The 52,342-nt window shown below is 69.9% G+C and carries 44 protein-coding genes, 1 tRNA gene and 8 pseudogenes; 16 read left to right on the plus strand and 37 right to left on the minus strand.

Features of this window, described 5'->3' with window-relative positions:
• Positions 1 to 104 precede the first annotated feature (104 nt).
• Positions 105 to 425, plus strand: a pseudogene (locus AB0Q90_RS40540) (IS110 family transposase); the annotation flags it as partial.
• On the opposite strand, the gene AB0Q90_RS40545 reads toward AB0Q90_RS40540, so the two are convergent.
• The 14 genes and pseudogenes from AB0Q90_RS40545 to AB0Q90_RS40610 all read right to left on the minus strand — a co-directional run bounded on the left by AB0Q90_RS40545 (position 418) and on the right by AB0Q90_RS40610 (position 10,699).
• Positions 418 to 903, minus strand: coding sequence for a hypothetical protein (locus AB0Q90_RS40545; protein ID WP_363165600.1), 486 nt, complete (start codon positions 901 to 903; stop codon positions 418 to 420). The pseudogene AB0Q90_RS40540 and the gene AB0Q90_RS40545 sit on opposite strands and share 8 nt — an antisense overlap.
• Before the next feature lie 196 nt (positions 904 to 1,099).
• Positions 1,100 to 1,765, minus strand: coding sequence for a hypothetical protein (locus tag AB0Q90_RS40550; RefSeq protein ID WP_363165599.1), 666 nt, complete (start codon positions 1,763 to 1,765; stop codon positions 1,100 to 1,102).
• A 747-nt stretch (positions 1,766 to 2,512) separates the two neighbouring features.
• Positions 2,513 to 3,643, minus strand: coding sequence for an ISL3 family transposase (locus AB0Q90_RS40555; protein WP_363165598.1), 1,131 nt, complete (start codon positions 3,641 to 3,643; stop codon positions 2,513 to 2,515).
• A complete protein-coding gene (locus AB0Q90_RS40560; protein ID WP_363165597.1) occupies positions 3,640 to 3,906 on the minus strand; it encodes a hypothetical protein in 267 nt (88 codons plus the stop codon). The genes AB0Q90_RS40555 and AB0Q90_RS40560 overlap by 4 nt, the downstream gene beginning before the upstream one ends.
• Entirely contained in the window at positions 3,872 to 4,060 is a 189-nt protein-coding gene (locus AB0Q90_RS40565) for a hypothetical protein (protein WP_363165596.1), read from the minus strand. The genes AB0Q90_RS40560 and AB0Q90_RS40565 overlap by 35 nt, the downstream gene beginning before the upstream one ends.
• Before the next feature lie 875 nt (positions 4,061 to 4,935).
• Complete coding sequence (locus tag AB0Q90_RS40570; protein ID WP_363165595.1) at positions 4,936 to 5,166, minus strand: hypothetical protein; 231 nt, start codon at positions 5,164 to 5,166, stop codon at positions 4,936 to 4,938.
• 53 nt (positions 5,167 to 5,219) lie between these two features.
• Entirely contained in the window at positions 5,220 to 5,765 is a 546-nt protein-coding gene (locus AB0Q90_RS40575) for a hypothetical protein (protein WP_363165594.1), read from the minus strand.
• The gene (locus AB0Q90_RS40580; protein ID WP_363165593.1) at positions 5,750 to 6,118 is read right to left on the minus strand and encodes a hypothetical protein; all 369 of its coding nucleotides are present in this window, start codon (positions 6,116 to 6,118) and stop codon (positions 5,750 to 5,752) included. The genes AB0Q90_RS40575 and AB0Q90_RS40580 overlap by 16 nt, the downstream gene beginning before the upstream one ends.
• A 51-nt stretch (positions 6,119 to 6,169) precedes the next feature.
• A complete protein-coding gene (locus tag AB0Q90_RS40585; protein ID WP_363165592.1) occupies positions 6,170 to 6,679 on the minus strand; it encodes a nucleoside 2-deoxyribosyltransferase in 510 nt (169 codons plus the stop codon).
• Positions 6,680 to 6,700: 21 nt separating this feature from the next.
• A complete protein-coding gene (locus AB0Q90_RS40590; RefSeq protein WP_363165591.1) occupies positions 6,701 to 7,531 on the minus strand; it encodes a PfkB family carbohydrate kinase in 831 nt (276 codons plus the stop codon).
• A 17-nt stretch (positions 7,532 to 7,548) separates the two neighbouring features.
• Positions 7,549 to 7,926: a hypothetical protein gene (locus tag AB0Q90_RS40595; RefSeq protein WP_363165590.1), complete on the minus strand. Its 378-nt coding sequence runs from the start codon at positions 7,924 to 7,926 to the stop codon at positions 7,549 to 7,551.
• A 193-nt stretch (positions 7,927 to 8,119) separates the two neighbouring features.
• A pseudogene (locus tag AB0Q90_RS40600) lies at positions 8,120 to 8,569 on the minus strand (transposase); the annotation flags it as partial.
• A 145-nt stretch (positions 8,570 to 8,714) separates the two neighbouring features.
• Positions 8,715 to 9,497: an aminoglycoside phosphotransferase family protein gene (locus tag AB0Q90_RS40605; RefSeq protein ID WP_363165589.1), complete on the minus strand. Its 783-nt coding sequence runs from the start codon at positions 9,495 to 9,497 to the stop codon at positions 8,715 to 8,717.
• Between the two features lie 497 nt (positions 9,498 to 9,994).
• Positions 9,995 to 10,699, minus strand: a complete 705-nt coding sequence (locus AB0Q90_RS40610; protein ID WP_363165588.1) for a GntR family transcriptional regulator — start codon at positions 10,697 to 10,699, stop codon at positions 9,995 to 9,997.
• Positions 10,700 to 10,860: 161 nt separating this feature from the next.
• Between AB0Q90_RS40610 and AB0Q90_RS40615 the strand changes: the two genes are divergently transcribed.
• Positions 10,861 to 11,400, plus strand: coding sequence for a YbhB/YbcL family Raf kinase inhibitor-like protein (locus AB0Q90_RS40615; RefSeq protein ID WP_363165587.1), 540 nt, complete (start codon positions 10,861 to 10,863; stop codon positions 11,398 to 11,400).
• Between the two features lie 8 nt (positions 11,401 to 11,408).
• Positions 11,409 to 11,549 (plus strand): annotated as a pseudogene (locus tag AB0Q90_RS40620) (dihydrofolate reductase); the annotation flags it as partial.
• A gap of 43 nt (positions 11,550 to 11,592) precedes the next feature.
• On the opposite strand, the gene AB0Q90_RS40625 reads toward AB0Q90_RS40620, so the two are convergent.
• Positions 11,593 to 12,066 carry an NUDIX domain-containing protein gene (locus tag AB0Q90_RS40625; RefSeq protein ID WP_363165586.1) on the minus strand — a complete coding sequence of 158 codons (474 nt, stop codon included), beginning with the start codon at positions 12,064 to 12,066 and terminating at the stop codon, positions 11,593 to 11,595.
• Between the two features lie 457 nt (positions 12,067 to 12,523).
• Between AB0Q90_RS40625 and AB0Q90_RS40630 the strand changes: the two are divergent.
• Positions 12,524 to 12,802, plus strand: a pseudogene (locus AB0Q90_RS40630) (VOC family protein); the annotation flags it as partial.
• Here the strand turns inward: AB0Q90_RS40630 and AB0Q90_RS40635 are convergent.
• The gene (locus AB0Q90_RS40635) at positions 12,754 to 13,701 is read right to left on the minus strand and encodes an SDR family NAD(P)-dependent oxidoreductase (RefSeq protein ID WP_363165585.1); all 948 of its coding nucleotides are present in this window, start codon (positions 13,699 to 13,701) and stop codon (positions 12,754 to 12,756) included. The pseudogene AB0Q90_RS40630 and the gene AB0Q90_RS40635 overlap by 49 nt on opposite strands.
• 109 nt (positions 13,702 to 13,810) lie before the next feature.
• On the opposite strand from AB0Q90_RS40635, the gene AB0Q90_RS40640 reads away from it, so the two are divergent.
• A complete protein-coding gene (locus AB0Q90_RS40640; RefSeq protein ID WP_363165584.1) occupies positions 13,811 to 14,476 on the plus strand; it encodes a TetR family transcriptional regulator in 666 nt (221 codons plus the stop codon).
• Between the two features lie 356 nt (positions 14,477 to 14,832).
• Here the strand turns inward: AB0Q90_RS40640 and AB0Q90_RS40645 are convergent.
• A protein-coding gene (locus AB0Q90_RS40645; RefSeq protein ID WP_363165603.1) for an IS5 family transposase occupies positions 14,833 to 15,632 on the minus strand; the annotation gives its coding sequence in 2 pieces (ribosomal slippage) (positions 14,833 to 15,293 and positions 15,293 to 15,632; 801 coding nt in all).
• Positions 15,633 to 16,228: 596 nt separating this feature from the next.
• Between AB0Q90_RS40645 and AB0Q90_RS40650 the strand changes: the two genes are divergently transcribed.
• Entirely contained in the window at positions 16,229 to 16,936 is a 708-nt protein-coding gene (locus tag AB0Q90_RS40650; protein WP_363165583.1) for an SMI1/KNR4 family protein, read from the plus strand.
• A 40-nt stretch (positions 16,937 to 16,976) separates the two neighbouring features.
• Here AB0Q90_RS40650 and AB0Q90_RS40655 read toward each other — a convergent pair whose 3' ends face one another.
• Positions 16,977 to 17,693: an SMI1/KNR4 family protein gene (locus AB0Q90_RS40655; RefSeq protein ID WP_363165582.1), complete on the minus strand. Its 717-nt coding sequence runs from the start codon at positions 17,691 to 17,693 to the stop codon at positions 16,977 to 16,979.
• Between the two features lie 65 nt (positions 17,694 to 17,758).
• Positions 17,759 to 18,554: pseudogene (gene istA, locus AB0Q90_RS40660) on the minus strand (IS21 family transposase); the annotation flags it as partial.
• Positions 18,555 to 19,066: 512 nt separating this feature from the next.
• Between istA and AB0Q90_RS40665 the strand changes: the two are divergent.
• On the plus strand, positions 19,067 to 19,543 hold the full coding sequence (locus AB0Q90_RS40665; protein WP_363165581.1) for a hypothetical protein: 477 nt from the start codon (positions 19,067 to 19,069) through the stop codon (positions 19,541 to 19,543).
• Positions 19,544 to 19,575: 32 nt separating this feature from the next.
• On the opposite strand, the gene AB0Q90_RS40670 is transcribed toward AB0Q90_RS40665, so the two are convergent.
• Positions 19,576 to 19,884 carry a hypothetical protein gene (locus AB0Q90_RS40670; RefSeq protein ID WP_363165580.1) on the minus strand — a complete coding sequence of 103 codons (309 nt, stop codon included), beginning with the start codon at positions 19,882 to 19,884 and terminating at the stop codon, positions 19,576 to 19,578.
• Positions 19,885 to 20,131: 247 nt separating this feature from the next.
• Between AB0Q90_RS40670 and AB0Q90_RS40675 the strand changes: the two genes are divergently transcribed.
• Both AB0Q90_RS40675 and AB0Q90_RS40680 read left to right on the plus strand, forming a co-directional pair.
• Positions 20,132 to 20,934, plus strand: a protein-coding gene (locus tag AB0Q90_RS40675) for an IS5 family transposase (protein ID WP_363165579.1) whose coding sequence is annotated in 2 segments (ribosomal slippage) — positions 20,132 to 20,449 and positions 20,452 to 20,934 — 801 coding nt in all. Because the reading frame shifts where the segments join, the coding sequence is not laid out codon by codon here.
• A 502-nt stretch (positions 20,935 to 21,436) separates the two neighbouring features.
• A pseudogene (locus AB0Q90_RS40680) lies at positions 21,437 to 21,646 on the plus strand (transposase); the annotation flags it as partial.
• Positions 21,647 to 21,827: 181 nt separating this feature from the next.
• On the opposite strand, the gene AB0Q90_RS40685 reads toward AB0Q90_RS40680, so the two are convergent.
• Complete coding sequence (locus AB0Q90_RS40685) at positions 21,828 to 22,373, minus strand: AAA family ATPase (RefSeq protein ID WP_363165602.1); 546 nt, start codon at positions 22,371 to 22,373, stop codon at positions 21,828 to 21,830.
• A gap of 624 nt (positions 22,374 to 22,997) precedes the next feature.
• On the opposite strand from AB0Q90_RS40685, the gene AB0Q90_RS40690 reads away from it, so the two are divergent.
• Complete coding sequence (locus tag AB0Q90_RS40690) at positions 22,998 to 23,552, plus strand: suppressor of fused domain protein (RefSeq protein ID WP_363165578.1); 555 nt, start codon at positions 22,998 to 23,000, stop codon at positions 23,550 to 23,552.
• Between the two features lie 382 nt (positions 23,553 to 23,934).
• On the opposite strand, the gene AB0Q90_RS40695 is transcribed toward AB0Q90_RS40690, so the two are convergent.
• The 5 genes and pseudogenes from AB0Q90_RS40695 to AB0Q90_RS40715 all read right to left on the minus strand — a co-directional run.
• Positions 23,935 to 24,087, minus strand: a complete 153-nt coding sequence (locus tag AB0Q90_RS40695; protein ID WP_365734420.1) for a LuxR C-terminal-related transcriptional regulator — start codon at positions 24,085 to 24,087, stop codon at positions 23,935 to 23,937.
• 218 nt (positions 24,088 to 24,305) lie between these two features.
• Positions 24,306 to 24,602 (minus strand): annotated as a pseudogene (locus AB0Q90_RS40700) (response regulator transcription factor); the annotation flags it as partial.
• A gap of 174 nt (positions 24,603 to 24,776) precedes the next feature.
• Positions 24,777 to 25,445 carry a response regulator transcription factor gene (locus AB0Q90_RS40705; RefSeq protein ID WP_363165577.1) on the minus strand — a complete coding sequence of 223 codons (669 nt, stop codon included), beginning with the start codon at positions 25,443 to 25,445 and terminating at the stop codon, positions 24,777 to 24,779.
• 345 nt (positions 25,446 to 25,790) lie between these two features.
• Complete coding sequence (locus AB0Q90_RS40710) at positions 25,791 to 25,991, minus strand: hypothetical protein (RefSeq protein ID WP_363165604.1); 201 nt, start codon at positions 25,989 to 25,991, stop codon at positions 25,791 to 25,793.
• 275 nt (positions 25,992 to 26,266) lie between these two features.
• Positions 26,267 to 26,437: pseudogene (locus AB0Q90_RS40715) on the minus strand (helix-turn-helix domain-containing protein); the annotation flags it as partial.
• A gap of 236 nt (positions 26,438 to 26,673) precedes the next feature.
• Here AB0Q90_RS40715 and AB0Q90_RS40720 point away from each other — a divergent pair.
• Both AB0Q90_RS40720 and AB0Q90_RS40725 read left to right on the plus strand, forming a co-directional pair.
• A complete protein-coding gene (locus AB0Q90_RS40720) occupies positions 26,674 to 27,339 on the plus strand; it encodes an aspartate/glutamate racemase family protein (protein WP_363165576.1) in 666 nt (221 codons plus the stop codon).
• Between the two features lie 26 nt (positions 27,340 to 27,365).
• Positions 27,366 to 32,117: an amino acid adenylation domain-containing protein gene (locus AB0Q90_RS40725; protein WP_363165575.1), complete on the plus strand. Its 4,752-nt coding sequence runs from the start codon at positions 27,366 to 27,368 to the stop codon at positions 32,115 to 32,117.
• On the opposite strand, the gene AB0Q90_RS40730 is transcribed toward AB0Q90_RS40725, so the two are convergent.
• Positions 32,114 to 32,335, minus strand: coding sequence for an MbtH family NRPS accessory protein (locus AB0Q90_RS40730; RefSeq protein ID WP_363165574.1), 222 nt, complete (start codon positions 32,333 to 32,335; stop codon positions 32,114 to 32,116). The genes AB0Q90_RS40725 and AB0Q90_RS40730 overlap by 4 nt on opposite strands.
• 16 nt (positions 32,336 to 32,351) lie before the next feature.
• The gene (locus tag AB0Q90_RS40735) at positions 32,352 to 33,098 is read right to left on the minus strand and encodes a hypothetical protein (RefSeq protein ID WP_365734416.1); all 747 of its coding nucleotides are present in this window, start codon (positions 33,096 to 33,098) and stop codon (positions 32,352 to 32,354) included.
• A 101-nt stretch (positions 33,099 to 33,199) separates the two neighbouring features.
• Here AB0Q90_RS40735 and AB0Q90_RS40740 point away from each other — a divergent pair, with 101 nt between their 5' ends.
• Entirely contained in the window at positions 33,200 to 37,261 is a 4,062-nt protein-coding gene (locus tag AB0Q90_RS40740; protein ID WP_363165572.1) for an amino acid adenylation domain-containing protein, read from the plus strand.
• Between the two features lie 77 nt (positions 37,262 to 37,338).
• Here AB0Q90_RS40740 and AB0Q90_RS40745 read toward each other — a convergent pair whose 3' ends face one another.
• Genes AB0Q90_RS40745 through AB0Q90_RS40755 form a run of 3 tightly spaced genes read right to left on the minus strand, consistent with a single transcriptional unit; the run spans position 37,339 to position 42,413 of the window.
• Positions 37,339 to 41,397 (minus strand): trypsin-like peptidase domain-containing protein, encoded by a 4,059-nt coding sequence (locus AB0Q90_RS40745; RefSeq protein ID WP_363165571.1) that lies wholly within the window; start codon positions 41,395 to 41,397, stop codon positions 37,339 to 37,341.
• A 3-nt stretch (positions 41,398 to 41,400) separates the two neighbouring features.
• Positions 41,401 to 41,739 (minus strand): CU044_2847 family protein, encoded by a 339-nt coding sequence (locus AB0Q90_RS40750; RefSeq protein ID WP_363165570.1) that lies wholly within the window; start codon positions 41,737 to 41,739, stop codon positions 41,401 to 41,403.
• A 14-nt stretch (positions 41,740 to 41,753) separates the two neighbouring features.
• Positions 41,754 to 42,413 (minus strand): hypothetical protein, encoded by a 660-nt coding sequence (locus tag AB0Q90_RS40755; protein ID WP_363165569.1) that lies wholly within the window; start codon positions 42,411 to 42,413, stop codon positions 41,754 to 41,756.
• Between the two features lie 416 nt (positions 42,414 to 42,829).
• Here AB0Q90_RS40755 and AB0Q90_RS40760 point away from each other — a divergent pair, with 416 nt between their 5' ends.
• The gene (locus AB0Q90_RS40760) at positions 42,830 to 43,357 is read left to right on the plus strand and encodes a GNAT family N-acetyltransferase (protein ID WP_363165568.1); all 528 of its coding nucleotides are present in this window, start codon (positions 42,830 to 42,832) and stop codon (positions 43,355 to 43,357) included.
• A 421-nt stretch (positions 43,358 to 43,778) separates the two neighbouring features.
• Here AB0Q90_RS40760 and AB0Q90_RS40765 read toward each other — a convergent pair.
• The 4 genes from AB0Q90_RS40765 to AB0Q90_RS40780 all read right to left on the minus strand — a co-directional run bounded on the left by AB0Q90_RS40765 (position 43,779) and on the right by AB0Q90_RS40780 (position 47,611).
• A tRNA-Thr gene (locus AB0Q90_RS40765) sits at positions 43,779 to 43,852 on the minus strand.
• A gap of 43 nt (positions 43,853 to 43,895) precedes the next feature.
• A complete protein-coding gene (locus tag AB0Q90_RS40770; protein WP_269656763.1) occupies positions 43,896 to 44,099 on the minus strand; it encodes a cold-shock protein in 204 nt (67 codons plus the stop codon).
• A 284-nt stretch (positions 44,100 to 44,383) separates the two neighbouring features.
• Positions 44,384 to 45,316 carry an expansin EXLX1 family cellulose-binding protein gene (locus AB0Q90_RS40775; RefSeq protein ID WP_363165567.1) on the minus strand — a complete coding sequence of 311 codons (933 nt, stop codon included), beginning with the start codon at positions 45,314 to 45,316 and terminating at the stop codon, positions 44,384 to 44,386.
• 342 nt (positions 45,317 to 45,658) lie between these two features.
• On the minus strand, positions 45,659 to 47,611 hold the full coding sequence (locus tag AB0Q90_RS40780) for a hypothetical protein (RefSeq protein ID WP_363165566.1): 1,953 nt from the start codon (positions 47,609 to 47,611) through the stop codon (positions 45,659 to 45,661).
• 418 nt (positions 47,612 to 48,029) lie between these two features.
• Between AB0Q90_RS40780 and AB0Q90_RS40785 the strand changes: the two genes are divergently transcribed.
• A complete protein-coding gene (locus AB0Q90_RS40785) occupies positions 48,030 to 48,776 on the plus strand; it encodes a hypothetical protein (RefSeq protein WP_363165565.1) in 747 nt (248 codons plus the stop codon).
• Positions 48,777 to 48,787: 11 nt separating this feature from the next.
• Positions 48,788 to 51,133 carry a CHAT domain-containing protein gene (locus AB0Q90_RS40790; protein WP_363165564.1) on the plus strand — a complete coding sequence of 782 codons (2,346 nt, stop codon included), beginning with the start codon at positions 48,788 to 48,790 and terminating at the stop codon, positions 51,131 to 51,133.
• Here AB0Q90_RS40790 and AB0Q90_RS40795 read toward each other — a convergent pair.
• Entirely contained in the window at positions 51,118 to 51,456 is a 339-nt protein-coding gene (locus tag AB0Q90_RS40795; RefSeq protein WP_363165563.1) for a hypothetical protein, read from the minus strand. The genes AB0Q90_RS40790 and AB0Q90_RS40795 overlap by 16 nt on opposite strands.
• Before the next feature lie 440 nt (positions 51,457 to 51,896).
• On the minus strand, positions 51,897 to 52,238 hold the full coding sequence (locus tag AB0Q90_RS40800; protein ID WP_363165562.1) for a hypothetical protein: 342 nt from the start codon (positions 52,236 to 52,238) through the stop codon (positions 51,897 to 51,899).
• Between the last annotated feature and the right edge of the window lie 104 nt (positions 52,239 to 52,342).

Consider the following 52,342-nt stretch of genomic DNA (forward strand, 5'->3'; position numbering starts at 1 on the left):
GCGAGGGCTGACGCCCTCGCCCCGGCCAAAACTTTGTACACACCTCTGCACTTGAGCCCGTACTTCCCTCTGCAGATGAGCTAGTACGCCGACACCTGATCGAGGTCGGCGACGGCAGCACCTTCCCGACCGCCAGCCACCTCGCCACCTACGCCGGGCTCGCCCCGGCGACCCGCAGCTCGGGCTCCTCGATCCGCGGCGAACAGCCATCCAGGAGAGGAAACAAGCAGCTCAAACGAGCCTTCTTCCTCTCCGCGTTCGCCGCCCTGGGCGACCCGGCATCGCGGGCCTACTACGACAAGAAGATCGCCCAAGCACCACGCCCAAGCCCTGCTCTGCCTCGCCAGACGCCGGCCGACGTGCTGTTCGCGATGCTCGGCGACGGCACCTTCTACGAACCGCAGTCTTCGGCCGCAGTCACCTGACCTGCGGGTCTGCGAGGAGAACGACTCGATCGGCCTCGACATCGAAGCCGAGCACCGGATGGCCATAGTCGCCTTCCGGGTCCATCAGCACAGGCTTGCCCAGCCGCCGCCCGATCTCCCGGAGAAAGCCGCAGAACACATCAAGTCGACCCTGGCCTTGCAACTCCCGCAGGTCGACGTCGAAGTCGACTTCATCGTCGGCATGGAAACGGAAGATCGCCAACACATCGGCGGTCGGCCAGACCCGCAGGTCCGGGCACTCTGCATCCGCCGGGCGAGACAGCACGGCCTCCGCCCGAGGCACCGGAAGCACCGTCTCTCCCTCGGAGTACTGGCACTTCCAGCCCTTCTCCGCGACAAGGTCGAGGACCGCCTGCCAGTCCTCCACCGAGGCATCCGGAACGCGCACGTCCGGCAACGACCCCATCAAGTCCGGATCGAAGAAGGAACTCACGTCATCCCACAGCAGATCAGCCACGCCGCCATGCTGCCCAGCTCGCCGACCCAACGCACCCTCGTTTCCCCCCGGCCGGCGGCCCGCTGCTCACACGCCTTGGCCGGACCGGCACACGCCGCACCCCTCGCGCATCCCCAGGGCCCGGACGGCGGCGACGTCCTCGCGACGCGGCCACGCCGACACACCGTGCGGAGCCGCAGGCACCCGTCGGACCTGCTCATACCCGGGAGGTGTGCGGTTCCAGGGAAACCGCGACAAGCCGGTCGCTGAGGGCGCCGGCAAGGCCGCCGTCCGTCATCCGGGCGCGGTAGGCACGGATCGCCGGGTCGGCGAGCGTGAGGGCCAGCACCGGGCAGTCCGCCACATCGTTGGTGTCCTCGGGCGAGCACGTGTTGAGGGTGCGCAGGCTGTGGCCAGGACACACAGCCCCGGCAGGCAGGTCCACCTCCACGAGCAGCTCCTGGCCGGGACCGACGCGGAAGCTGCCGGACGCCGGGATGTCGACGGGCTTGCCCTGGTAACTGCCGTCGACGACAGTCGCGGTGAGCCCGCGCACCGAGGCGCGGCGGCCCTCGCCGTGCGGTCCGTAGAAATCCAGCGTCACCCGGCCCTCGGCCAGCGGCGCATCAAGCAACAGGGGCCGCTCGCCTGCCCGGACAGCCGCGCGGACGGTGAAACGGGGCTCACCCGGCCCCTTCGGGCCCGGGTCGTAGAAGCCCCAGCTGGTGAGCGCCAGTTGCGGGTCCTCGCCCCGCTCCCCCTCCCCTCGTGGTGCCAGCCGCGGCCCGTCGTCCACCCCGCACATCGACAACCTCGCCGTGCCGCCGCCCGGGAGCAGACGGTCCTGCAACCGCTCGGCCAAGGCCCGCCACTGCGCGGACACGCGCCGCCCGGACGATGCAGAGGAATACGCCAGCACCAGCAGGCCCGCAACGAGTACGGCAAGAATCCACCGCGAACGCGAGGAAAGGCGGAACACTCAGCCACGCCCCCACACCCGGCCGGCCCTCCCGGCACGGCATTGAGGCCGCCCGCAGCCGTCGGCCCGTAGCACCCAACAATCCGCACAAGCCGGCCGGCCGGCTCCCGGGCCCCGCTCACAGGCCCGGAGGATCAGTTCCACAACGCTCATGATTCTTCCTGCGCGCCGGACAGCAAAACCATCACCGCCGCTCTGCGCCGAGCCTGCCGCAAAAACCGCGACACCACAGCTCCCGAGCAGCTCCGCCGGCCGATCGACTCATCAACGCCCCCCGCAAGGCAGCGCAGCGCACCACAACCCGCCCACCAGCACGCCCCAGACGCCGCAGACGCCGGAAACACGCGGGACCGGTGTCGACCGTCGATCAGCTGGAAGAAGCAAGCCGGCGAGGGTGCGTCGCTGGGAAGAAGGATCGCCGGCTTGGCACTGGACAGGGTTCCCCGGCACCCACAACTGACGGCGGCCCACCACAGCAGGCGCCAGCGAGGGGAAGTGCGCCAAAGGATCCGTCGGTTCACAGCGCCGTCAGGACGAAGGTCAGCAGTGCCAGGCAGAGGGTGGCGCTGCCCGCGAAGGCCAGGGCACCCCGGAGCAGGGCGCTGGCGTGGGTGGGCTCTGGCACAGATCTTGTGGAGTAGTCGCTGAGCGTTACTGAAGCAGGATCATCTTGCGGAGCAGTTCGAATCCGGCCCGCCCGTACAGCTGCCTCTTGATCTTTTTCACCCTATTTACCGCGCCTTCCGTGCCGCCGGAGCTCCAGTGCACGGTGAGTCCGGCGATTACGGCTTCGAGGTCGGTGGTGAGTCCGTGAGCGAAGCCGGTCACCCCCGGCAGCTGTGCGGCGCGGGCGGTGCTGATCCAGTCCGGCAGGTCGGCACCAGTGCGCCGGGCGAGCATCTGAGCGAAGTCCCGTACGAGGGTGTGGGTTTGATCCAGCTCGGGGCAGGCGTCGAGGACGGCCTTGAGCTGGGTGGTTTCGTCCGCGGTGAGGGTATCGAGGTGGCGGGTGATCCAGCCGACGACGGTGCGCACGGACGGCGGCGCAGCGGCCGGCACGGGTGCATCGGGCCATTCCAAGCGGCTGCGGGCCCAGTCGCGCAGGCTGGTGTAGGGCACTCGGTGGCCTCGCGCAGCGAGCTCTTCGCGCAGGTCCTTGATAGTGGTCACGCCGCCGGTGTCGTCGATGCGCCGTTGCAGGTAGGGCTGGTGCATGTCGAGGTGGCTGGAACGAGTTCGGCGTCCGGTGACCATGTCCTGCCAGCGGGTGGCCCGTGCGTATCGCTGGACGGTGTGCCGTCCCCAGCCGAGGTGGCGGGCGATGGCCCGCAGTCCCATTCCCTCACTCAACAGGCCGTGGACCAGGGCATGATGGGCCCGCATCCGCTCGGCCCGGCGGCCGGCGGGCACCGCGGTGACGGGCAGCTCGATCTCGGCGGTTCGCGTGTTGGTGATCGCGGGACCCGGTGGTGGGGCGGCGGTGCGCAGGCAGTCGCGATGCGCCGCGACGCACTTCTCGACGGCCTGGTTGAGGTTCTGGAGAATGTGGAACCTGTCAGCGACCTGCAGCGCAGCAGGGGCACCGAGCGCGGCACCCTCGGCATACGCGCCGGCACGATCCCTGCAGATCACTTCCACTCCCGGATGCCCCCTCAGCCAGGCCACCAGGGGCGCCGCCTCGCGTCCGGGCAACACATCGATGGGGTGGTGGCGTTCACCATCCGTGATCACGGTGGCGTACGAGTGGCCGCGGCGGGTGGCGAAATCGTCGACCCCGATCACCCGCGAAACGTGTCGAGCGGAGGGTCCGGCACGGCCATCACCCGGCGCAGCAGCGTCATCCGCCCTGCACCGAGCCCCAGTTGGGCCGCCATCCGCGCGCCGGCCCGTCCGGCCAGTGCGAGCCCGGTGTGCTCCAGGAGACGACCGAGCCGGGTGGTGAAACGCGAATACGGGCAGGTCAGCCACGCGAACGACTCGACGAACGTGCGGCGCGGACATGTCCTTGCGTCACAGACGAAGCGCCGGACCTTCAGCAGGATCACGACGCTCCGCTCTCCGAGCGGCAGATCCCGCACCCATCGCGCGGCCCTTGACCGCGATGCCGATCGTCCCGAAGGCCGCAGTCACCTTCTCAACGTCCACCGCGTCAACCCCGTCGAACACGAGCGTCTTCCAGAACGGTGCGTCGGTCTGCATGACCGGCACCATCACCGGCTGCCGCCCCGGAGCGAGGAACTCCGTACGGACTTGACGGAGCGTCAGCCACCGTCGCTCCGGGGCACGGCGCACGCGGTCTCACGAGGCGGAGGCCCTCCACAATCGAACACCGCAGTAACGCTCAGCGACTACTCCACAAGATCTGTGCCAGAGCCCAGTAATGAACGCCCTAGCCAGCCAGCTCGAATGGGCGTGCGCCGACCCTCGCGATTCCTCCGCCCACACTCAGGTCCCGTCTGTACCCGGGGTCTACGCCTGGGCTTGTCGGTCCACCGACGCCGTGCTCTACATCGGGAGAGCGGCGGGACGCCTCGGGCTGCGCGGGCGGCTTGGTATGGGCGAGATCACTTGGGTGCGCGCGGGAATCCAGGAAGCCGAAGTGGGGGCGAACGCCGAACATATGGCGGACCACTGGGAGTCCTTCAGCCGCGTGATGGTGGCGTACGACGCGGTGGTCTGGTGGGCGCCGGCTCCTGACGGGGCGGTGGACGCCCGTCAGTGGGAGCACAACCTCTTGCAGCACGCGGTTCGGCTCACCGGCACGGTGCCCATGGTCAACGGCGGTGCCTGGCCGAGTCGGTCCGCGTCCTGGCAAGCGGCACAGGCCTGGGCGCGGTCGGCCGGAGGGCACGTCGCTCTCGGTCATGCCGCTGTTCTGGACGATGCGACGCACAGGGCTAGGGGTCACGCATCGGCCGGGTACGCCGGTGATCACCTTGGGTCGCTCCGTGCCTGAATTGACCTCGTGCGGCTCTAACGTGGTCAGCACCTCATGCGAGTCATTCCTGGCTCGTTCGTACTAGTGTGCCGTTGGCGCCGGGGGCGTACTCGCGACTTGCGTTCTTCGCGATCTTTTACCTGACCGCGTCGTCGAGGTCGACGCCCTGCATCTCTGCAATCGCCGTCAGGTAGAGGAAGACGTCGGCGAGTTCTTCACCGTGGTCAGGCAGGCCTTTGCGCCACGCCGTGAATGCCTCGCCGACCTCGGCCGTGAGCAGGCCGAACTCCAGAGGGATGTCGGTGGTGTTGAAGCCCTTGTCGAGTTTGTTCTCCCAGGCGAGCTTCTGGGCCTCGGCGATGTCCACGGCAGTTCCCCTTGACGGTGCAGTGTGGCGTTCTCGGGGAACAGTAGCGAGGCTCAGGCGCCGGAGAGGCAAGAACCGGACAGGAGCCAGCCGGTGGGACGGCTGCCAGCCTCTGGGGCAGTCTCGTGGGTGAGAACCGACGCATGGCTATCAAGGAGCCGGAAGACGCGCTGGTAGGCGTGAGACAGTTCGGCGATCGCCTCGAGATGGGGTGCCTGGCCGTCGCGGGCCTCTAGACGGCTGTGCACGACGGCTACGGGGGCGGTGAGGTGGAGGAAGATTCCGTCGCGGATGGTGACGAGGTCGGCGAGTTCGAGTGCCTGGTCCCAGGTGAGGCGGGAGCGGTCGCGGTAGAGAGGGCCGTAGACGAGCTCGCTGACGAAGCTGCGGTCCAGGACGAGCCGACCAGGCCGGGCGAGGAGATCACGATAACGGCTGGTCAGGTCCTGATGGTCGGGTGTGCGGGGTGAGTGGGCTGCGGTGAACTCGTGCTGGGTGACGAGGAGGTCGGCCAGCGTGCTCTTGCCGACTCCGTCGCCGCCTTCGAGTACGACCGTGCGGTGGCGGGCGATCTCCTGAAGGGTCAGCCGCCGAGCCACGCGGTTACCTCGTCCGACGTGCGAAGCGTGGCATCGACGCCGTACTGGATCATCAGGTTGCGGAAGTTGGGCTCGCGGCCTGCCGCGTGGGTGTAGGTGCTGCGTGGCAGATACGCGGCGACCGGCTGGCCTGTGGCGCAGGCTGCCCCGATGAGAAGGGCGGCTCCGGGCGGGGTCTCGGGTCCGGAGGTGCCGACGACGATGCGGGTGGAGCCGAGAGCGGTGGCCCAGTCGTGGCGCGCGGACGTGATGGGGTCGGCTGCGTCGTAGTGGGTCGGAAGGAGGACGGTGGTCCCCGTGGTGGCGGGAAGTCCGGCGTGCGGTGAGGTGTATGGGCTGGGTTCGAGGAACACCGTGTGGGTGTCTCGGTGTGGGCGGGGTGTTGCCGCGGCCGGGGAGCGGAGTTAGAGGACGGCGTCGACGCATGCCTCGATGGCCTTCTGGACCTGGGTGCGGTTGCGGGCGGCGAAGTCTGCGAAGCGGCTGCCTCCCGTTGGCTCGCCGGGGATGCCGAGCCGGGGAAAGCGGACGATGCGGGTGGCGAGGGCGTCCAGGAGGGGATCGGGGAACACGGAGCGTGGCCCGTGCAGGGTGGCGGAGTAGTCCTGGAAGTCGGTGGTCATCACGATCACGGGGGCGCCGAGGGCGGCGGCGTAGCCGATCTCCATGCAGACGCCGTCGTCCGGGCTGGGTCCGTGGACGATGGCGATGAGGGCGCGGATGCGGCGGAGGCGGTCGCGGTCGAGTTCGAACAGGCGCCGGCCCTTGATATCGGCGACGAGGTCTTCCTCGTCGGTGTCGCAGAAGGGAAGGAAAACCTGGTCTTCGCCGAGCTTGACGGCGAGACGGTCGGCCAGGGCGGCGGCGAGGGCGCGGTCGTGGGCGGCGAAGAGACGGTGTGCGACGTAGTGCATCGGACGGCCTCCTGCTACGGGTCAGGACGGGGCGCGGCGTGGTGCGGGGACGGTCAGAGGGAGCCGGGCCGTGTGGCGTGTGGCGGGTGGCGGCTTGGACCGCGAGGTCGAGGGCGGCGGGAGGTGTCGTGCGCGGTGCGCGAGGTAGGCGCCGGCCAGGGTGTCCCCGGCACCGGTGATCTGCCGGACGGTGGGAACGGCGGCTGGAGCGACAGGTCGTGGAATGTCGCGGTGCGTGAGCACGTGGGCGGGGCCGGGGCCGTCGGTGATGACGGTCTCCGGGCAGGGACTTGGGTGGCCGGTGTGGTGGTTGAGGAGCGCGTGTTCCTGGGCGTTGACGAAGATCGTGGTCGCGTGATGAAGCCAGGGGGTGGCGGCGGGGATGAGTTGGGGGGCACTGGGGAGGTGGAAGTCCAGGCTGAAGGCGCAGTCGTGTTCGGTCAGCGCTTCGAGGACCGTGGGGACGTCAAGGGGGTGGCGACAGCTGACGTGGAAGACGGCCCGGGGATGGCGGTCGATGACGTGGAGGGCGTGGGCGGTGAGGTGACCAGCGCCGCCGTAGTCGGAATCGACGTTCGTGACGGTTTCCGTTTCGTCGTAGTGGATGGTGAACGCGGCCGACGGCTCGGGGGCGTGGTGGAGGAGGCTCCAGTCCAAACAGGGAAGACGCGGCTCTCCGGCCAGACCGGAAAGGTCGTCTCCGACAGCGGCGGCGGGCGCGGCAGTCAGGCCGGCGCGGGCCGCCGCGGCGGCCAGGTGGAGGGCGGCGCCGCCGAGTTGGTGAACCGGCGGGTGGCCAGGGCGGTGGATGTGGTCGAGGGAGATGTTGCCGATCACGATGGTGCGCTGCATCGCGGCTCTCCCCTCGGTCAGGTCCGGGTGTGCGTGCAGTCGGTCAGGGCGGCGCAGGTGGGACGGCACGGGCACGGGCGGGCGGGTGGCCGGTTGAGGTAGAGGCGTTTGAAGTAGATCAGCGTCAGGTGGGTCCACCAGGCCGGTGCCGCCTCGGCCGGGATGGTGACGTCCTGGTCGGCGGCCAGGGTGCGCAGGGCGTCGGTGTGGCGGGCGACGGCGTGCTCCAGCAGGGTGCGCAGGTGCTCGTGGGCGGCGGGGCCGGAGGGAAGGGTGAAGCCGAGCGCGGGGGTGAGCTTGGTGACCATGCCGGAGTCGACGGGGATGATGCCGCAGTGGTAGCCGCGGGCATACAGGGCGGCGCACTGGGCGATCTTGTAGGAGGCTCCGCGCACCTCGCGGGCAAAGGAGGCGACGAACGTCTCCGCGTTCCAGGTAGCCGGGTCGGTGCCGTCCTTGTCCCAGCGGGCGAGGGTGTCGGCCAGGGAGTAGAGGTAGGCCAGGCGGGCTTCGGTCAGGCCGAGCGGGGCGACCAGGTCGCGGGCCCGGTTGTCATCGAGGTCGGTGAGGGCGTCGAAGCCGATCGTGTCGGCCCGATTCGAGGGCGGCGACGAAGGAGTACGGCCAGCCAGGGATGAACTGGTCCGAGGACCGTCCGCTGCGGCCGTAGACGTGGCAGAACAGGTGGTCCGCGCTGGTCGGCGCGTCCGGCCGGAGCCAGTTGCTGACGTCGACCGCCAGGACCAGGCGGCCGTCAGCGGCCCGCGGCATCGGCAGACCGGCCAGGACCTGCCGCAGCCGGGGCACGTCCACACTCCCGCAGTTCAGAGCCTCGTACATCGCGCCGTGTCCGCGGCGGTGCTCGGCCACCAGCGTGAGGTCCACAGGCGAGGTCACCGGACCGTCCTCGCACAGCAACGCGTCGACGAGGTCGAACAGTTCGTCCCCGCGTGCGGTCAGGCAGTCGAATAGGTCCTCCCGGAAGCGTGACGCCTTCGCGAACGCCTCCCCGGGACCGGCGTCAGGCAGCAGACTCACCCTCACGGCCTTCGTCTTGATCGGTGCACCTTGGTCGGAGCACATGATCAGACGAAGGCCGCTTCAATGTCCGGTGAATGCCCAGGTGAGTGATCCAGTTCGAGATGTCGTTCGACGCCGGGAGCCAGGCACGGGCACTGATGCCTCAGCCAGCGAGCAGAGCCTGCATCCACTGGTCTTCGCGTTGTTCGATGTATTCGGCGTCGTTTCGCCAGGCGTCGCCGTGGCCTTCAGCCCACAGCCTTGCCCAGGGCTGGGCTCCTTGGGCTGCCTGGTCGCGCAGGAAGTCGTGCATGGAACGCGTACGGCGGCCCAGCACAGGGACCAACCGACGACGCTCGGACTCAGCGAGGCCGTAGGCGTCGGCGAAGACTCTCAGTCGGTCCGTCGCGTCCGGGCTCTGCCAGTCCGGATGCGCGGACAGCGGGATGAACCCGTGAATGGCATATGCGACATCCCACAGGCGCGAGCCGGGACCTGCAGTGTCCCAGTCGATGAAGGCCCACCGCGCCTCGTCTGCGACCACGAGGTTCCAGGGGGCCAGGTCGTTGTGGGCGATGATGTCACTGTCCTCAGCGGGGATCAGCGTCTGCCACTGCGCATCGGACGGCGGCGTGAAGTCCTGCACGGCGTCGTGGAAGTCCCGGATCAGCCGTGCCAGGCGAGCCAGTTGTCGAGCGGGTTCCATCAGCGAGAACCGGTCGGGCCAGAGCACATCTCCCGGCATGAAGGTCAGGACCTCACGCCCCTGATCGTCAATGCCGAGTGGGCGAGGCGCCGCGCCGAATCCCGCCTCGTGCAGGTGGGCAAGCAGGGCATGCACAGCGGGAGTCCATGGTCCGGCCGGACGGCGAACTGTGTCCCCAACGCGAACGACACCATCGCTGACGTTGCCGCCGGACAAAGGCTCTTCATCATCGTGCCGCATCGAACCAGTGTGTCGGATCAGCCCGTCATGATCACCCCATTAAGGGGAGCGTCAGAGTCGGGACGGAGGTTAAAGGACAAGCTCAGCTGATGCGGCCGCAGACCCAGCTGTCGGGCCCGCTCACGCCGGGATCAGCAGGAAGTCGGCGAAGCCCCGGAGTCAGGGCGCAGTGGTGCGGGAACGGCGTCGATTAAGGCGCTGGCGGCGAGCTACCGCTCTTCGTAGGTGTTCTTGATCCCTCGGCCGCCGGATGACGACGGTCGTTGTGCTCGTCGGGCTCCAACCCCTCGTCCGCACCGCGCTGGCGCCGCCTCTTGCTGTCCCCATCGTGCGTGGCCTCGATGAGCGCGCCAAAAGCGTGGGCCCTCGCCCTCGGCAAGCGCCTCGAACTCGTCGCGCAGTGGCTCGGGCAGGCGGATTCTCACTGGTGCCGGCGACATCCACCGCTCCGGTGTCGGTGATCAGGCGCAGATCTCCGGCCAGGTCGGCGAGGCGCATCAGGCTTCCTTCGCGGGTTCGCGGTGGGGGTAGCCGGTCAGTCCAGCCGCGGTCTGGGTGAGGTGCCGGGTCAGTACCTCGGACGCGGTCTCGGCGTCGCGGGCCAGCGCCGCCTCCTCCAGCCGGCGGTGCTCGCCGGCGTGGTCCCGGCCGGGGTTGCGGTGCGCCGACCAGCGGCGGGCCAGTTCGCTCGCGGTCCACGTCCGGTCGAAGGTCTCCAGCAGGACGGGGTTGCCGCAGCCCTCCAGCAGGGTGCGGTGGAAGATCCGATGGGCTTCGGACCAGGCGTCGCTGCAGTACTCGCCCTCCCCCGGCGGGTACGGCGGGGTGCGGGCCAGGCGGTGGTGGGCGGCTCGTACGCGGGCCTCCCAGTCCACGTCGCCGCGCTCGATGGACATGCACAGCACGACCGGTTCGATGGTCCGGCGGGCCTCCGCGATCTCCTGCCAGCGGCGGTCGGAGAAGGCCGGGACGGCGAAGCCGCGGTTGGGCAGTCGGTTGGCGAGGCCCTCGCCGACCACCCGTACGAGCGCCTCACGCACGACGGCCAGGCTCACGCCCTGTTCCTTGGCGAGGTCCTGCGGTTTGAGGGCGTCACCGGGGGCGTAGTCCCCGCGCAGGATCGAGTGCCGCAGGTGCGCGTAGACCTGCTCGGAGAGCATCTGTCTTCCCGACGAGGCCGAGGTGGGGACCGTCTGAGTCATGCTCCTCAGCATAGACGATCCAGCAAATAATCGATTATCGGTGCTATGGTCGATCCATCGGATCCGCGGAGGGCGCGGCGGTGCCGCCGCGCGATGCCGCATGTCCTTTGCCCGTCGCCTCTCTCCCCCGCCCCGCAGCACGGCCCGAAAGGAACGACGCCATGAGCACCAACGACCCCTTCGCCCGCCTCCCCGAGGCGGCCTCCTTCACCGTCACCAGCACCACCGTCACCGACGGCGCCGCCTGGCCGCCCGAGCAGCTCTCCGGCATATCCGGCGTCCCCGGCGGGAAGGACGTCTCCCCGCAGCTGTACTGGAGCGGCGCCCCGGAAGGCACCAAGAGCTACGCCGTCACCGTCTACGACCCCGACGCCCCCACCGGGTCCGGGTTCTGGCACTGGGCGGTCGCCGACATCCCCGCCGGCGTGACCGAGCTGCCCGAGGGCGCCGGCGACGACACCGGCTCGGGCCTGCCCCAGGGCGCCTTCCAACTGCCCAACGACGCCCGCGCGGCCCGCTTCATCGGCGCCGCCCCGCCGGCCGGGCACGGCCCACACCGCTACTTCATCGTCGTGCACGCCCTCGACGTCGCCTCCATCGGCGTCCCGGCCGACGCCACCCCGGCCGTCCTCGGCTTCACCATGGCCGGCCACATCCTCGGCCGCGCGGTCCTGACCGCCACCGCCGAAACCCCCGCCTGACCAACAGCATGACCCCACTCATCGACACCACGCAGAGGTATCTCCGCACGGTCCTGGAGCTCGAGGAGGAGGGCGCGATCCCCCTGCGCGCCCGCATCGCCGAACGCCTGGACCACAGCGGCGCCACCCTCAGCCAGACCGTCGCCAGGGCGGACGACAGTCGAGCCCTCCAGGGAGATGTCGGTGGTGACCTCAGTGCTGGATCAGGCCGCCGACCGGGACAGGAGCAACGTGGCCGGTTGCCGGAAGTGTCTGCACCAAGCCGAGGCCGATGTCGACCAGCGATGACCGACGCCGACTGGCAACATCGGGGATCGGAGTCCAGACCGACTCGGCGATCTCGCCGTTCGGCTCAGGCCGGAGTCGGCCGCCGACGATCCGGACCCGGTAAAAGATGCCGACGTTCTGGTGCTCAGGTCCGCCGGGGATGGCACGTTCGGCCGCAGGGATCACCCTTGAATCCACACCCAGCAGACGTTCGACCACCGCGTCGCAGCCGGTCTCCTCAGCCACCTCCCGGATCACGGCGTCGAACGGATCCTCTCCATGCTCGACCCTGCCGCCCGGAAGAGTCCAGGTGGATTCGCCCTTGGGCGACACGTGACGAGCGATCAGCACCCGCCCGTCCTCGATGCACACGGCATACGCCGCCAGCCGGAAACTCATCCCCATCCCCCCAACGGACCCTATCCCAACCTCCAAGGTCCGAGCATGGGTTGGGCTGCCCTGCCACCTGCAGAACTCATACACAAGTGCTGCCGTCCGACGGGAACGAAGCCTCCCTCCGGCCCTCCGCACCGGAAGGAGGATGCAACAGCCCCGAATAGGTGACAGAGGCCCGGGCGGGGACTCGGCCGCGTTCTTGGTGAAGATGCCGCAAGACCCGGCCGCCCGCGGCGTCGACTTGTCCCGCACCATCGCGATCCACCAGAACACGGGCAGCGCGTGGCCGGTCCCCTGTGCCCACGCCGATATCGGTCAGTACGGCTATCAGAACCTGCGGAATGACTGAAGTGCGGGTGGCAGCGTCCGAAGGCACGACCGCGATCGAATAGCCGCCGGCCAGAGATCCGCCTCGTCGGACGAACAAGGTGACAGAACGCACGGACAACGGAACTTGGGTGAGGAGAGGTCTCGGCGGACGTCTCCGGAGGCCCCCAGGGGCGTACGTCCTCGGATCTTCTTTCAGCAGGTACCCGAGGGCAAGACCGCCGTGAACCGCCTGCACCTGGACGCACCCGGCCTGCACGGCGAGGGGCGGATGGCCGCCCCCGAAGCGGAGTGCGAGCCCCTCGTCGGTCTCAGCACCACCCGCTTGCGCCGCAACGACCCAGCGCGTCCTGCCAGCGCGGGCTACTTCGTGATGGCCGATCCGGAGGGAAACGAGTTCTGCATGGACTGAGCGACGGGGAACTTCACTCCGGTGAGGTCTTCGGAGACGGCCCACAGCCGCTGCTGGACGGCTGCCTCGTACGACTCCGGGCTGGAGGTGACCAGCCGGGGGTGGCCCTTGACCTCGTTGCGTCCGCCGGGACCGTAGTACTGGCCGCCGAGCGCGGCGGGGTCGGTGGCGGCGCGCAGGGTCGTCAGCGCGCCCATCGCCGGCGTCTGGGTGATCAGCGGCGCGAGCCAGGTGAGCGGAAGCCGGAGGGCTGCGGGGCTGTTGCGGGCGAGCTCGGTGTTGGACATGCCGGGGTGCGCGGCCACCGCGACGGTGGTGCCGTGACTGGCCAGCCGGCGCTGCAGCTCGTACGTGAACATCAGGTTGGCCAGCTTGGACTGACCATAGGCGGCGACCCGGCTGTACGACCGCTCCCACTGCAGGTCGTCGAAGTGGATCGCGGCCCGGATGCGGTGGCCGGTGCTGCTGACCGTCACCACGCGCGAGCCGGGCACCGGCAGCATCAGCTCCAGCAGCAGCCCGGTGAGCGCGAAGTGGCCGAGGTGGTTGGTGCCGAACTGCATCTCGAAGCCGTCCCGGGTGGTCTGCTTCGGGGTGTACATCACGCCGGCGTTGTTGATCAGCAGGTCGATCCGGTCGAGCCGGGACCGCAGCGCCGCCGCCGCGGTCCGGACGGAGTCGAGCGAGGTCAGGTCCAGCTCCTGCACGGTCACGTCGCCGGTCATGCGGGCCGCGGCCTGCTCGCCCTTGTCGACGTTGCGCACGGCGAGCACCACGGACGCCCCGCGCCCGGCGAGCGCTTTGGCGGTCTCGTACCCCAGTCCCGTGTTGGCCCCGGTCACCACGGCCACCCGCCCGCGCTGGTCCGGAATGTTCGCCGTCGTCCACTTCTCGCTCATACCAGGCTCCCACCTAACTAACGTACCGAAGGTATCTTGCACTGACGACGCTAAAGTACTTGCGGTACGTTGTCAACGTACCGAAGGTACCTAAGTTAGGCTGGCGATCATGACCTTCCAGCGGGCGCGAACCGAAGAGCAGCGGGAGATCCGCCGACGGGCGATCCTCGACACAGCGTCGGCAATGCTCGACGAGATGCCCGTGGCCGCGGTCACCCTGAACGAACTCAGCCGCCGGGTGGGCCTGGCGAAGCCGAACGTGCTGCGCTACTTCGAGTCCCGCGAGGCGGTACTGCTGGAACTGCTGGACCACTTCCTCAAGGAGTGGCTGACGGAACTGGCAGGCGAACTGGCCGCCGGCATCGACGAAAATCTCCCCATGCCCGAGCGGGCGGCAGCGATGGCCGAAACCCTCAGCCGCTCACTCTCCAACCGAGTGGTGCTGTGCGACCTCTTCGGCGCACAGGGCAGCGTCCTGGAACACAACGTCTCCGTCGAGGTCGTAGCACGCTACAAGCGCGCCTCCCTGGACCGCCTGACCACCATGACCGACCTCATCCACAAGCACCTGCCGGAACTGGGCGAGAACGCAACCCTGTTCAGCCTGCACACCATGGTCATGGCCGGCGCCCTGTCCGCGTACAGCACACCCCCACCCAGCCTGCAGGCGGCCTACCAGGCCGAACCCGACCTGGCCCGCTTCCACCTGGAACTCAAGGACTCCCTGAAGCTGGCCCTGACCGCAACCCTCCTGGGCGTGCTACCCCGCCACTGACCCGCGCTGCACACGACAGACCACACCCCCCTGTCCCGCGCCCGGACGGTGCAGGCGCCGGGGCACCCGAGCCCGGGCACCCCGGCGCCCCCACCACCCGGGGCAAGGCCCGATGCCGAGGACCACGGCGACAACCCAGAGCGCGCACATCACAGCACGATACGAGGCACGCAACGGCGCGCCGATACCCGACACCGCCCAGTTCACCGAGCGCGGACGCCTGTGGTGAGGAACCGAAGAGAACTGCCTGTCCCGCCCCGTCGCCCGGTGCGAGCAGGACAGCGGCGACCCGACTGCGCAGGAGATCCCCCAGGTCCTCTCCGCACAACAAGGACCTGTCCGGCTTAGAAGTCATCTCATTTGGCGAGTCTGCGGTAACAGATGAGGGTGCAGGCGATGCTGGTGAAGGCCAGGAAGTGCTCGGCCTTACGCTCGTAGCGGCGGTGCAGCCGGCGGCATCCGGCAAGCCAGGACATCGTGCGTTCTATGGTCCAGCGGTGGCGGCCCAGGCGGGTCAAGGGCTCAATGCCCTTGCGTGCGATGCGGTGCCTAATGCCGCGCTCGCGTAACCATCGCCGCAGGTGGTCGTAGTCGTATCCCTTGTCGGCGTGGGGCTTTCCGGGTCTGCGCCGACGGCGTCCGCGCCGGGAGCAGATCGGCGGTATGCCCTTCACGAGCGGGATCAGCGCCTGGCTGTCGTGGAGGTTCGCCCCCGAGATTCCGGCGGACAGGGGCAGACCGGTCCTCTCGGTGATCAGGTGAATCTTCGAGCCGTACTTGCCCCGGTCGACAGGATTCGGACCCGTCAGGTCCCCCTTTTCAGGGCCCGCATGTTCACCGAGTCGATCGCGCAGCGGGACCAGTCCAGCTCGCCGCGCGCGCCGAGTTCGTCGAGGACCAGGCGGTGGAGTTCGGCCCACACCCTGACTTTCGACCACTCGGCAAACCGCCGGTGAGCCGTGGCTCCCGACGGCCCGAACGACGCGGACGGCAGCTGCTGCCACGTGCAGCCCGACGTGGCCACGAACACGATCGCGGCCAGCACCTCCCGGTCACCGTGCCGACGTCGGCCGCCACCCTGGGGCCGCGACGGAGCCTCCGGGACCACCCGCTGGAACAGCTCCCACAACTCATCCGGCACCAGCCGCTCAACGATCGAGATCACGACCGACACCCTAGCGAACCAAATGAGATGACGACTGAGCAGGTACTCGGCAGCGCTCTCACGGGCGGCATCGGCGGCCTTCGTCGCGGCGGCAACCGCGTCCACGCCGTTCGGGTTCGCACGGAACCACCTGCGGTTCTGCTCCGCCACGGAGGCGCCGGCCTCCCGCAGCACCGAGCGCTCGCTCTGTTCACGTCCCGTGCGGGGCAGGCCGGGGCGTGGAGTTCTTCGCCCCGCTGTTGACCGCAGCCGTCTACGACCCGGACCCTAGCTTCTGCCTCTGGTTCGTCGAACCATCGGTCTACGCTTTCGGGCGCCGTAGAGTCATGACCACGCTGCTCGACTATCTACGGACCGGCACGGACGCGGAGCAAGCAGGCCCCAAGCGGGCCTGGTACTGCGCCCATGTACCGCTCCGAGCAGACCGGTCCCCGGCTTACGCACCTGGCGGAAGCCGTGATCCCGCCCTGGACGAGTCCCGCGATGTGATGGAGGAGTGGCGAGAAGCCCTTCAGAGATCAGCCATGTGAGACGGTGCCGTCGCCCTGGGGCTGTTACTCACCCCGCCACTTACGGGACAGCCCTTAATGTCCGTGCTCGCAGTCGATAGGAGAACGGTGAAGACGCATGTGCACTGGTCGGGAGTTCGGGAACGCGTCATCGCAGTGGAGGAGGCCGAGCATCGGGCCCGTGGCCTTGGGCCGTCTCGATACCCGACGTTCGAACCTGTCCTGACTCCCGCCGAGATCGCCGAGATCGAAGCACAGTGCGGTGTTGCGCTCCCCGACGAGTACCGCACATTTCTCGCGGAGGTCGGAGCCGGCGGCCCCGGACCGGCACTAGAGCTCATGCCGTTGCGCCGCATCGCCGGGAAGTGGGGATGGGTCTGGGAGAACGACGAGGACCATCCCTGGCTGCTGGACCCCAGCGGGCCATTCGTCGAGACCGAAGACTGGGCCGACCAGCAGATAGCGACCCTTCGCGCCGCCGGCTACGAACCCACCACCCGTGGCGAGGACGACGACTATCTGGACGACTACCGCAAGGTCTTCGGCGACGCCGGCGACGACGTCTGGTTCCTGGAACGCGGGCGAGGTGCGATCCCCATCAGCGACAACGGATGCGGGATGACTGGCTGGCTCATCGTCGTCGGCCCGCACCGCGGGGAACTCCGCGACCGGGACTGCGCGGTCAACCCGCCCTTCGAGCCGTACGTCGATACAAACGGAACCCGTCACACCTTCCGCAGCTGGTACCTCCACTGGCTAGACCACCGCGAGAAGGCAACTCAATGATCAAGGGCTGGTGCCCCTGGCCCGCCCCACGCACAGCGGCCTACTCAACCCTTCCCTCCAAAACAACTGCGCCCTTCGTAGATGGCTGGCATGCGGTGACCTCCGCCTCCTCCAGCCAGTCGAAATACCAGCGGGTAAAGGTAACCGGCTTCCCGGTGTCGTCGAGGAGCGGGGCGAGGTCGGCGTCGTCTGCCCGGCAGTCGGACCAGATGGTGCCGCGATGGGTGCCGCTGACGATCAACCACTCCCTCTGGGCGCAGCCGAGGTGAGAGATCACGATGGCGCCGGCGGTGCGTTCGGGGGCGAACATCAGGGCTTCCCAGCGTTCGTCCCACGCTTCGATGGCGTCGTCGAAGTCCTCGATCTCGTCGAAGTCCTCCTCTTCAGGGCGTTCGGCGAGAAGCCCGCGGAGGGATTCGGGGTCCGGGCCGTGCTCGGGGAAGGGTCGGGCGAGCATGGCCAGGTCGGCCAAGTCGGCGCCGTCTCCTTCCCAGCGCCAGCGGCCTTGCACGCGGCGCACGGAGAAGAGGCCGTATGCGGGACCTGCGCCGCCGGCGCCCACGCTGGTGAGGAAAGTCCGGTAGTCATCCGGCATCCGCACGCCCACCTGCGCTTCGAGTTCGGCAAGCCCGTCATCGTCCAGCGGGTCTTCCAGGGCCCACCCGTGCCCGAGCGAGCCGAACACGTTGCCGCTCGATGGCTGGGTAGCCAACGCGGCCACGCGCTGACGAACACCGCTCCACTGCTGATCAACCATGCGCAGACGGTACGCGGAACCGGTGACAGCGAGAACGGCCGGGGGCCGCCACACGCCGACTACAGCGCCAGCACGTGATCACGCACGATCAGCACGTGACGTTCGACCCGGCCCTTCCTGGTGGGCCGGTAGGCGGCCAGCACGTCGATGTCGAAGTCGTAGTGGCCGGCGAAGCCGACCGCTTCCGGATGCAGCGGCACCGCCTCGCCCGGGGCGACGTGCCGACGCACGACGGTCTTGGTCCGGTCGTAGACGATCGACATCGGCACCCCGCCGAAGTGCGCAAACGCGCGGCGGTGGCAAGCGAAGAAGGTCTGCAGGTCCTGGCTCGTGGTGAAGCAACAGAACGGGTCGCGCGAGTACGACAGAACCATATGGAACGAGTAGACCTTCGGGATTCCCAGGTGGGCGAGGATCTTGCCTTCATCGCCCCAGTCGACCTGGGCCCCCGGGAACCACCTCGAAGCGGCGGTGCATACCCGCCAACTCCCGCGGCTCGATGCCCAGTTCACCCGCAATTCGCGGCCGGGCCTCCTACAGATACAGCTTGACCCGCTGGTAGTTGATCGTCGAGCCGTACTCCTTCACCAGACGCTCGTGCACGACAGCGCCCTTGATGAGGATTTCCGCCCGCAGCATCGCGTCGATCAACGGGGCAACCTCGTCAACCACCTTCTGCCGGGGCCGGCCGTTCGACGTCCGTCTCGGCGGCACCGAGACCGCCGTGCTCGACAGATACTTGCGGACCGTCTTGCGGTCCAGCCCAGTCTCCTTGGCCACCTCCGTCAGACTGACCGCTCCTGACTCGACCAGAGCACGGAACCGCCGCAGTTCCAGCCAGCGCTGCGGGTCCAAAACCACCGCGTCACCGCCCTCCGCCACCCTTCACCGGATGAGCAGCAGAGTGCCGGGCACCACGATTCACCGCGCCATCAAGCGTTCCTCTTCACTCGTACGCGACCGGGGACGATCGTGTGTCCGCCGACATGTGATCTCGGGGCGACCGGGACGGCTCTGCAGCATCGGCAGGCCCGTCAGCGATCTGGGCGCTCCCGGCTCCGGCGCGGCACCGTTCCACCACAGCAGGGAGGGCGTCGGCCCCAGTGGTAGGGCGCTCCAAGGACCGCCGGCACCGCCAAGGCGCTGGCACGGCAGCATCCGGCCACTGACCTGGCTGAGGCCCGGAACGACCTGCACGGACGCGATCGCGCTGCTGCACCGCCTCACCGAGCAGGGGCTGGGAACCCATCTCTTGAACTGCTGTTGATCTCGTGTTCCATCTTCCTGAAGGCTGACCGTGCTCATCGAGCTTCGACCACCACCGTCGCAGTATTGCCATCCGATGGGGACTCCAGCTGTGGTCTCCTTGAGTGGTGGAGGTCATTGCTGCGAGCGTGATTGCCGTTCTGGGCACGCTCATGGGATCAGGACTCGCCTACGTCTTTCAACAGCGCAACACGAGTCGGCAGCAGCAGTACGCACGTGCAGAGAAGCTGCGTCAGGAGCAGCTGGACGCCTTTGCTGCATGCGCAGGCGCCCTCGCGAACTACCGTCGCGGCCAGATGGACCTGTGGTTCGGGACCCACCGGCATCAAGGGCAGTCCGACATCCCGGAATTGAACCGGGAGAGTCAGCGCCTCAGGACGGTCGCGCTCGAAGCGATCTTCCGTGTTGATCTGCTCACCGATGGCGGAAGCCTCACGGCAGCCGGACGGCATGCCCTCAAAATGATCGACCGGCTCTACAAGGCCAGCAGCGAGCGGGAACTCGACCTCCTCCGCGCGACAACCCGAGACGCAATCGACGCGTTTGTCAGCGCGTCGAGACCACTGGTTACTGCCCGTTCTTAGCTTGTGCTTTATGGTCGGCGGCTTCGTTCAGGTCAGCAGCGCACGCGGGCGGTATCGCCGTCGATACGAACGATGCACTCTTTGAAGAGCACCATAGGCCGACCTTCGTCTTCGGCAACCAGCGTGAGTCCGAGGTCCATGATGGGCTTGATGGCCTGTGCCGTTCGGGAGCCATCAGGGTCCGGGCCATGCAGGGCCGCCCAGCTCTCGAACAGTGCGCGGACCCTTTCCCACCCGGGCCCCGGGACGAAGTGACAGAGAAACGTTGGCTGATCGATTGCGTACTGGCGTAGCTCGCCGATCCGGGTGTCGCCCTGTATGAGCCACCACGCCCCGTTCACTACCGCTCCCTTCAACCACCACTTCAGGTGGGTTGCCTGAGCTCGCGAGCTCCGTCGTTCGAATTGTCCGTCGATCTGGCCCCCTCACCCGGAAGTTCACCAGACGTACGGGCGGCCTCCGCCCGATTCTGTGCTCCGACCAAGGAATGCAACGCACCAGAATAAAGGCCTTAGAGCTCGTAACACGATCTTGTGGACGTGCGCTGGTGGGGCGTGACTTGTACGAGGATTCCGCCGTTCGTGAGGTGTGGGGAACCGACCGTGGATCGTGGACGACGACTTGTGGACGCTGATCGAGCCATTGCTGCCGTCCTGGCCCGAGAAGGCTCCCGGTCCGAAGCCCGTGGATGACCGGCTGTGCCTGCAGGGCATCCTGTACGTGCTCTACAACGACATCAGCTGGCAACTGCTGCCGCTGGAGCTAGGGTTCGGCTCCGGACAGACCTGCTGGCGCCGGCTGGGCCGATGGCACAAGGCCGGCGTCTTCGAAAAGCTGCACCACATCCTGCTCGCCAGGCTGCACGCGGCCAACGCCCTCGACTGGACCCGGGCCTGTGTCGATGCCTCCCACATCCGCGCGAAAAAGGGGGCGAGGCCACCGGGCCGTCACCGGTCGACCGCGGGAAGACGGGCAGCAAACACCACCTGATCTGCGACGGCAACGGCACCCCGTTCAAGGTCATCACCACCGCGGCCAACGTCAACGACGTCACCCAGACCCTGGCCCTTGTCGATGGCATCCCGCCCGTGGCCGGCAAGCCGGGCCGTCCGCGCAGGCGCCCCGACGCCGTCCTGGGCGACAAGGGCTACGACAGCAACCCCAACCGGCGCGAGTTACGCAGGCGGCGCATCCTGCCGGTGATCTCCCGCAAGGGCGCCCCGAACATCCAGGGCCTGAGCAAGCTCCGCTACGTCGTCGAGCAGACCTTCTCGCTCCTGCACCACTTCAAGCGCCTGGCCGTCCGCTGGGAACGACGCCTCGACCTGCACGATGCCCTCGTCTCACTTGCCTGCGGCCTCAACTGCTGGAGACGCCTCAAGAACAGGTAGCGTGATCATTATTCGGCTCAGACGGGAGGGCGGAGCTTTTGCCAGAACATGTGGTGCGGGCAAGCGAGCTCTTGACCGAGCACGAGGTCGAACTGCTTCGGCGTTCCCTTCTTGAATGGGGCGGGCCAGCTCGGTGCAGTGACCCTCTCGCCGTCGGCATGGGGTTCGCGGACGCTCAGGATCTGCTCGACCAGTGCCGCGTGCTGAACCTCGCACTCGGTGAAGATGCTCCGCTCAAGGCAGTGGACTGGGCACGAACGCTCCTGGCAACCGAGATCGTCTTTGTCAGCGACCTCGCTGGCTCGGGCGTTGAGTGGTCAACGACCACGGGGTTCACCGACGAGGCCACGATCAGGACGCTGCGGTCAATCCAACGCAAGCTTGCCAGCACCGTGAGGCCCTACTACGGACGACGTCCGAGCCCTCCGCGTTGACTCCCCTACGAACGGATAGATCGCCTAGACCTCCCGTGCAACCAAGATCGTGTTACGAGCTCTTAGGGATGAGCCTGCCGCACCTCGATGTCCCGGGGAATGCGTTCGCCGAAGCGTCACGCGTCCGGGACGACTTCTTCGACTGCCTGACCGCCCGCGGGGACGAGCTGTTCGAGCTCGTGGACGCGTTGCTGTGTGCGGACGTGCCGGTGACTGCGCCGGTGGACCTGACGTTGGTGCCTGAACATCGGCGCGGACACGGCGCGATGTACGGCGCGTTCGAGTTGCGGCCGTTCTTCGTTCACAGCGCAGCACTGTCGACCACACTGCACACCGGCCGGGCGATTTTCGGGCTGTCTCAGCCACCATTACGAGAAAATCGACAGTCACGCTGCGTACGCGACCTCACGAAGTGGACCAGAGCCCGTTGAGAGCTACGCAGCCACCCCTGAACCAGTCCTACCGGCCCGCAACCGCGCCGACACGAGCCAGCACCACGTCGGCCAGCTCCTGCGGGGTCAGCTCGCCGTCCAGAAACACGGTGTCGCTGGGCAGGGTGCCGACCGCGGCCATGCACGGCTCGATCCTGTCCTTGCACCAGCGCCGGACCCGCTCGTCCTGCTCAGGATCATCCGGGGTGAAGCTCCGGCCGTCGATCCGCTCCTCCAAGACCTCGCGGGAGACCTTGAGGAAGAAGTGGTGAACCTCGATGCCCGCATCCGTCAACGCGCCGAAGATCTCACCGACATACCCGGGGTTGACCAAGGTCATGGGAACCACAACCGGACGCCGGTACTCCTCAACGAGCCCCACCGCCAGGTCGGCAACCTGCCGCCGCCACAGCCGAAGATCCTGGAAGTCACCGGTCGGCACCTCCACGATCTCCCGCAGCACATAGCCGACCATCTCCGGGTCACAGACCAGCACCTCGGGCCGACGCAGACGCAGCTCCTCCACCAACGTGCTCTTCCCGCTGCCGAACGCACCGTTCACCCAGACAATCAACGCAATCCTCCCCACCCCAGTCGCCAAACCCGCACACCGGGCCCCGCACGTCGGACCAGCATGCCGCACGCACCAGATGAGGCCGAAGACCCATACAGACCACACCCGAAAGATCGCCAAGCGGGGCACAGTCCCGCTGCCGAAATCGCGTCACCTCACGTCTTCGAAGCCACCCGAAGGCCGCACCCGCTCGGACAGACCCACGCCGAGCCCCGCATCCAGCCCGAAGGAGACGACGCCCCGACCCGACCAACCCACCGACAGATCACCGGAACCACCAAACAACGCCACAGATCAACGCAACGCCGGCCGACAAACCAGACCGAAACCCTGCACCCCCCACGCATCGCACCCGCCGTTGCCGAGCACCCTCGCACCCGCCGTCACGGGAATCACCCTGCCGGGCCTGTCCCACGGTCAGCAACAGCCACCTGCGCGAACAGCGCCGTCCCCACGCACACGACCACCGATCCGGCACCGGCAGCCGCCGTGCTCCTGCCGGTATCGGCCTCACCGGTTCCCACACCGCCGTCCGCCTGGCTCGCACCCAGGCGAACAAGAACTCAGGAGCGGTCGAACGTCATCTGGCATGATCACGCGGTGAGTAATGAGAGGCTGCCGGCCATGGAGGGCGTGGAGTCACATGTCCGGGCGTTCTTCGAGGGGCATTCCGTCGAGGTCGTCGAATACGGCCTCGGGCCGGAACGGCGAGAAGCGATTTCCGACCTGCGTGTTCTCGTCGTGGGGCCCGGTCCTCGCAGCGACAGCTGGGCCTATGTCACCGCCGGGTGCTGGGCCGCGATGGAGAAACACGGTCATGGGCTCGAGTTCGTCATGACCGCCCACGTCCGCGATCAGCGGTTCGTCGACCTCATGGCGATGATCGCCTCCTACCACTGCGGAGGGCATCGGCTCGACCTGGAGCACAGCCTGCCGATCGGCGAACCGTGGGTGCCAGGCTCTGCCTGCGACCACCTGCTCATCAGCCTGCCCTACCTCCACGGACCCGACCTCGAACACTGCCCCCTGCCCGAGGGACACGCCCGCATCCTGTGGACCCTGCCGGTGACGACCGCCGAGATCGGTTTCCGTCGACGCCACGGCCACGAGGCACTGGAACAACTCTTCGACGAAGCAGAGATCATTCCGACCGATCCGTTCAGAAACTCTGTCGTCTGAGTTCGCGACGCACCGCCCACTGCACCCTCGGGAGGAGCTGTGCCTTTCAGGAACACGGCTGAAGCCGCAGCAGTATGGGCCGACAGCTGGGCCCTTTCACGCGGCGCCGCCCAACCACTGCCCCACCCTTGGGGTTTCACCATCGACGTCGGACTCCCTCAACACGTCACGCGCCACCTCCTGACCACCGCCGACGAGGCGCCCGCAAGATCACCGAGAACGCCGGCAGCCCGGACGTCTGACTGAAGACACTCGTCCCACCGCAGACACCCACCCCCAACCGGCCCTCCGCTGGCCCCCGGCAGGCGGCCCCCGCTCCCTGATGTCCACCCCGGCTCGGCGAGCCCGACGACCCAACCAGCCTTCCTGGCATGGCAGTCACTCAGGCGGCCGGGCGGATGAGCCCGGATTCGTAGGCGAAGGTCACTGCCTGGACGCGGGCACTGGAACGGGTCTTGGCGAGGATGTGGCTGACGTGGGTTTTGATGGTCGTCGGTGAGATGTCGAGGCGCTCGGCATCTCCGCGTTGGTCCAGCCAGAGGCCACGGCGACGAGCACGTCGCGTTCACGGCGAGTGAGGGCGCCCAGCGCGGCCCGCGGCACCAGTGGCCCTGCGCCGCGCTGCAGGCGTACCGCGTCGATCAGGGCGCGGGTCACGACCGGGGTGATGACGGCGTCTCCCGCGGCCACGACGCGGATCGCGGCGACGAGTTCACGCGGTGCGACGTCGGTGGGCAGGCAGCCTCCGGCGCCGGCGCGCAGGGCGGCGAAGGTGTAGCGCTCGTGGCTTGGGGATGTCAGTACCAGTACGTGTGCGGTGAGTTGGGCGATGAGCCGGATGGCTTCGAGGCCGTCCGTCTCGAGCAGACGGCTGTCCATGAGGGCGACGTCCGGCCCGAGCGCGGCGCTCATGCGTACCGCTTCGGCGCCGCTGGCTGCCTCGCCGACTACGTCGAGCTCCGGCTCGGCGGCCAACAACATCCGCAGGGCCTGGCGGTGCAGGGCCTGGTCGTTGACGACCAGTACGGAGGTCATGCGTGCCTTCTCCATACGGAATGGGGAGGAGGCCGACGTCGTCGAACCAGCAGGCTGCGCCGCGGAGCGGGCCTGGGGAAGGGGCTGGGCCAGCGCCCGGCGTCGTCAGGGAGCGGGCCGGGTCAGGACCTGGTCGGAAGGATCGGGAATGTCGGGAGGGCGGGGAGGTTGGGGCAGGTCGGGAACCGGTCAGGACTTGGTGCGGACGAGCCCGGCGTCGTACGCGGTGATGACGGCCTGGATGCGGTCGCGTGCACCGATCTTCGCGAGGACGCGGCCGACGTGCTTCTTCACGGTGGATTCGGTCAGGACGAGCCGTTCGGCGATCTCGGTGTTCGTCCAGCCGTTGCCGATGGCGATCAGGACCTCCCGCTCGCGGTCGCTGAGTTCCTTCAGGCGGGGGTCCTCGTCGGCTGCGGCGCCTTCGGGGGCCAGGACCTGGTGGGCGTACGCGTCGAGGAGGCGCCGGGTCAGACGGGGGGCCACCACCGCGTCGCCGCTGGCCACGGCGCGGATACCGGCGACGAGTTCCTCGGGCCGTGCGTCCTTGAGCAGGAAGCCGCTGGCGCCGGCCCGCAGCCCTTCGTAGGCGTATTCGTCGAGGTCGAAGGTGGTCACGATGAGCACGCGGGTACGGCCGCCCGCGGCGACGATCCGGCGGGTGGCCTCGATGCCGTCCATGCCGGGCATGCGGATGTCCATCAGGACGACATCGGGGCGCAGTTGGGCGGCCTGACGGACGGCCTCGGCTCCGTGTTCCGCCTCCCCGACCGGGTCCAGGCCCGGAGTGCCTTCGAGCAGCATCCGCACGCCCATGCGCTGCAGGGGCTGGTCGTCGGCGATCAGCACGGTGGTCATGGCAGTTGCTCTCCTGAGGCCGAGAGGGCGGGTGCGGAAGGTACTTCGAGCAGGACGTCCACGAGCCAGCCGTGGCCGGTGTCGCGGGGGCCGATGATGACGGTGCCGCCGTACATGGCGGCCCGTTGCCGTATGCCGACCAGGCCGTGGCCCGGGTCGTGGTCGCGGGAGCCCTGCCTGGCCTGCGTCAGAGGTGACGGTTACGTCGGCCGATGCTCCGATGCCCGTGTGCTTGCCGGAGACGCTCACGGGTTTCTCCCGCGGCGAGGGCTTCACGAAGGGCGGCGCGAGCCCGTTCTCGGCGGCGGGACGTGGCTTCTTGGCGGCCGTCGTGCAGGGAGGGCGTCATGAGCTGAGTCCTGACTGGAAATCGGGGCGAGGCTGGCGGACTTGAAGCATGCCGAGGTTGACCGGTTGTCGGCCGCGGCGGACGAGCACGATGGCTTCGTCGAGCTGGGCCCGTTCCTCTGACAGCAGGTCGTCGAGGTCGGTCTTGACCCGGCGGATGATTCTGCGGACGCAGGTGATCTCCTCGTCGGACGGCATCGCTTCGGCTTTGGCCCAGTCGTCGGCGGCGAGGGCGGCGACGAGGCGTTCACGGTTCCGCAGGAGATCGCCGAGGTATGCCTCGAGGTCGGGGAGGTAGGAGGCGTCCGTGCGGAAATGCCCGCAGCCGACGCAGCGGAAGCGGACCGGGCAGTCCTTCTCAAACCAGAGGCACTTCCCGGGTGAAGCACCCTGTCGGGTCCTATCCCCGTGTCCGCGTTCAGGATGACGGCCGTCAGGCCGTCTCCCGGGCCAGGTCGGTCCTGCCCGTCCTCGTGGTCGGAGAAGAACACCGCTTCCTTCGACCCGTAGTGTCGGAAGAACCTCGTACGCCCCACGCCGAGCGTGCGCGTTCGGCGATGTCGTCGACCGTGGTCTGTTCGTATCCGCGCTCGTCGAACAGCGCGGCGTCGGACAAGGCGGATGCGTGCGGGTGGTTTGCTCATGGCCGCCCATCTGCTCGTGTCTCGCACGCCGGGACCACTCGCCTCGGTGTCGCGTGGACGACGGTCCTTCGACGCCGAGTCTCATCGGACCGCTGGCGCCGGCGCCGTCGTTGCCCCATAGTCGAAGCGCACCCGACAGCTCCGCCCGGACCGACATGCTCCGAGGAGGCCGCCCCGTCGTGTTCGAGACGTCTCGACTGTCACGGCCTCATCCGCTCGTCGGGATCGTGGGCGGGATGGGCCCTCTCGCGTCCAGCGAGCTGCTCCGCACGGTGTACGGCGCCTGCCTCGACCGGCCGGAGCAGGAGACACCGCGCGTCTTGCTGTGGTCGGATCCCCTGGTCGTCGACCGTACCGCGGCGATCGAGGACGGGGCCCTCGACGAACTGCGCGGGGCCGTGGAGTCCGCCGTGCGCGGGCTGGTCGGCGCGGGTGCGCGGCGGATCGTGATCGCGTGCGTGACCGCGCACTGTGTGCTGCCGGACCTGCCGGCCGAACTCCAGGACTGCTGTGTGTCGTTGGTCGACATCATCCACGAGGCACTGCGCGCGTCCGGGGAGCCCCACCTTCTGCTGTGCACCAAGGGCACCGCGCAGTCGGGCCTGCTCGCGCGAGGCTCCGGTGCGGCGGACGTCAAGTCGCAGCTCGTTGAGCTGTCGCCGGGCCACCAGGAGGTGCTGCATGACGAGATCTACCGGGTGAAGCGGGGCGGGGATCCGGCACGTGCCGCCGATGTCGTCCGGGGGGTGCTGGCCGCTCACGGCGTGCGTCGCTTCGTTGCCGCGTGCAGTGAACTCCACCTGGTCACCAGGGCCATGGAACGGGCCGGCTGGTCGGCCGAGTATCCGGTGGTCGACCCGCTGGCCATCGTGGCCGGGCGGATCGCCACGGGCGAACTGTGATCACGCGACGACCTCCTGGGGGGCACGTGTTCGTGCAGTCCGCGTTCGAAGCCATCGCCGTCGGCGAACCCCACCGCGTGGCGCTCGTCTCCGACGAACAGTCACTCACGTACGGCCGGCTCGACGCGCTCGCCGGACAGCTCGCGGGCATCCTGGCCCGGGTGGGGGCCGGGCCGGAGACCGCGGTCGCGGTACGGCTGGACCGCGGCGCTCCGCTGCTGATCGCGCTGCTGGCGGTGCTCAAGTCGCGGGGCGTGTACGTCCCGATCTCCCCCGACTTCCCCGAGCACCGGTCGCGGCTGATGGCCGAGCAGTGCGGTGCGCGCGTCCTGGTGACCGCCGCGGAGGTGCGAGACGCGGCCTTCGAGAGGCGGTTCGCGCACGTCGTGGACGTGCGAGCCGTTGCCGAGGGCGCTGGAGTGGACCTGGACACCGCCCCCGAGTCTTCACTCCTGCCCGGCCAACTGGCCTACATCACCTATACGTCGGGCTCGTCCGGCGCCCCGAAGGCCGTGGGCACCCCGCATCACTGCGCGGCCGCCTACCTCGACGCGCTGACTCGGGCCGGGCACATCCGGCGCGACGACGTGGCCCTGCACCTCGCGGCACCCACCTTCGACGCCTCGATCCGGGACTGTCTGGGCCCTTTGAGTGTCGGGGCGCGGCTGGTGCTGCTCACCGGGGAACAGCTCAGGGACCCGGAGGAGGTGCGGGCTGCCCTGGTTCGGCACCGGGTGACGAGTGTGCTGGGGTGCGGGCCGGCCATGCTCAGGTTCCTCACTGCGGACGCCTGGCCGACCCATCTACCGCGACCGGCGCTGCGCCGGATTCTGGTCAGCGGGGAGGCGCTGTCCCCCGCCACCGTGCGCCAGGCCCGGGACCGGTTCGGGCCGGTGGAGCTGGTCAATCACTACGGCCCCACCGAATGCACCATGACGACGACGTTCCACCTGGTCGAGGACGAGGTGCCCGAGCGGATCCCGGTCGGGCACCCCCGTCCCGGCACGGTCATCCATGTACTGGACGACGACCTCGCCCCGGTGCCGACCGGCGAGGTCGGCCAGATCTTCATCGGCGGTGTCGGCGTCACCCGGGGATACCTCAACTCGCCCGCGCTCACGGCCGGGCGGTTCCTCCCGGACCCCTTGCGTCCGGGGCGACGCATGTACCGCACCGGTGACCTGGGCCGGCTCGACGAGCGGGGGGTGCTGCACTTCCACGGACGGGCCGACGACCAGATCAAGGTGCATGGCATCCGGGTCGAGCCGGCCGAGGTCGAGGCCGTGCTCCAGAGCCACCCCGAGGTGCGCGACGCCGCGATACGCCTGGTGAGCGGACCCGACGAGTCCTCGATGTTGTGCGCCTACCTGGTGCCCCCGGTCGGACGGCAGGAGCTCGACACGGGGGAACTGCGCGCGTTCGCGGAACGGTTCCTGCCGGCGCCCCAGGTGCCTGCCCGGTACATGTTCCTGCCCGCGCTCCCCCGGACGAGTACCGGGAAGATCGACCGGCGGGCTCTCCCGGACCCCTCGCGGATCGCGCGGGGCGGCCCGGTGGAGGCCGGCTCCGCCGCCCCCGACGAGGCCGAGCTGCTGGCGATCTGGCGCGGCGTGCTCAGGAATCCCGCGCTCGGGCCGCACGACGACCTGTTCGCGATGGGCGGCGACTCACTCGTCGCGATGCGGCTCGTCGCGCACATGCGGCGCAGGTGGGGGTATGCCCCGGAGCCTGCGGAACTGTTCCGCACGCCCACCGTGGCCAAGGCGGCGGCGCTGCTGCGGGACGCTTCGACGCAGGAGAACTCCATCCTTCCCGCCGCCGGGCGGGGCGACACCGTCTCACCGGCCCAGGAGCGGCTGTGGTTCTTCGAGAACCTGCTGCCGGGCAGCCCGCTCAACACCATCCCGGTCGCCTTCGAGGTACGTGAGGGTCGGCTCGACGACAGCGCGCTCAGGGCAGCGGTCGACTCCGTGCTGGCCCGACACCCCCTGCTGCGCAGCCGGTTCGCCGTCCAGGACGGCCGCCCAGCGGCGCTGGAGGGCTGCGGCGGCACGCCCGTGAGCTTCGAGCAGGTCACCACCGAGGCGTTGCCGCACCGCCTGCGTGAGCTGTTGCGCGCTCCCCTCGACCTCGCCGAGGGCCCGCTGTGCCATGTCGCGGTCCTGGAGAGTCCGGAGCGGACCGTGCTGCTGTTCAGGGTGCATCACCTGATCGCGGATGCCTGGTCGCTGCACTTGCTGTTCGCCGACCTCGGCTCGGCGTACGGGCTGCGAGCAGGACCGCCCCCAGGGCCGACGTACGCTGACTACTGCTCCTGGCAGCGGAGTTGGCTGACACCAAAGCGCGTCGAGCGGGAGATGGACTTCTGGCGGGGCGAGTTGCTGGACGCGCCGCTGCTGCTGCCGCTGCCGGCGGACCGGCCGCGCCGGCCCGTCCAGCGCCACCGGGGCAGCACGCTCCGCACGCCGCTGCAGGATCAACTGCTGCGGGAGACAACCGAGTTCGCCCGCCGGGAACGCGTCACCGTGTTCATGGTGCTGCTCGCCGCCTGGACACGCGTGCTGCACGAGTACACCGGGGCGCGGGACATTGTCATCGGGGTGGCGTTCTCCGGTCGTACGCGGGCCGAGTTCGAGTCGGTCGTGGGGCTGTTCGTGAATGTGCTTCCGGTACGCGTGCACGTGGACCCGGGCATGGATTTTCCCGGGCTGGTGCGCCGGGTCCGTGAGTGCGTGCTGCGGGTGCTGGCACACCAGGACTTCCCGTTCGAGCGTCTGGTGCAGGAGCTTCAGCCGCCGCGGAACCTGTCCCATCACCCGGTGTTCCAGGTACTGGCCGACTTCCAGACGGATGTGTCGCCAAAGCTGGGCGAGCTGGGTCTGGCTCCGCTGCCGGTCGACACCGCAACGGCCCGGTTCGACCTGTCGGTGTCGTTCCGGCAGCGGGCGGACGCGTTGACTGCCGTGTTCACCTACGACACCGATCTCTTCGACGCGACGACCGCGGAGCGTTTGGCCGCCGCTTTCGAGGACCGGCTTCGCGAGGGCGTGTCCGGCGGGGCAGCCGCCCGCGCGGTCCCGGCGGTCCGGGCCGTGGCGCAACCGTCGTTCCACGATCCGTTGACGGAGATACGCCGACACGCCTCACGCACACCGGACCGCACAGCTGTGGTCAGCGGCGGCGGCAGTCTCACGTACGCGGAGCTGTGCGACGCCGTCGACGGCCTCGCGGCTTGGCTGCGGGCGCAGGGGGTGGGTCCCGGATCGCTGGTGGGTGTGTGCCGGGAGCGCGTCGCGGAGCTGGTCGTCGGATTGCTCGGGGTCCTGGCGGCCGGTGCCGCGTATGTGCCGCTCGACCCTGCGGACCCGGAGGCACGGCTCGCCCACATCCTCCGGGACGCGGCACCCGACCTGGTGCTCACCGACCCGGTACGCCTGCCGCCGCACGGCCCGTCGGACGTCCGTGTCGGCCCGGACGCGCTCGCCTACGTCATCTACACCTCCGGTTCCACCGGCACTCCCAAGGGCGTGGAGGTGACGCGCGGTGCCCTGGGCAATGTCCTCATGAGCGTGGGGAACGCGCTGGACGTGTCTGCCGAGGACGTGCTGGTGGCGGTCACCACTGCGTCGTTCGACATCGCGGCACTGGAGCTCATGCTGCCGCTGATGCGCGGCGCGCGGCTTGTCGTGCCGCCCCGCGAGACGGTCCGGGATCCCAGGGCGCTGCGCCGACTGCTGGCCGACGTCGGCTCGACCGTCGTGCAGGCCACGCCGTCGATGTGGGGCGCGCTGCTGGACGCGCCGGGTCCTGCGGTGCGGTTGCGGGCCGCATTGTGCGGCGGTGAGGCGTTGCCGCCCGCGTTGGCGGCGCTGCTGCGGGAGGTCGCCGGGAGTGTCTACAACATGTACGGCCCGACCGAGACCACCATCTGGTCGACGATGACGCCGGTCGACGGCTCCGGCGAGATCTCGATCGGTTCGCCGATCGATCACACCGGCATCATGCTGCTCGACGACCGGCTGGAGCCCGTCCCGGCCGGCGCGAGCGGGGAGATCTACATCGGAGGAGCCGGCCTGGCCAGGGGCTACCACGGCCGCCCAGGTCTCACGGCGGCACGGTTCGTGCCAAACCCGTGGCGTCCCGGGCTGCGGATGTACCGGACCGGGGACCGTGCCCGTCGGCGGGCCGACGGGCGGCTGGAGTTCCTCGGTCGTGTCGACCGGCAGATCAAGCTGCGGGGTTATCGCATCGAGCCGGGCGAGGTGGAGCACGTGCTGTGCGGGCACCCGTCGGTCGCCCAGGCCGTGGTCACGGTCGCGGACGACAGCCTCGTCGCCCACGTTGTGACGCGCGGGCCCGTGTCGGTCAAGGAGCTGCGCGGGTTCACGGCCGAACGGCTGCCCGCGCACTTTGTGCCCGGCCATGTCGTCGTGCTCGATGCGCTGCCCCTCACCAGCAACGGCAAGGTGGACGTGGGCTGCCTGCCCGGCCCCGGCGTGCGGGCGCCCGAAGGCGCTCCGGCGCCGCCGGAAACCGGCCCTGAGCGGACGCTCGCGGACATCTGGGCGGCCGCGCTGAAGCTTCCCTCGGTCGGCGCGCACGACGACTTCTTCGAGCTGGGCGGCCACAGCCTGCTTGCCATCCAGGTGGTGGCGCGCGTCAACGCCACCTTCGGCACAGAGCTGGGGCTCGCCGAGCTGTTCGTCCGGCCGACCGTGCGCGGGCTCGCCCAGGCGGTGGAGGAGGGGCTGATTCAGCAGATCCTGGAAGAGGGCTAGCCGGCGTCCTGGTCCATCGCCTTGCGCAGGCTGAGGGGGCGCATGTCCGTCCATACCTGGTCGACGTGGGCGGCGCAGTCACGAGGTGTGCCGTGGACGCCCGTGTCGGACCAGCCGGGCGGGGCGGGCCGATCGGCGGGCCAGAAGGCGTACTGTTCCTCGTCGTTGACGACGACCTTGCAGCAGTCGGTGTCGTCGTCCTCGTCCAGCCAGCCCATGGGACGGGTCTTCTCCTCATGCGGTGACGGTCAGGGTCCACTCCAGCGTGCCGGACGCGGGCATCACCGCGGTCTCGCCGTCACGCGCCAACTTCAGTTCGGGGCAGATGCCGACGATCGGCTCCACGGCGATGTTGCGGTACGGGACGTCCGCGGGCCAGCCGCCCAGGTTCCGCCAGATCGCCATGGCGCAGGGCTGGCCGTCGACCTCCAGCCGCATGGTCAGGCTGTCCTGGCCGTCGGTCACGGTGATGTCGGCGAGCTGCGGGATCACGATCATTCGAGTTGTCCCGTCGTCCGCGCCGAGCACGCTGAGATCGGTTTCCTCGTCGTAGGGCCAGGTGCGCGGCTCGGAGTTGACCCACATCGGGGCACCGTGCGGGGCCTGCATCCGGGCGCCGGGCGCGAGGTCGAGCATGGTGTGGGCGGCCCAGATGAAACGCCAGCCGGGCTCAGCGTTCAGCAGGTAACGGGCGGTCACGGCGGAGCCGGTGTCGATCCAGCGGGTGAGGCGGTAGTCCTCGCCCGCGACGGTCATCCCCGTGCCGTGCGGCTGCCAGGGGCGCGACCAGGCGTCGCCGTGGTCGGGTGTCCCGCCGATCGTGGGGATGCACTCCTCCAGCCCGCCGGCGTCGACGAACGCGTCACCCGGGCGCACCCGGAACCGGTCGGGTGCCTCGCGGTGCCACAGCCACTCCCGGCCGTTGCCTCCGCGCAGGGAGCTCCAGCGGCCGCCGTACTCCATGGCCACTTCGACCGACATATCCGACTGATCCATGGACCCCCCGCGAATACCCTTATTGCGCGAGCCGACCGGTCTGTCCATACTCACCTTAGCCGAGGCAGCCACTCCTGGGGACGCTCATGTCAACAGAGGCACGTGCGGACGAACCCTCCCGGCCGCCGGCGCGGCTGCGCGATCAACTCACCTCGGAGCAGCGGAAGTTGCTTGAGGAGCGACTGGCCGCCCGGCCGCTCACTCCTGACGCGCCTGCCGAGGCTGCCCCGCGCGGCGTCCGTCCGCTGTCCTTCGCCCAGCGCGGCATGTGGTTCCTCGAACAGCTCCTGCCGGGTTCGACGCGCTACACCCTCACACAGGCCTACGACCTCAGAGGCCCACTCGACGTCGAGGCGCTGCGGACGGCCGTGACGGCCGTGGTCGGGCGGCACGAAGCCCTGTGCACGGTGTTCCGCACCGAGCACGGCGTCCCTGTCGCGGCCCCCGGGGCCGCGCTGCGGTTCACCGTCCGCCCCTGCGACACCGCCGGCCTTGACAGGGCTCTGCTCTCCGCGGCGACCGAGCCGTTCGACCTGGCGCAGGGGCCGCTGACTCGGATGACGGTCTTCGAGGTCGCCGCCGATCACCATGTACTGCTGTGGTGTGTCCACCACTTGGTCGCGGACGCGGAGTCGCTCGGGGTGCTGCACGAGGAACTCGCCGTGGCCTACCGGGCGGTCGCGGCGGGGCAGCCGGTGCGGCTCCCCCGGCCGGCGCCCGCGCCGCGTGTCGCCGAGGAGGGTGAGGTCCGGGAGGCTGATCTGGCCTTCTGGTCCGACGAGTTGGCGGGCGCGGCGGCCACCGCACTGCCGACGCGCCGCACGCCCGGCCCGCGCGAGGGCAGGGGAGCCGACACGCAGATCCGCCTCACCACGGACATCCGCCGGCTCGCCCGGCAGTGCCGGGCCACCGAGTTCATGGTGCTGCTTGCGGCGCTGGCGGTCGTGCTGGGCCGGTACACCGCCGACGAGGAGGTGGTCATCGGCGTACCGATGTCGGCGTCCGACCGGCCCGAGGGCGCGGTGGGGCTCTTCGTCAATCTGCTGCCCCTGCGCGTCGGCCTGCGCGGGAAGCCGTCGTTCGGTGCGCTCGTCGACCGGGTACGGGACATCTGCCTGCGGGCGTTCGAGCACGCCGACGTCCCCTTCGACCGGATCGTCCGCTCGGTCGCGACGGACCGCGGTGACACACCGCTGGTCCGGATCGTCGCCGATGTGCAGACCCCGTCCGTGCCAGTGCTGGAGGGGCTGTCGGTGACGCGACGGCCGCTGGACACCGGAACGTCCAAGTTCGACCTGACGTTCGCGTTCCAGCGGCGCGAGGCCGGGCTCGATCTCGTGCTCACCTACGACACCGCGCTGTTCGAGGCATCCGACGCGGACCGGCTGCTGGGGCATGTGCGCACGCTGCTGGACCGGGTGGCGGCCGCGCCGGACACGCCGGTCCACCATCTGCCCCTGCTCACGGAGTCCGAGTGCGCCCGCCTCGACGCGCTCAACTCCACCGGCGGCAGCGGCCGTGCAGCCTCGGTGCCGTCGCTGGTTGCCGAGGCGGCGGCCCGGCATCCGCAGGACGTGGCCGTCGCGTACCAGGACACGTCCCTGACGTACCGGGAGCTGGAGGAGACGGCCAACCGGCTGGCACACCGGCTGCGCCGGGCGGGGGTGGGCCCGGAGACCCGGGTGGGGGTGCTGTTCGAGCGCGGCCCGGAGCTGCCCGTCGTACTGCTCGGCATTCTGCGCGCGGGGGGCTGCTATGTGCCGCTCGATCCCGCTCAGCCCACGGCGCGCACCGCTGTCGTGCTCGCGGACGCCGGGGTCACGGTGGTCCTCGCGGCCAGGGAGCTCGCGAAGGCGTGTGCCGGGACGCATGTCCTGGTGTGGGAGGAGCTGGACCTCGACGGGGAGCCCGCCACCGGCCCACCGAGCGAAGTACGGCCGGACCAGCTCGCGTACATCATGTACACCTCGGGTTCGACGGGCGCCCCGAAGGGCGTGCTGGTGACGCACCGCGGAATCGTCCGGCTCGTGCGGGGAGCGCGGTACACCGACTTCGGACCGGGGCAGGTCTTCCTGCTGCTCGCTCCGACGACGTTCGACGCATCCACCTTCGAACTGTGGGGTGCCCTGTGCAGCGGGGCGACTTTGGCGGTGCACCCGCCCGGCACACCGGACGTCGACGTGCTCGCGACGACCCTGCGCCGACACGGTGTGACGGTGCTGTGGCTCACCGCCGCGCTGCTGAACACGGTCGTGGATCTGCGGCCGGACGCGCTGGCCACCGTCCGGCACGTGATCAGCGGCGGTGACGTGCTCTCCCCGCCCCATGTGGCGGCGCTGTCCCGCCTCGGTCCCCGCGTCGGCAACGGCTACGGCCCCACCGAGTGCACCACCTTCGCCTGTGTGAAGCGCGAGATCACCGACACCGGCGGTCCGATCCCCATTGGGACGCCCATCGGTGACACCACAGTCCACGTCGTGGACAGCGACCTCAACCTCGTGCCACCGGGCACGCCCGGCGAACTGCTCATCGGGGGCGGCGGGCTCGCTCGCGGATATCAGGGGCGTCCCGCTCTGACCGCCGCCACGTTCGTGCCCAACCCGTTCGGGCCCGGACGGCTCTATCGGACCGGCGACATCGTCCGCTGGTCGCCCAACGGTGAGCTGGAATTCCTGGGCCGCCGGGACGAACAGGTGAAGATTCGCGGCCATCGGGTGGAGACGGGCGAGATCGAGGCCGCGCTGACCGCCCATCCCGGCGTGACCCGGGCCCTCGTCCTGGCGGACGGCGAAGGGGCCGGGAACAGACGGCTCGTGGCCTACGTCAGCGGCGTGGCGACCGGCGGACTCGACGCCCTGCGCGCGTACTGCGCCGAGCGGCTGCCCGGCCATCTGATCCCGGCGGTGTTCGTGCCGGTCCCCCGGTTTCCCATGACCACGAACGGAAAGGTCGACCGGGCCGCGCTGCCCAGGCCGCGAGCGACAGCGCACGGCAGCCGCCGGTCTGTTCCCCCGCGTACACCGGTGGAGCGGGCCGTCGCCGAGGTGTGGCAGCGGGTGCTGCGCGTGCCCGAGCCTGGGGTGTTCGACGACTTCTTCGACCTGGGGGGCCATTCGCTGCTCGCGATCCAGCTGGTCGCGGCCCTCGGTGAGCACTTCGGGCGCAGCCTGCCGGTACGGACCGTCATGGAGCGCTCCACCGTCGCGGGGATCGCCGCCGAGCTGGCGGCCGGGCCGCGCACCGAACCCGTCCGGGTGTCAGCCCAGGGTGCCCCGGTGCTGGTCACGGGTGGTACCGGCATGGTCGGCCGGTTCGTCACCGCCGAGCTGCGCAGGCGCGGCGTGCGCACGCGGATCCTCGCCCGGCCCGGCTCGGCGGACACGGCACGCGCGCGCGGGCAGGAAGTGGCCGTCGGCGACCTCGCGGATGTCGGCTCGCTGCACGCGGCCATGGCGCAGGTCGCGGGGGTGGTGCACATCGCCTGTACGTTTTCCGATCCCGGGGTTGACGAGGCGGCCACGGCGGCGCTGGTCCGGGCCTGGGACCAGGGACCGTTCATCTTCGTCAGCAGCACCGACGTGTACGGCGTACCGGCGTCGCCGCCGGCGGGCGAGGACCATCCGCTGGATGCGAGCTACTCGGCCTACGCGGCGGCCAAGATCCGCTGCGAGTCGATGGTGCTGGCGGCGGCCCGGCCGAAGCGGGGCATGACCGCGTCGGTCGTCCGGCCGCCGCACGTGTGGGCCCCGGACCCGTACTGCGCATGGCAGTTGCGGCAGGGTCCGGCAGCGCCGCTGTTCGCCGCGCGGGACGGCCGGATCGCGCTGCCGCCGGATGACCGGGGGCACGCTTGGGTCGACGCCCGGGACCTCGCCTGGGTGGTCGCCGAGTGCGTGGCCGGGCGGGCGAGCGGGGTCATGAACACGAGCAACGGGCAGTTCGCCTGGCGTCACCTGGCCGTCGAGCTTCTCGGGCTGCTGGGGCTGGACCTGGAGCCGACGTACACCGAATCGGTCACCGGCCACTACGCACGCGACTTCCGCTTCACCACCGGCCAGCTCCTCGCCGGCCACCCGGCGCGCGCCTGGCAGGACGTGCTGGCGAAGGCAGTGGCGCGCAGCCGCACGCATCGACTGGGACAGGGCTGAGCGCGGCGCGCAGGGCTGGTGGCCGATGGCCAGTGCAGTCCGGCGCTGGGGCCGATGGGCCGGGACGCGTGGCCCGGTCAGCGCCGTGCGTCGAGCCAGGGCTGCTGTGTGCAACGGGCGTTGACGGAGGCGAAGGTCTGCTGGAACACCCCGCCCGGACCCGGATGTCCCGCCAGTCTGCGGGCGGCCTGCTCCAGCCACGCCCGCCAACCGGCGTCCCAGGTACGCAAGGAGCCGTCCTCGCCGCCGCTGACGACGAACCGCCCGTCCTGCCCGACCTCGACCCGCCACACAGGGGCCCGGTGCCCCCGGAACGGCTCGCTTGCCGGGAGTCCGCGGCGGCTCCACAGCCGCAGGGTTGCATCGGCGCCGCCGGTCAGCAGGTGGGCGCCGTCGGGAGTGAAGCGGACGGCGTAGACGCCTCCGGCGTGACCCCGGGCCGGCTCGCCGAGGGGCTCGCCCTCGGCCGTCCACAGCCGCAGCGTCCCGTCGAGGCCGACGGTGGCCAGGCTCGTGCCGTCGGGGCTGAACACCAGGTCGCGCACCTCTCCCTCATGCCCCGTCAGCGGCGGCCCGAGTGCGTCACCGGCCGTGCTCCAGCGTCGTACGGTCCCATCCGCGGCGGCGCTCGCCAGTACGGTTCCCTCCGGGCTGAAGGTGAGCCCGCGCACCTCGTCCTCGTGCCCTTCGAGGGGTGCGCCCAGTGGCTCTCCCGTGGTGCGCCACAGCCGTAGGGTGCGGTCCGCGCCGCCGCTGGCGACCACGGTCCCGTCGGGGCTCAGGGCCACGGCGTTGACGGGGCCGCGGTGTCCGGTCAGGGGGCTGGCGACGGCGCGCGCGTTGAGGTCCCACAGCCGGACCGTGCCGTCGGCTCCGGCGCTGGCGACGCGCTCGGCGGTGTCGTGGGCGGCGAGGTCGTAGACGAAGCCGTCGTGGCCCACCCAGGCCGGGCCGACGGGCTGGCCCTCGCGGGTCCAGGCCCGGATCGTGCCGTCGGCGCTGCCGCTGAGCAGGAGCTGGTCGCCGCGGATCAGGGCGATGCCGTTGACGTCGGTCGGGTGTGCGGCGATGACCGAGTCGGCGCCGAAGCCTTCGGTGTCCCAGAACCGTACGGTGCGGTCGGTGCCGCCGCTGACGATCGTACGGCCGTCCGGGGTGCAGGAGACGGCGGTGACGGCGTCGGTGTGCCCGATCATCGGGGTGTGCTGCGCACGGCCGCGGCGGTCCCACAGCCGGATCGTGCGGTCCAGGCTGCCGGTGACGAGCCGCCCGGCGCCCGCGTCGAAGGCAAGGCAGGTGACGGCGTCCTCGTGGCCGGTGAACGGCGTCCCCACGGGGCGTCCGTCCCTGTTCCACAGACGTACGGTCCGGTCGGCGCCGCCGCTGGCAAGCCGCCCCTGCGCGCCGAACGCCAGACAGGTCACGGAGTCCTCGTGGCCCGGCAGGAGGGCGAGTTCCGTCCCGTCGTCGGTGTTCCAGAGCCGGACGGTGCGGTCGGCGCTGCCGCTCGCCAGGCGTCCGTCGGCGTCGAAGGCGAGGCAGGTGACGGCGTCCTGATGGCCGGTCAGGGGCGGTCCCGCAGGGGTTCCGTCCGGATGCCACAGACGGATCGTGCGGTCCGCGCCGCCGGTGGCCAGCAGACGTCCGTGCGGGTCGTGGGCGAGCGCGGTGACGGTGTCCTCATGGCCTTCCAGCGGGGCCCGGACCTGCCGGCCGTTCAGGTCCCACACGCGTACGGTGCAGTCGCCGCCGCCCGCCGCGATCAGGCGGCCGTCCGGATGGAAGGCCACACAGGTGACCGCGTCTTCAGGACCGGTGAGCGGCCAGCCGACGGACCGTCCTTGTACGTCCCACAGGCGTACGGTGCGATCCATACCGGACGAGGCGATCAACAGGCCGTCGGGGGATACGCTCAGCCCGGTCACCGGTGCGGTGTGTTCCGCGGCGACGCCGCGCTCGCGCGACTGGTACAGCGCGGCGTGCAGGCTGATCTGGGCGGTCTCCAGCATGTCGGCGGGCAGTTCGGCGAGGTTGCGCAGCACGGCGTCGGCCGCCGTGACCAGCCCGGCCACGGGCTGCAGCGGCAGCAGGGTGAGCGCGCGGGCGGCCTGCTCCCGGATGACCGCGGCCGCCAGCCGGCGTTCGGCGAGCTCGCGCTGGCGGTCCGCCTCGGTGAGCGCCTCCCGCAGCCGGTTCTGTTCCCGGTCCCACGCCTGCTGGCTGAGGGTGATGTACTCCCGCTGGGCCGGGGTCAGATCGACGGCGCGCTCGGCCAGCATGCGCCGGGCGGTGTCGAGGTCGCGGCCGCGCAGCAGGCGTCCGGTGTCGTGGCCGTCCGGGCCGTCGGACTGCCACCAGGAGTGCCGCTGCTGTTCCAGCCCCTGAAGCCAGCCGAGGAACTCCCGGTCGGTGCGGATCCAGTGCTTGAGCGTGCCCCACTCCCGCAGCAGCGCGTCGTGGATCAGCTCGACCATCTCCTCCCCGGACTGCCGGTCGAGGCTGGTGACGACGATCCGTTCGTCGGCGAGCCGGCCCATCACCGCGGCCATCGGCGCGCGTTCCTCCTCGGCTGCCAGGGCCGCGATGGGCCTGCGCCACCGGCTGTCCGGTGTGCCCTGGCTCTCGTCGCCGAGGTGCACCAGCAGCCGCAGTCCGCGCCGGGCCAGCGGCATCTGCGCGCTGTCGATGCGCTCCAGGGCCCGGTCGGCCCAGCGGGACAGCCCGCCGCCCACGCCCTGCATCCGCTCGTAGGTGAGGTGTTGGAGCACCCCGTCGCGGCGGCCTTCCCAGAGCTCCCCGAGGGCGAACTGGAGCAGGGGCAGTACGGTGCTCAGCGCGCCGTCGTCGACGGGTGCGGGTGAAAGGCGCACGGTGTCGTGGACGATACGGTCCACCAGTCCGGCCTCGAACCGCAGTCCCAGCCGAAGCGCGGGCCGCTCCACGATGTCGGCGAGATCCATCTGGTCGAGCGTCGGCGGCACATTGCACAGCCCTTCCTCCAGCATCCGTCCGAAGGCGGGGGCCTCCCGGACGAGGCGGCTGTAGAACTCGTCGCGCATGGTCAGGATCACGCCGAGCGGGAGGGCGGGGTCGTCGACGGCCCGGGCCAGCTGTTCCAGAAACCGTGCCCGCGAGGCGTCGTCCCCGGACAGGAAGATCTCCTCGAACTGGTCGACGACCAGCAGGAGCCGTTCGGCGTCCCGGTTGAGGTCCAGCCAGCGCCGGGCCGCGTCGCCGATGTCGGCGCTGACGCCGGGGAGGCTGGTTTCGAGTTCGTGCAGCCGGGCGGGCCGGGTGACCATGAGCCGCCAGCGCTCGGCGCCCGGCACCGCACCCTCGCGCAGCCGGGGCAGCAGGCCGGCCTGGACGAGTGAGGACTTGCCGCTGCCGGAGGGCCCGAGGACGGGCAGGAAGCGGGGGTCCTGCCGCAGCAGGGTCAGCATGCGCCGAACGGCGTCCTCCCGGCCGAAGAAGAACTCCGACTCCGTCTCGCGGAAGGGCTCAAGGCCGCGGTACGGGCTCACGTCGGAGACGGTCAGCTCCGGGCACAGCCCGGCGAGCGTCTCGACGGGCACGGCGAAGGCCGTGGTGACGAGCCGGCCGAACTCGTCGGGCGCGAGAATGGACACCACCATGCCGACGACGCGCCGGGCCAGCGGGTCGTGCAGCGGCCCGCCGCTGAAGCCCGGGGTGATCTCGGGGGCATCGGTGAGCTGGAGGATCTGCCGCCCGGACTCGTCGCGGATGCGGGCCAGGACCGTTCCCGAACCGGCCAGTCCCTGAAGTGGTTTGTCCGGCGGGAACCCGAAAGTGCGGCAGGGATGTCCGGTGGCGTCGGTGGACGTGCCCAGCGGCAGCTCGGCGAATTCGTCGGGCAGGTCCTCGGCCACGCGCAGGATCGCCACGTCCTCGGCGTCGGCGGGACGCCACCGGTCCGGGACGACGTAGGCCCGGATCTCCTCGCCGCCGGCCGGAAGCCGCAGCGAGACCCATTCGCCGGGTCCGGCGCCGGCGTAGTCGACGACGTGGGCGCAGGTCGCCAGCAGCCGATGCTCCCGGCTCAGCAGGAACGCGGTGCCCTTGGTGTCGTCCGCGCCGCGGACGGCGGCGCAGCAGGCCGCCAGGTCCTGATCCACGGGTCAGCTCTTGGACCAGGCCAGCTTGACGCCGTAGTGCGCCTCACCCCCCAGCTTGCCGATGACCATGCTCCCGGCTTCCCCGGTGACCTTGACGGAGAACTCGACCTCAATGTCGGTCGGGGCGTCGTCGAGGCTGTTCGCCGCGCGCACGAACGCGCCCGCGGTGTGCCGGATCAGCTGGCCGAGGGCGTCCTCGAAGCTCTGCTGGGCCTGGACCACGCCGTCGCGCAGCCGGTCGCCGACGCCTGCCTTCACCGGGCCCTTGCCCGGCGGTGACGGGGCCGAAGGGGTGATCTCGACCATGACGGCCTCGCTGTCGAAGCTCACGTACGCGCCCATGACCAGCCTCCCGTTCAGGCGTAACGAACCATGTAGAAGCCGCGCTTCAGGTCGCCTTTGAGCATCGTGCCGCACAGGGCGTTCTTGGGGCGGGAATTGAGCAGACCGTCCAGGATCAGGCACTCGTCCGGGCCATCGATCGTCAGCGTGATCTGGTGCAGCACCTCGGTGGACGGCTTGCCGGTCACGGCGTACTCGCCGTCGAGGCCGCGTCGTGTGCAGTGCCCGCGCAGTTCCCCCGCCGTCGCGTCCCACGCCAGTGCCACGGTCGCGGGCTCGCCGTCGAGTTGGGCGTTCCACTGCCCGGCGAAGTCCTCCGGCAGCACGGCTCCGGTCCGGTAGCTGCCGAGGGCCATGCGCGTGCTGCGGTTGGCGAAGAACCCGTAGGGCGTGCCCTCCCAGAACGAGCGGCCCGCGATGGCTCGGCGCCCGTGGCTGAAGAGGTGTCCGACGTAGCGCTGTTCGGGCAGCCAGTTGAAGTCGTGGACGACGAGCGTGATCTCGTCGTCGGCGCCCGTGTCGACGGTGGCGGTGACGGTGTAGTCCTCGTCGAAGCGTTCCGCGTAGTACGTCCCGCTGAACCGCTCGTCCCCTTCGTGCTCAAGCGTCAGCTCGCCGGGCCACCCGTCGTCGCAGAAGTACCAACGCCCCGTGACGTCCGTGGGACTCGACACCCATCCCCCTCATGCCGACTGATCGACCGCCCCCGATTCCAGCGCCGGGGCGCCGTGCAGTCAAGAGACCATGCCGTGTCCACGGGGCGCACGGCAGCCCCGCCGGGTGCGGACGCGTCGGTTCACTCCGGGGCGCGGTGGGCCTTTCTGCCCTGTGCAGTTCGGCTCACTCGCTTTCGGGGAGGCCGGCGCCCTGGGCGAAGCGCCGTCATAAGGGTCTCGCAGACCACCCCCTCGCCTGATGTAATAGGCGCACTGCGCTTGCGTTACTTACTTCGGGAGGGGCTATGCCTTTCAGGAACACGGCTGAAGCCGCAGCAGCATGGGCCGACGGCTGGGCCGTTTCACGTGGCGCTGCCCAACCAGTGCCACACCCTTGGGGTTTCACCATCGATGTCGGACTCTCTCAGCACGTCATGCGCCACGTCCTGACCACTGCCGACGAGGCGACCGTCCGCAAGATCACCGAGAATGCCGGCAGCCCGGGCATCTGGCTGAAGACATTCGTCCCACCGCAGACACTCACGTCCTGGCTGGCCCCCGGCTGGTCCCTGGCGGGTGGTCCCGGCTTCCTGATGTCCGCCTCGCTGCGCACCGCACACGCTCAGGTCCCCGACGGCTACTGGCTGAGCACCTGGACCCGCGCCGGGGTGACCCGCGCTCTGGTGCGCACCGCCGACGGCGCCTTCGCCGCACGCGGTCAGATCGCCGTCACCGGCGCCACCGCCGTGGTCGACCAGGTAGAGACCGACCCCGCCCACCAGCGCCGCGGCCTGGGACGCCTGGTGATGACCACGCTCGCCAACGCCGCGGCCGGACAGGGCGTCACAGCGGGCGTGCTGGGCGCGACGCCGGAGGGCCGGGCCCTGTACGAGAGGTTGGAGTGGCGTGTGCTGGCCCCGCTGACCGGCGCTGCACCAAGCCCGGGCCAGATCGAGGCGTGAGATGCGGGAACATTGCCGTCCCACTCCCCCGGCCGACGTCAAAGCGCTGCGCCGGTGATGACTACCGGGGCGTCTGGCCCCTCCCGATTCGAGGTACTGGGCGAAACCCGCGCGGCGTCACCGGCCCTCGCTGCAACGATCGTCCGCGCCGGCTCCCGGTCCGTCCGGCCCCGGCAGTCCTCGCCGGTCGCGCCGCACACACGCGCGAGCCGTGGCTGCTCCCCTTCGCCGGCGGCCCAGGCGTGGCCGTGGCCAGGCCCTCCCGGCCGGGGCTGCCGGTCCTCTCACGGCCAGCAACTGCACCTGCCGACCCGGGCAGCCTGGACGCGGCTTCGCGGGACACCTCCCCCACCTCGCACACGTCAATGAACCGCCCGGCGCACCGCGACGGGGACCCGGCCGTGCCGGGCCCCCGTCTCTGCAGCGAGGACAGGATGTGAGCCTGTGCCCTCCGGGTTACGGGCCCGGCGAGCTACCGCGCTGGTCCACCCAGCGTCGGTGGCCGCCCCACACGTTGCAGTGAGCCATTTCTTGCAGGTCAGCCCCGGACGATGTTCTCGGCCTGCGGGCCCTTCTGACCCTGGGTCACGTCAAACGTGACCGTCTCGCCCTCGACCAGCTCCCGGTAGCCATTGCCGGTGATGTTGGAGTAGTGGGCGAAGACGTCCGGGCCGCCGCCGTCCTGGGCAATGAATCCGAAGCCCTTCTCGGCGTTGAACCACTTCACGGTGCCGCTGGCCATGCTGTTTTCCTTCAGTTCAGGCCGGGTGTACCGGCCGGGTGTAGCGGGAGACTCCCGCCGGGCAAGACGCCCGCCGTCCGTCCTACCCCGCTCGGGGCAACCTCATTCGATCACCCGTCCACACGTCGGAGATAGTCCTGCGGGAGATCTCCCAGCCGTCCAACCAAACTCCGCACCATCGCTGCGCCCCCTCACGGCAGCCACGGAGACCTACAGTTCCGCAGGAGGACGTGCGCACGGCGTTGGGTACGCCGGTCGCGCGCTGTCCGCGCTGACAAGCGGGCTCAGTGCCGGGCGAACTGGACGCGTGTCGGCTGGACGACATTCGGCCGCAGTGCGATCCCTTCGACCGTCAGCTGCTCACCGTAGATGTCGGTGATCCTGATCGCTGCGCCGCAGCCGCCGCCCTGCTCGGAGAGGAAGTAGTTGTACTCGGTACGGGGCAGGCTGCTCCAGCCGCTGCCGGTGCGCACCTCCAGCCGGGCCACCGGATTGCGGTGGCCGATGACCTGGATGCCGCACCAGTACTGGCTGGACCCGGTCTTGTACCGGAGAGAGAGCGGGGCGGAGACGTCGGGGCTCAACAGGCTCCAGGTGATGGGTATCTGCCCGGTCGAGGGGGTGGCCAGCTTGGCAAAGGCCTGCGCGCTCAGGTCGAGTTGGCCGGGCGCGCAGGGTGCGGGGCACTCGTTGGTGATCCGGACGGTGATGGTGGCGCCGCTCGCCGCGCGGACACGTACGTACGCGCCACAGGCCTTGGACGTCTCGTAGTCGGCGGTGTTCATCGCGGCGGTCATGACGTCGTCGGTCGGGCCGTAGGTGCAGGCGCCGTCACCGTTCCCGGCGTCGTAGAAGGTGGCGACGCCCGAGTAGGTGACGCCGGGTCGGATGCGTCCCGCCAACGAGCCGGTACTGGAAGGGGACTTCGCGGGGCTCGTGGCCGAGGGCGACTTCGACGCGGGCGCCGAGGGCGTCGTCTTCCGGGCCTTGGGGGTCGGTGACACCGATGAAGGCCTCGGCGTCGCCGGTTTCGAGGGCCGGGTGGTGGTCCGGGTCGTGGTGGGCGCGGGTTTCACGGCCACCTGTCCGGCGTCGGCCCCGCCGTCGGGGCGCAGGGCCACGACCAGCGACACGACGAGCGCTACGGCCGCCAGGGCGACGGGGACGAGAACAGCGCGCTTGCTGCGGGGACGGCGGTGTTGCGAGGGGGACGCCACGGATGAGGTCCTTACGGGGTTCGGGAGAGCACAGGTGCCTGGTTCACCCCACAGTCGCCACAGGATTCGCAAAGGTTGCCGACGGACTTGAATCCGTCAGACCCGCCCCGGCCGTCGCCGCCGGGCCCGCGACCGTGCCCGAACTCGTCCCGCCGGGCCGTCGCGGTGCGGTGCGCACTCCGGTGGCCTTGTATCCGTACGCGGCGATCCGCCGCCGCGTCTTCCGGTGCGACCGCGTTCGGCAGGTCGGTCGGCTCAGCTGATACGTCGTGGGCATTGTGCGAACTGCAGCAGCGCGTTGAATCGGACGACGGCCTGTGCGCTGTGAGCATCGCCGCCGGCCTAACTCAACGGATCCCAGGCCGCCGTGGGGGGTGTCGGTGTTGAGCGCAGGGCTGCCTCAGCCGCGGTGAGGATGCGGTGCAGGACGGGGACCGGGATCGCCGGGTTGGTGACCGCTGTGCATGCTGTGTCGCGGTCGTGCAGCAGGGCGGCCAGGACGCGGGCCGGCAGCCGGGGATTGCGCATCGCGGTGCCGCGGACGTGGGCAGCAGGGTCGTTCAGCAGCCGTACCGCGTCGGCCGGTGACAGCCGGGGGTCCTCGGCCGCGCGGCGGCGTACCTCGGCTTCGGGGTCCCGGGTCAGGCGTGCGACGTCGGCCGGTGTCGACTCCGGATCGTCCAGGGCCAGGCGGCGCATCCGCCCGCTGGGGTCGGCGGTGTAGCGCAGCAGGCCCGCACGGGGGAAGTTGGGGTGGCTGCGGGGCCGGCCCGGGTGGCTGAAGCTGCCGTCCCACCAGTGCCAGACCTCCAGCAGCAGGTCGGCCGGCGCGTCCTCGCACGATTCGGCGAGGAACAGGCGGACCGCCCGGTCCTCGTCCCGCGCCAGACGCTCCACCACGTCCGGCGGGAGATGGTGGGCGCGGGCCACACTGCGGCGGACCAGCGGGTGGGACGACGCGGCGAGGCGGCGCATCGCGTCGGCGTCGCCGTGCAGGTCCTCGACCCAGGGCAGGGTGTGCGACATCAACGTCGGGTCGAAGTCGTGGCGGACCGCGGCACGTTGTTCCTCGGTGAGGTCGGGGCGCAGCGCCACCGCGGAGCGGATGTCGTCCTGCGGGTCCTTTGCCAGGACGGCGACGCCGTGCGCGCTCAGGCCCGGGTTGGCGGCCAGTGCCCGGCGTACTTCCGTGTCCTCGTCCCGGACCAGCTCCGCCTCCAGCTCGGGCGCGAGGCGGCACCGTGCGAGCGCCCGCCGCGGGTCGGGCAGGGCGGCGAAAACCTCGCGAGCCATGGGTATGCCGGTGTGGTGGGCGAGCAGCGCAGCCGTTCGCACCGCGCGGTCGGGGTCGGCCAGCAGCCGCTCCCGCAGCGGCGCAGCGAGGTCCTGCCACCGGGCACAGGCCGCCGCCCGCACCCGGGGGTCGGCGTCGGCCGCGAGGCCGGGGAGGTGCTGTGCGGGGAGCCCTGGGAGTTCGGCGGCCAGGGCGCGGGACGGGCCGGCGAGGAGGTCGTCGTACAGGTCCTCGGGGAGTTCGGCGCCCCACACGCAGGCCCGCTCCGCCCCAAGCACGCGTCGATCGGGCGACGGCTCGGCGCGGACCAGGCGTATCCACTGATCGGACGTGAGTTTGGGCCGGAAGGTGTCGGCGGGCCTTGACCGCACCCGCGGATCGGGGTGCGTCACGGCGGCGTCGAGGACGGCGGGCCGGTCACATCCGAGCAGGAAACCGTCCTCCACGTCCAGCAGCCGGATGAGCAGTTCGTCCGGCGCGGCCGGATTGGAACCGATCCCCTCGGCCCAGTGCAGGGGCCACCCGGGCCGGCCCGGCACCTGTGCCCAGACCTCCGTCCGCTCATGCTCCGTCTCCTGCCCTGCCTGCGCAGCGGCCCTCTCCAGCCGCTCCGGCAGCCGGTCGAGGGCCGTCACCCGGGGCCCGCCCGCGCCGGGCACTTCCGCCAGCAGCACCTGCCCGTCGAGGGAGAGTGCCACGAACCCGGGGCCGCCGCTCAACTCCGGTACGCCGCCGCCGATGTGCCGGACCCGGGTCCACCAGGAGTCGTTGCCGCCGATCCGGTGCCCGAGGACGGCGACCAGGAACTCGCCGTCGGCATCGAAAAGACGGCGCCACCACGCGGCATCGAGCGCTTCGCGGGCCACGCCGTCCGGCGCCGCGATCCCCCGCGCGATCCGCCAGCCGGCCTCCGGCGGGAACAGGCTGCCCGGGTACACGTCCTCGACGACCGTGAGGCCGGCGCGTGCGAGTAGGTCGTGGAGTTGCTCCTGGTGCTGCACGCGGTCATGATCCCCGTCGGCTCGCCGTGGGACAAGGCGCTCGGCCCAGGCCCAACCGGCCCTGACCCGCGTACTCGACGTCATGGGCTGCGATGTCGTCCGGGCGGCTGGAATCGGCCTCAACATTGAGCATCAGCAGGCTCGGGCACAGACCTGTCCGTGTCGGCACTTGGACCGCTCCGAGCACCATCAGGGACCTTCACGAAACGGGGCCGCGCCGAGCCGTCATGCCAGACCCCGCATACGACGTCGTAGTCACCGCAAACCGCCCGGACAGCCGCTGCTGAAGCGCGGAAGACGGCCCGCAGCGCATTCGCCCGGATCGACCAGGGGGATCTCAGTAGTCTTCGCAAGGCCGAAGACGGCTCGCTGTCAGGAAAAGGGGGATATTCCCTCCCGGCGCTGCCATAGTGACCGCATGGACGAGGCGCAACTGCGCGACGCTCTGGACCGGTTCATGGCCTCGCTGACGCTTCGGGACGCGCGCGACGCGCTGCGCGAGACTCCGGAGCTGCTCGGCAACGAGATCCTGGTGTGGCTGGAAGAGGCCCTGCGCCGGCTGCGGCAGCAGAACAACGAGGAATACATCGCGAAAATCGAGCACTGGTTGGGGCTGCTGCGCGTCTTCCGGCGTTTCGGTGTCGAAGAGGGGTACTGGGAACTACTCGCGGACGCGTTGCTGCAAGCCGACCAGACGCAGACGGAACGGCTGCTCGCGGAGTACCCGGAGCTGTCGAGCGAAGCGGCGCGGGAATACTTCGATCGGCGTGAGCGGGAGAGCCATTTCGCCGCCGATCAGACTGCCGCGACCAAGTATCTGATGGCGTCGGTCCTGCCCGGGGCCCAGTTCGCACCAAGGGGTTTTGACACCGCTCCTGCCTTCCCCGGTGAGTTCCTCCCGGACTACGTAGGGCAGGACGACGAGACGCTTCGTCATCGTTGGCTCGTCGATCACCCCGAGCTGCTGGAGATGCCGATGGCCCTCGTCGCCGAGTCGATGTTCCAGCCGCCGATGAACCAGGCATGGGCGGATGTCGACCTGGTGACACTGCGCGATCTCTATCTGCGCCGGGCCATGTTCCGCCGCGCGCTGCGCGTGGGCGCGCGGGAGGCGATCCGTGAGTTCGAGGAAGGGGTCGAGTGGCCGGATCTGATCGCGACGTAGCGGATGAGTTCATGGACCGCGTGGCGCGCGCGGAACAGCATGCGGCCGACCTGCGGGCCGAGATCCTCGAACTGGAGTCGGGCTCGGACGAACAGCTGCGGCTGTATCACGATGCCGTCGTCGCGACCCAGTGGAGTTCTATGCTCCGGCAGAACGTCGCCGAACTCGACCATATGCTGCACATCATCCTCAATGGCATCCGCTCGGCGACGCACGCCGGACGGGCGCTCTTCCCCCTCAACGAGGACCTGTTGGCGGCGCTGGCGGGAGCGGCGACATGCCATGTCGAACGCTTCGACTACCGGTTCGAGATCTCGGACCTGGACGAGGCCGAGCGGCATGCCCGCCAGGTGCTCACACTCGGCGCGGGGCTGGAGATCCAGCCGCACGTCGCGGTCACCGTGCACCTGGCGCTCGGCCGGGTCGCCGTCCGGCGCAGCCAGCTGGGCATCGATCCGGAGGCGGTCCACCGTGTCATTCCGTCACTGCGGGAATGCGTGGACCGATACAGCGACGCGTTGACCATGGCGGTGCTGGCCACCTGCCTGCGCGTCTCCGTGGCGCATCCGGACACCACGACGCAGGAGGCTCAACGGGCGCTGAGCGGAGCGGCCGGCCTGTTCCACGCCTTGCTCAGTCACCCGCGGCCGGACATCCCGGTCGGTGATCTCCTGAGCGCCCACTGGCTGACGGGGCTGGGCCTGGTGCACTACGCCGCCTATCTGTTGGGCAGTTCGGAGCAGGATCTCCAAGAAGCGCGACACCTCATCGAGTTGGCGTACTCGGTCCATCCTCGGGATCCTGAGGTGGCACTCGCCGCAGCCCTGCTCGACGGCACCGCAGCCGGTTACCGCCGAGCCATGAACTTGAGCACCCGCAATGCCTTCGTGTTCAACCAAGCATCGGCACTTCTCGCCTACGCACTGCTGGCCGAAGGGGACGACGAAGGGGTCGGACACGCCTCTCACAGCGCATTGGATCTGCTGCACCGCCTGGCACAGCGTCAGGTACGGCAGGAGGACCGGGAAAGGTTCCTGCGCGAGATCGCCGATCTGATCGCACTGGCCGCTCCTGCGCTGGCCGCCGTCCCCAGCCGGGAGATGTCAGCGGTCGAGCATATCGAGCGGGCGCGGATGACCACCTTGCGTGAGCGTTTTCCCCACGATGAGAAGGATCTCCACCTTCTCGGCGAGGTGCGGCCCGATCTGGCGCTCCCCCTGCGTCGGGCGCTGGAGACCTTCAGATCGCCGCATGTCTCCGCCGTATCCCGCGGAGCCGCACGCGACAAGCTGATGTACTACCAGGACGAGGCACGGAAAGTACCCGGGTTCTCGCGTCTGCGCGACATCCCGGACATGACCCGCCTTGAACTCGATGCGCCGCTGGTCTACCTGGTGCCCGGCCGTCCAGCAGGCGCCGCCTTCATCCTGTACCCGGATCGCGAACCGAGCGCACACGCGCTTCCCGGTTGCCCGCACCGGCCGGTACCCGAACCGGTGGCGAGCTTCCAGCAGGCGACCTTCGGCAGCGGCTGGCCCGCCGGGGCACGCAGGGCCGCGGTCACGGACGTCACCACATGGGCCTGGGACGCGCTGTACGCACCGATCCGTGAGGCGGTTGCGGGCTACCCGTTCGTCCACGTCGTCATGACGTCGTACCTCACCGGCGTGCCACTGCACGCCGCACGCGGCAGTGAAGGGACGTACGTACTCGAAGAAGTCGGCATCCGGTACGTCCCGTCGGCCGGCGCCCTCGTCCTCGCGCGGCAGCGGCTGCTCCCCGAACTTGAGCCGAAATTCCTGGCGATCCCCCAGCCGACCGGCGCAGGCATCGCCCTCGACCATGCCTACGAGGAGGTGAAGGATGTCGCGGCGTACTTCGAGGCGCCCCGCGTGCTGCAACCCGACGAAGTCGACCGCGCGACAGTCCTGGACGCCCTCGGCGGCGTCGGCATGCTGCACGCTTCGTGCCACGGACTGGCCGACCCCGAGGACCCGCTGGCCAGCGGCCTGGAACTCGCCGGGGGCGAACGGTTCACGCTGCGCGAGCTGTTCGAGCGACCGCAGGATCACCTGCTGGTCGCCGTGCTGTCGGCCTGTCAGACGAACGTGCCCGACCTCGAACTGCCGGACGAGGCGATCAGCCTGGCCGCCGGGATGCTGATGAGCGGCTGCCGCGCGGTGATCGCCTCGTCGTGGCAGGTGCCTGACGCGGCCTCCGCCGAGCTGATGCGCGAGATGTACCGGCACTGGCGCGCGGACGGCCTGGACCTTCCCGAAGCGTTGCGCGCGGCGCAGTTGGCCATGGCGTCGCGCGCCCCGTACTACTGGGCCGGGTTCTCCTATGCGGGCCCCTGATCCGCCTCGGGCTCGGCCTGGTCGATCGGTCGCGGACCGGTCTTGGTCTGCACCCACGCCTTCCGCAGTCCCTGCACGCTCTCAAGGAGGTCGCGAACCCCGTTCAGCAGCAGAGCCGAAGCGCCGACCGCGCCCCCGGCCGCGGTGACGACGACCGTGTACGAGTTGATCGCCTCAAGGGCCGTGCTGCGTTCCGTGTCCTCGCGCTCAACGTGTACCGCCGAGACGTTGTCCAACCCGCCCAGTATCCGCTTGAGTTCAGCCGAGTCCGCGCTGTCCGCATCGATGTCAAGGTAAAGCACCAGGTCCTGTGCGTCGGGCACACGCGCCTCCCAAATCCGACATTCATGCACACCATAGCGCCGCCTCGGCATCCTGCCCGGACGACAACAGCCGGCGGCACCCTGCGGCGGACGCGGTGGACCTGGCGGCCCAAGAGCCGGCCCGACGTCAGCGCAGGCCACCCGCGCGTCGCCCGCGCGTGGCCTCCTTCACCGACCGGCTGCTGGCCGCTGGCCGGGCGGATGACCGCCTGGGACCGCAGATTCCACGCCGCCCGGGGCCGGATGCCCGCCCCCGGGCGGCGCGTGCAAATCCGGCACGCCCTGGGCAACATGCTGGAGCGGTTACCGGTGAAACGACCCCGGAAACCGCGCCCATACCGCACAACGACTGGCCGCCGCAGACGTCGAGATCCTGCGGTTGCAACGCATGCTCCAGTCACACGGCCCGACATCGTGACAGCACTCGCTGGGCTGCAACGCTACGAACCAGAGCGCAACCCCAGAGCACTGTGCTCCACCAGGGCCGAGGAAAGATCGCTCTTTCCAGAGGCACGAGCAGTCAACTCCACGAGACCGGCCCGGAGGTCGGCGGCGGGCTCACCAAGGATGATCGCACTGATGACCAGCTCCATCATCAGACAGTCGTACTCGTCCCCCATATTCCGATAGCACGTCTCATCGCCCTCCACGACAGTAGAAGCGATCTTCCTCCCACCATCAGACACTGGGGCGAAAGTCACCTCATAGACACCGCGCCCGGTCCAACTCCGGTGCAAGAAAAGGACATCGCCTTCAACGAAGGCGTTCCACTTCTCATCCATGCCCTGGGCTGTTGAGCGACGCTGAAGATGTGCATGAGGGCGACGTGCTGGTGGTTGACGGGACAAGGTGAAACGACCCCGGCGGCCGTCAGGCCGCCGGGGTC

It is taken from the genome of Streptomyces sp. NPDC079141, from assembly GCF_040686775.1.
Taxonomy (GTDB): Bacteria; Actinomycetota; Actinomycetes; order Streptomycetales; family Streptomycetaceae; genus Streptomyces.

Bases quoted from the DNA above. Each gene is read 5' to 3' on its own strand.
- AB0Q90_RS40565 (WP_363165596.1), bottom strand. From the start codon at position 4,060: ATGCAGACCGACGCACCGTTCTGGAAGACGCTCGTGTTCGACGGGGTT.
- AB0Q90_RS40585 (WP_363165592.1), bottom strand. From the start codon at position 6,679: ATGCACTACGTCGCACACCGTCTCTTCGCCGCCCACGACCGCGCCCTC.
- AB0Q90_RS40590 (WP_363165591.1), bottom strand. From the start codon at position 7,531: ATGCAGCGCACCATCGTGATCGGCAACATCTCCCTCGACCACATCCAC.
- AB0Q90_RS40605 (WP_363165589.1), bottom strand. From the start codon at position 9,497: ATGCGGCACGATGATGAAGAGCCTTTGTCCGGCGGCAACGTCAGCGAT.
- AB0Q90_RS40610 (WP_363165588.1), bottom strand. From the start codon at position 10,699: ATGACTCAGACGGTCCCCACCTCGGCCTCGTCGGGAAGACAGATGCTC.
- AB0Q90_RS40615 (WP_363165587.1), top strand. From the start codon at position 10,861: ATGAGCACCAACGACCCCTTCGCCCGCCTCCCCGAGGCGGCCTCCTTC.
- AB0Q90_RS40625 (WP_363165586.1), bottom strand. From the start codon at position 12,066: ATGAGTTTCCGGCTGGCGGCGTATGCCGTGTGCATCGAGGACGGGCGG.
- AB0Q90_RS40635 (WP_363165585.1), bottom strand. From the start codon at position 13,701: ATGAGCGAGAAGTGGACGACGGCGAACATTCCGGACCAGCGCGGGCGG.
- AB0Q90_RS40640 (WP_363165584.1), top strand. From the start codon at position 13,811: ATGACCTTCCAGCGGGCGCGAACCGAAGAGCAGCGGGAGATCCGCCGA.
- AB0Q90_RS40650 (WP_363165583.1), top strand. From the start codon at position 16,229: ATGTCCGTGCTCGCAGTCGATAGGAGAACGGTGAAGACGCATGTGCAC.
- AB0Q90_RS40655 (WP_363165582.1), bottom strand. From the start codon at position 17,693: ATGGTTGATCAGCAGTGGAGCGGTGTTCGTCAGCGCGTGGCCGCGTTG.
- AB0Q90_RS40690 (WP_363165578.1), top strand. From the start codon at position 22,998: ATGGAGGGCGTGGAGTCACATGTCCGGGCGTTCTTCGAGGGGCATTCC.
- AB0Q90_RS40705 (WP_363165577.1), bottom strand. From the start codon at position 25,445: ATGACCACCGTGCTGATCGCCGACGACCAGCCCCTGCAGCGCATGGGC.
- AB0Q90_RS40710 (WP_363165604.1), bottom strand. From the start codon at position 25,991: ATGCCGTCCGACGAGGAGATCACCTGCGTCCGCAGAATCATCCGCCGG.
- AB0Q90_RS40720 (WP_363165576.1), top strand. From the start codon at position 26,674: ATGGGCCCTCTCGCGTCCAGCGAGCTGCTCCGCACGGTGTACGGCGCC.
- AB0Q90_RS40730 (WP_363165574.1), bottom strand. From the start codon at position 32,335: ATGGGCTGGCTGGACGAGGACGACGACACCGACTGCTGCAAGGTCGTC.
- AB0Q90_RS40735 (WP_365734416.1), bottom strand. From the start codon at position 33,098: ATGTCGGTCGAAGTGGCCATGGAGTACGGCGGCCGCTGGAGCTCCCTG.
- AB0Q90_RS40740 (WP_363165572.1), top strand. From the start codon at position 33,200: ATGTCAACAGAGGCACGTGCGGACGAACCCTCCCGGCCGCCGGCGCGG.
- AB0Q90_RS40750 (WP_363165570.1), bottom strand. From the start codon at position 41,739: ATGGGCGCGTACGTGAGCTTCGACAGCGAGGCCGTCATGGTCGAGATC.
- AB0Q90_RS40760 (WP_363165568.1), top strand. From the start codon at position 42,830: ATGCGCCACGTCCTGACCACTGCCGACGAGGCGACCGTCCGCAAGATC.
- AB0Q90_RS40770 (WP_269656763.1), bottom strand. From the start codon at position 44,099: ATGGCCAGCGGCACCGTGAAGTGGTTCAACGCCGAGAAGGGCTTCGGA.
- AB0Q90_RS40785 (WP_363165565.1), top strand. From the start codon at position 48,030: ATGGACGAGGCGCAACTGCGCGACGCTCTGGACCGGTTCATGGCCTCG.
- AB0Q90_RS40790 (WP_363165564.1), top strand. From the start codon at position 48,788: ATGGACCGCGTGGCGCGCGCGGAACAGCATGCGGCCGACCTGCGGGCC.
- AB0Q90_RS40800 (WP_363165562.1), bottom strand. From the start codon at position 52,238: ATGGATGAGAAGTGGAACGCCTTCGTTGAAGGCGATGTCCTTTTCTTG.